Origin of the sequence: Streptomyces sp. Rer75 (genome assembly GCF_013414305.1) — a bacterium.
GTDB lineage: Bacteria > Actinomycetota > Actinomycetes > Streptomycetales > Streptomycetaceae > Streptomyces > Streptomyces himastatinicus.
Map to the genome: position 1 here is coordinate 2,853,532 of NZ_CP058693.1, position 56,313 is coordinate 2,909,844.

Sequence of the window (56,313 nt, forward strand, 5' to 3'; positions counted from 1 at the left end):
GTGGCCCAGCACGACGACCTCGCGGACATCATCCCGGGCCAGATCTCCAAGGTCCCCGGCGTGGCCTCCACCGAGACCCACATCGCGTTCCGCACCTACTCCCAGCACGACCTGGAAGCCGCCTTCGCCATCGGCCTCGACAGCTGACTAGCGGGCGGGGACGCAGCGGCCGTCCTCCGTGCGGTAGTCCCACTTCGCGCCGTCCCGGACCAGCTCCTTCACCGCCCGGACGAAGCGCTCCACGTGCTCGTCCGGAGTGCCCGCGCCGAAGCTGACGCGGATCGCGTTCAGGGAGCGCTCCCCCGGGGCGGCCTCGGGCGCGCCGCACTCCCCCGGGTCGCCGGGCTCGCTGCCCAGCAGGGTCCGCACCAGCGGATGCGCGCAGAACAGCCCGTCCCGTACGCCGATCCCGTACTCCGCGGACAGCGCCGCCGCGAAGTGCGAGCTGTTCCAGCCCTCCACCACGAACGACAGCACACCCACGCGCGGCGCGTCGTCGCCGAACAGCGACAGCAGCCGTACCTGGGGCACCTCCGCCAGCCCCTCCCGCACCTTCGCGATCAGCTGCCGCTCCCGCGCCACCAGGCCGTCGAACCCGGCCTCGGACAGCGCCTTGCACGCCGAGGCGATCGCGTACACCCCGATCACGTTCGGCGAACCGGCCTCGTGCCGCGCCGCGGTGGTGTGCCACTCGACCTCCACCCCGCCGTCGTCCCGCCGCGCGACCTTGCGGCTCGCGCCGCCGCCCGCCAGGTACGGCCGCGCCTCGCGCAGCCAGTCGGCCCGGCCCGCCAGGACGCCCGCCCCGAACGGCGCGTACAGCTTGTGCCCCGAGAACGCCACCCAGTCCACGTCCGCCTCCGCGATGTCCACCGGGTGGTGCGGGGCCAGCTGCGCGGCGTCCAGCACGATACGGGCGCCCCGCGCATGCGCCGCCGCGGCCAGCTCCCGCACCGGCCACAGCTCGCCCGTCACATTCGACGCACCCGTCACGCACACCAGCGCCGGGCCCCCGTCCCGCCCCGCCAGCGCCTTCTCCAGCGTCTCCACGGCCTCCCGCGGCGAGCGCGGCGCGCTCAGGCAGGTCACCCGGGTGTCCTCCCGCTGCTCCCACGGCAGCAGCGAGGCGTGGTGCTCGGTCTCGAACACGAACACCTCCGCGCCGGTGGGCAGCGCGGCGGCCAGCAGGTTGAGCGAGTCGGTGGTCGAGCGGGTGAAGACCACCTGGTCGTCCTCCCGGCACCCCAGAAACGCCGCGACGTCCCTGCGGCTCGTCTCGAACAGATCCGTCGACAACTGCGACAGATAACCCGCCCCGCGGTGGACGCTCCCGTAGTACGGGGCGTACGCGGCGACGTCGTCCCACACCCGCCGCAGGGCGGGCGCGCTGGCCGCGTAGTCGAGCGCGGCGTAGGTCACCTCACCGCCGGTGACCAGGGGCACGGTGACATCACTGCCGAGGACGGCGAGCGGGGCGGAGGTCTCGACAGCAGAAGGGCATGCGGACATGGCGAATTCTCCCGATGGGTTTGCGAGCATGCGGAAACTCGCTCAACGCACGGTGCACGGTGGGCTCCGCGCGGAGCTGGGGGAAAACGGGGCGCTACGGCCCTAGCGCATTCGCTGCGTCACGGAAGAACTCCCTCGACCACCAGGACCCCTAGTGCGAGGGGTCCGCGCTTGCCGCACGCCTCGCTGCGTGCGGCCTGGTCATCACCCGGGGCACCCCGCCACGGACGGAGGGTTGCCGGACAGCGGGCCGGGGCCGAAGTCGCTGTCGCTCGTGACCTGGGGGGATTATGCCATGCCGCTCCGCGGTGGCCACCGCGCGTCCGCATGCTGGACGATCCCCCACCCCGCCCCTTCCCGAAACCGGGGGATACCCCCGGCCCCCCGCCGGGGCTCCGCCCCTGGACCCCGCTGCGGGGGCTCCGCCCCCTGCACCCCCGCTCCTCAAACGCCGGAGGGGCTGGGTTGTACGCCCGGAAGGGCTGGTTTGTACGCCCGGAGGGACGGGGGTACGCCCAGAGGGTCGGGGGTGTAGCCCCAAGGGACGGGGGTGTACAGGGCCAGGGCGCCGGGGCGAGGGCTGGGCAGGTCTACCTGGTTGTGGGCAATCGTTCCGCAGGGCGGAACGGGTGGGCACAACCCGGCCACCGGGCCGCACCCGGCGACGAAACCCCGCGCGCCCGCTACGCGTTGCTCGCCCGCACCCACCGTTCCAGGGACTCCCTCGCCGCGCCCGAGTCGATCGACTCGGCGGCTCGGGTGACGCCCGCCGCGATGCGGGCCGTCAGCGGGGTGTCGGAGGGCTCGCGGTCCCAGTCCAGGGTCGCCAGAGCCGCGGCGGTGTTCAGCAGGACCGCGTCCCGGACCGGGCCCGTCTCGCCGGCCAGAAGGCGGCGGGCCACGTCCGCGTTGTGCGAGGCGTCGGCGCCGCGCAGCGCCTCCACCGGGGCCAGGTCGAAGCCGATGTCGCGCGGGTCGAAGGTCTCCCGGCGGACCGTGCCGTCCCGCACCACCCACACCTGGGAGGTCGCGGTGACGGTCAGCTCGTCCAGGCCGTCGTCGCCCCGGAAGACCAGCGCCGAGGAGCCGCGCTCGGCCAGCACCCCGGCCATGATCGGCGCCATCCGGGCGTCGGCGACGCCCGTGACCTGGCAGCGGACCCGGGCCGGGTTGGTGAGCGGGCCGAGGAAGTTGAACGGGGTGGCGATGCCCAGCTCGCGGCGGGCCGCCGCGACGTGTCGCAGCGACGGGTGGAACTTGACCGCGAAGCACATGGTGATGCCCGCTTCCTCGGCGATCTCGGCCACCCGCGCCGGGCTCAGGTCCAGGTTGACGCCGAGCTTCTCCAGGACGTCGGAGGCCCCGCTCGCGGAGGACGAGGCGCGGTTGCCGTGCTTGACCACGCGCGCGCCCGCACCGGCCGCCACCAGAGCGGACATGGTCGAGATGTTGACGGTCTTGGCGCGGTCGCCGCCCGTGCCAACGATGTCGACGGTCGGCCCGGGCACCTCGATCGTCTTGGCGTGCCCGTACATGGCACGGACGAGGCCGGACAGCTCGGCGACGGTCTCGCCCTTGGCCCGCAGCGCGACCGCGAACCCGGCGATCTGGGCGTCGGTGGCCTCGCCGCGCATGATGCGGTCCATGGCCCAGGCGGTGTCGTCGGCGCTGAGGTCCTGGCCACCGAGGAGGGAGCTGAGCACGTCCGGCCAGGTGCGGGCCGTCGCGGTGCTGTCGCCTCCGGCTGGGGTCACAACGTCCATGGTCCGCTCCTGAAATGTCTCATGGCTCGATCAGCGCTCGATCAGCCCAAGCCTATCGGCGCGGAGGACGTTCATAACCACGACCGGGGCCCCGGTCCGGACCGTGAGGTCCGGGCCGGGGCCCCGGTCGGTGGCGTCAGACGACGGAAGAGATCAGTGGTGGCCGTGGCCGCTGGTGATCTCCTTGTACTCCTCGGAAGTCGGCTTCGGGATGAAGGCGTCCTTGCCGTAGTACGTCTTGGACAGCCTGGCCCGCAGCTTCTGCGACGCCGTGACCTTGCGGCGGACGCCGTTCTCGTCGACCTCGGGGCCGATCTCGTACGCCTTCGGCTGCTCGTGCTGGGTGAGCACGTGCAGCTGCTCCTGCGTGAGCGGCTCGTGCACCTCGATGAACTCACCGTGCGGCAGGCGCTTGATGATGCCGGTCTCGCGACCGTGCAGCACCTTCTCCTTGTCGCGGCGCTGGAGGCCGAGGCAGATCCGCTTGGTGGCGATGAACGCGAGGACCGGGCCGACGAAGAAGCCGATCCGCACGAACCAGGTGATCGAGTTGATCGACAGCTGGAAGTGGGTGGCCCACAGGTCGTTGCCACCACCGACCAGCATCACGAAGTACGCGGTCAGCCAGGCGACACCGAAGGCCGTACGGGTCGGGGCGTTGCGCGGGCGGTCCAGGATGTGGTGCTCGCGCTTGTCGCCGGTGATCCAGCCCTCGATGAAGGGGTAGAGGCCGATCGCGAAGAGGACCAGCGGGAAGAGCACGATCGGGATGAACACGCCCAGGACGAGCGTGTGGCCCCAGGCGGTGATCTCCCAGCCGGGCATCACACGGACCAGACCCTCGGCGAAGCCCATGTACCAGTCGGGCTGGGCGCCGGTGGAGACCTGGTCGGGCCGGTAGGGGCCGATGGTCCAGATCGGGTTGATCGTGGCGATCGCGGAGATGACGGCGATGACGCCGAACACCAGGAAGAAGAAGCCGCCCGCCTTGGCCATGTAGACCGGCAGCAGGGGCATGCCGACGACGTTCTTGTTGGTCTTTCCGGCCCCGGGGTACTGCGTGTGCTTGTGGTAGAAGACCAGGATCAGGTGCGCCACCAGCAGGCCGAGCATGATGCCCGGCAGCAGCAGGACGTGGACCGGGTAGAGCCTCGGGATGAGATCCATGCCCGGGAACTCGCCGCCGAACACGAACATCGAGATATAGGTGCCGACGACCGGGATCGACAGGAACACGCCCTCGATGAACCGCAGACCGGTGCCGGAGAGCAGGTCGTCGGGGAGCGAGTAGCCGGTGAAGCCGGTCAGCATGCCGAGGAAGAACAGCAGGAAGCCGAACAGCCAGTTGATCTCACGCGGCTTGCGGAACGCGCCGGTGAAGAAGACGCGCATCATGTGCACGAACATCGCGCAGAGGAAGACCAGCGCGGCCCAGTGGTGGATCTGCCGGATCAGCAGACCGCCGCGCACCTCGAAGCTGATGTCGAGCGTCGAGGCGAACGCCTCGGACATCCGGACGCCCTGCATCGGGACGTACGGGCCGTGGTACACGACCTCTTCCATGCTGGGGTGGAAGAACAGCGTCAGGTACACACCCGTGAGGATGATGATGATGAAGCTGTAGAGCGCGACCTCGCCCAGCATGAAGGACCAGTGGTCCGGGAAGATCTTGCGCATGTTGGCCCGGGCCAGGCTGTAGATGCCCAGCCGGCCGTCGGCCCAGTCGGCGACGCGCTCGCCCGCGGGCGCTTTGCCGCGCCGCGGCGTGCCCGTGTCTGTTGCAGTACTCATCCGCGCTCCCAGTAAGCAGGACCGACGGGCTCCGAGAAGTCGCCCATGGCTTCGAGGTACCCCTGGTCATTGGCCCTGATCCGCAGCTGGGGCAGTGCGTGACCGGCCGGACCGAAGATCACTCGGCCACCGTCGGAGAGGTCGAACGTCGACTGGTGGCAGGGGCACAGGACGTGGTGGGTCTGCTGCTCGTACAGGTTGATCGGGCAGCCGACGTGGGTGCAGATCTTCGAGAAGGCGACGATGCCCTCGTGCGACCAGTCCAGCTCGCGCTTGTCCTTGATGTTCTCCGGCTGGAGCCGGACCAGCATCAGGGCGGCCTTGGCGATCTCGGTCTGGAAGTCGTGGTCCTCCTCGGTCATGCCCTCGGGCATGGCGAAGGTGAGGGAGCCCACGGAGATGTCCTCGGGCCGCAGCGGCTGCATGGTGTTGTAGTTCATGAGCCGCTTGCCCTTGCCCCAGCTGGTGTGCCGGAGCTTGGTGCCCGGCATCGGGCCGAGGTCGCGCAGCAGCACGACGCCGGAGAGCGGCACCAGGGCGAGCGCGCCGAAGAGGGTGTTGCGGGCGAGCTTGCGGCGGCCGAAGCCGGACTCCTTGGCACCCGCCCGGAAGTCGTCGAGGACCTTGGCCTTGACCTCGGGGCTGGCCTCGATGGCGTGGCGCTCGTCGGCGATCTCCACGTCGGACATCAGGGTGCGGGCCCAGTGGACCGCACCGGCGCCGATGCAGAACAGCGCGATGCCGAGGGTGACGCCCAGCGCGAAGTTCAGCGCGCTGATGTGGCCGATCGGGAAGACGTAGATGTACTTGTCGACCGGCAGCGCCACGTAGGAGGCGATGAAGGCGATCGTCGCCAGCATCGAGACCGTGAACATCAGGGCGACGGTGCGCTCGGACCGCTGGGCGGCCCGCTCGTCGATGTCCTGCTGACGGTGCTCGTGCGGGGGCAGCCCCGGGTCGGCGAACGGGTCTTCCGCGACTACGGTCGCGCCGCCCTCCGCCCGCTCCGCGGGCAGCTTCTCTTCTGCTTCTGAAATCTCGTGGCTACTCATGACTTCTTGGCCTTTGCGGTCCGGGCGGCGACCCAGATGGTGAGGACGATCAGCGCGCCCATGCCGAAGACCCAGGCGAAGAGGCCCTCACTGACCGGGCCCAGCCCGCCGAGCTCCAGGCCACCGGGGGTCTTGGACTTGTCGCTGTTGACCGTGTCGAGGTACGCGATGATGTCCTGCTTGTTCTTCTCCGGCATCACGGTGTCGGGGAAGGAGGGCATGTTCTGCGGGCCGGTCTGCATGGCCTCGTACAGATGCTTCTTGCTCACGCCCTCGAGGGACGGCGCGTACTTGCCGTTGGTGAGGGCACCACCCTTGCCGGCGAAGTTGTGGCACTGCGCGCAGTTCGTACGGAAGAGCTCTCCGCCCTTCGCGACATCCGCGCCGTCGGTGCTGTACTGGCTCTTGGTGGGCGTCACCGGCCCGGCGCCGAGCGAGGAGATGTACGCGGCCAGCTGCTCGGTCTCGGCGTCCGTGTAGACCTTCTTCTTCTTCGGCACCTGGGCGCCCGGCTGCTGGGCGGGCATCCGGCCGGTACCGACCTGGAAGTCGACGGCGGCCGAGCCGACGCCTACCAGACTCGGGCCGTCAGTGGTCCCCTGACCGCCCGTACCGTGGCAGCTGGCGCAGCCGACGGAATAGAGCTTCTTGCCCTCCTCGATGGCGAGGGACTGGGCGGAGCTGTCATCGGCCTTCGCCTCGCTCGGCGAGAACGCGGCGTACAGCCCCCCAGTGACCGCCAGCGCGAAGAGTAGGACGACGAGCGCAGCCAGCGGATGGCGCCGTCGTGCGGAGAGCTTTTTCACGGATTACCCCGGTGTCAGGATCTTCTGCGTCGATGCTTTAAGGACGTGCTTCCGGTCGCGGTGACCGGCTTACTTGATCATGTAGATCGTGGCGAAGAGGCCGATCCAGACGACATCGACGAAGTGCCAGTAGTAGGACACGACGATGGCCGCCGTCGCCTGCTGGTGGGTGAACCTCTTGGCCGCGTACGTCCTCCCCAGGACCAGCAGGAAGGCGATGAGTCCGCCCGTCACGTGCAGTCCGTGGAAACCGGTGGTCAGGTAGAACACCGAGCCGTACGGGTCGGAGGAGAGCGAAAGCCCGTCCTTCTTGACCAGCTCGGTGTACTCGAAGATCTGACCGCCGATGAAGATCGCGCCCATGATGAAGGTGATCACGAACCAGGAGCGCAGCTTCCTCACGTCGCCACGCTCGGCAGCGAAGACACCGAGCTGGCAGGTGAGGGAGGAGAGCACGAGGATCGTGGTGTTCGTCGCCGAGAACGGGAAGTTCAGCGCGGACGCCATTTCCTTCCAGTGCTCGGCTCCGGTCACCGATCGCAGGGTGAAGTACATCGCGAAGAGGGCCGCGAAGAACATCAGCTCGGAACTCAACCAGATGATGGTTCCGACGCTGGTGAGGTTCGGCCGGTTGACCGACGGGTGCGCGTGCCCGGTTTCTACTGTCGTTGCTGTCGCCACGACCGACATTATGTCGGTCGCTTATCCGGCCCTCACTCCCGGGGGTGCCGTTCGGAGTGTCCAGGACGGTGTCAAGGGCATCGATGCTGCTCGTCGCGGCTGTTCCGGGCGATCCCTCGAAGGAGGGAGAGATCGGTTCGCCCCCTCCTCCGGAAGGCTGTACGGGAGTAACATCCGCCGCAGGAGCCCGGTAGTCCCCTTGGCTGATGCGGAGGAAACGATGCGGCCGACCGCCACGGTGCTGGTCTACAGCGACGACGCGAACACCCGCGAACAGGTGCGGCTCGCGACCGGTCGCCGGCCCGCCGCCGATCTGCCTCCGGTGGAGTTCGTGGAGTGCGCGACGCTCCCGGCCGTCCTGGAGGCGCTGGAGGACGGCGGGATCGACGTCTGCGTGCTCGACGGCGAGACGGCGCCCGCGGGCGGAATGGGCGTCTGCCGGCAGATCAAGGACGAGATCTTCCAGTGCCCGCCGGTGGTGCTGCTCATCGGCCGCCCGCAGGACGCCTGGCTGGCCACCTGGAGCCGCGCGGAGGCCGCGGTGACGCATCCGGTGGACCCGGTGGCCCTGACGGACGCGCTGGCCGGGCTGCTCCGCAAGCGGCTCGCGGTGGGCGCCTGACCGCACTCGGTGCGGTGTCACGCGGTCATGCCATGGGGCGGAGCCGGGCCGAGTCGGCCGGGGTGCTGCCGTCCCGCTGACCGGCGGCGAGGGCGCTGCCCTGACGCCAGTCGGTCCAGGCCATGTTCCAGTCGCCGTAGCCGTTGCCGAACGCGGCCATGTCGTCCCCGTTGCTGTTGACGACCGTGACGAGGTCGCCGAGGTGCACGGTGTTGAAGAACCACCGGGCGTTCTCGGTGGACATGCCGGTGCAGCCGTGGCTGACGTTGGCGTACCCCTGCGAGCCCGTGGACCAGGGCGCGGCGTGGACGTATTCACCACTCTGGGTGACCCGGGCGGCCCAGTAGACCATCAGATCGTAGGAACCGGCGCCGAGGCCGATGCTGGCGCCCGTCATCCGCACCGCCGACTCCTTGGCGAGGATCACCTTGGTGCCGTTACGGGTGTCGAACCCGGGCATACCGGTCGTGATCGGGATGGTCCGGATCACCTGCCCGTTGCGCCGCACCGTCATCTGGTGGGTCCCGGAGTCGGTCAGGGCCTCGATCCGGTCGCCGGTGGTGATCCGCAGCGGCTTGGCGTCACCGCCGTAGAGCCCGCCGCCGACCCTGATGCCCTTGAGGTTGGAGCGGACCTTGACGGTGGCGTGCGCGGGCCAGTACTCGGCCGGGCGGTAGTGCAGCTCCTTGCTGTTCACCCAGTGCCAGACGCCGTCCACCGCGGGCTCCGAGTCGACCTTCAGGCCCCGCTCGACCACGGCCCGGGCCGAGGGGTCCTTCACCGGGCGGCTCAGCTTGGCGGTGACCGGCTGGCCCACCCCGTACTCGCCCGACTTCGGCCCGAAGGTGACCTTCAGCAGCTTGCGCTTGGAGCTGGTGGTGAAGTCGATCGTACGGCGGCCCGGCGCGCCGCCCGAGTCCTCCGTGGACACCCGCAGCGTGTAGTGGGCGCCCGCCGCCAGCGGCACGGTGGAGCGCCACCGGCTGCCGTCCGGCGTCAGTTCGCCCCGTACGTACCGGCCCGCCGCGTCGGTGGCGGTGACGTCCGTGATCCGGCCGTCGTCGCCCTTGGCGGTCACTTGGAGCGGCCGGTCCGGATCGGCGTCGCGCGCGCCGCTCTCACCGCTGAAGGAGATCTGGTCGGCGGCGTCGTACGGCTTGGCGGACAGCGGGTCCGAGGAGGGGCCCCCGCATCCGCTGAGACCCGCTATCAGCGACGCCACCAGCAGGGCACTGGAGAGCACCGCCCGGGTTCGAGGAGATCGAGGTGTGTGGTTCATGCGCTCACGCTATGGACGCCCGCGGCGGACGGCGCGCCGAGCGTGGCATCCGGGTACCGGCACACGAATGGGGCCCGGCACCTGAGTGGTGTCGGGCCCCGTTCGGGAACAGCTACTGGTTCTGGTTCTCGCCGCGGTAGTACTCGAAGACCCACCCGAAGAGGCCGACCATGATGATCGGGGCGGAGAAGAACAGCAGCCACCAGCCGAAGACGACACCCATGAAGGCCAGGGCGCCACCGACGGCCAGGGACAGCGGCTGCCAGCTGTGCGGGGAGAAGAAGCCCAGCTCACCGGCGTCGTCCGCGACGTCCGCGTCCTTGTTGTCCTGCGCTCCGACATCCACCCGGCGCGCGGTGAACGCCAGGTAGAAGCCGATCATGATGCTCAGCCCGAAGGCGAGGAACAGCGCCGTGGTACCGGCGGGCTCCTTCGACCACACGCCGTAGACGATCGCCATCACCAGGATGAAGACGGCGAGCCAGATGAACATCCGGCCTTGGACCTTCACTTGTCGGCCTCCTTACCACCCGCGAGGGCCTTGTCCTGGTCGGCCGCACCCTGGTGCTCGAGCTGGTCGAGCGCCGCGATCTCGGGGTGGTGCAGGTCGAATGCCGGGGATTCGGAACGGATCCGCGGCAGGGTGAGGAAGTTGTGCCGCGGCGGCGGGCAGGAGGTCGCCCACTCCAGCGAGCGGCCGTAGCCCCACGGGTCGTCGACCTCGATCTTCTTGCCGTACTTGGCCGTCTTCCAGACGTTGTAGAGGAACGGCAGTATCGACAGGCCGAGCAGGAACGAGCTGATCGTGGAGATCGTGTTCAGCGCGGTGAAGCCGTCGGCCGCCAGGTAGTCGGCGTACCGGCGCGGCATGCCCTCGGCACCCAGCCAGTGCTGCACCAGGAAGGTGCCGTGGAAGCCGATGAACAGCGTCCAGAAGGTGATCTTGCCGAGCTTCTCGTCCAGCATCTTGCCGGTCATCTTCGGCCACCAGAAGTGGAAGCCGGAGAACATCGCGAAGACCACGGTGCCGAAGACCACGTAGTGGAAGTGGGCCACCACGAAGTACGAGTCGGAGACGTGGAAGTCCATCGGCGGCGACGCCAGGATGACGCCGGTGAGACCACCGAAGGTGAAGGTGATGAGGAAGCCGATCGCCCAGAGCATCGGGGTCTCGAAGCTCAGCGAGCCCTTCCACATCGTGCCGATCCAGTTGAAGAACTTGATACCGGTCGGGACCGCGATCAGGAACGTCATGAAGGAGAAGAACGGCAGTAGCACCCCGCCGGTGACGTACATGTGGTGTGCCCACACGGTCACGGACAGACCCGCGATGGAGATCGTCGCGGCGACCAGGGTGAAGTAACCGAACATCGGCTTGCGCGAGAAGACCGGGATGACCTCGGAGATGATCCCGAAGAACGGCAGCGCGATGATGTACACCTCTGGGTGTCCGAAGAACCAGAAGAGGTGTTGCCACAACAACGCCCCGCCATTGGCCGCGTCGAAGACATGCGCCCCGAATTTACGGTCCGCCTCCAGGGCGAACAGCGCGGCGGCCAGCACCGGGAAGGCGAGCAGCACCAGGACGGCGGTCAGCAGCACGTTCCAGGTGAAGATCGGCATGCGGAACATCGTCATGCCGGGAGCGCGCATGCAGATGATCGTGGTGATGAAGTTGACCGCACCGAGGATCGTGCCGAAGCCGGAGAAGGCCAGACCCATGATCCACATGTCGGCGCCGACGCCCGGCGAGCGGACCGCGTCCGACAGCGGCGAGTACGCGAACCAGCCGAAGTCGGCCGCGCCCTGCGGGGTCAGGAAGCCGCCCACCGCGATGAGCGAGCCGAAGAGGTACAGCCAGTACGCGAACATGTTCAGCCGCGGGAACGCCACGTCGGGCGCGCCGATCTGGAGCGGCATGATCCAGTTCGTGAAGCCCGCGAACAGCGGGGTGGCGAACATCAGCAGCATGATCGTGCCATGCATGGTGAACGCCTGGTTGAACTGCTCGTTCGACATGATCTGCGTGCCCGGACGGGCCAGCTCGGCGCGCATGAAGAGCGCCATCAGTCCGCCGATGCAGAAGAACGCGAACGACGTGACCAGGTAGAGCGTGCCGATCGTCTTGTGGTCCGTGGTGGTCAGCCACTTGACGACGACATTGCCGGGCTGCTTGCGGCGCACCGGCAACTCATCCTCGTACGAGGCGGTTGCGTCGGCACCCTGGGGTTCGTTGAGGATGCTCACTGTGTCTTGGTCTCCGCGTTCTTGGCGGGGTCCGTCTGCGCAATGCCCGCCGGGATGTATCCCGTCTGGCCCTTCTTCGCCAGGTCCTTCAGGTGCTGCTGGTAGCGCTCCGGGGAAACGACCTTGACGTTGAAGAGCATGCGGGAGTGGTCGACACCGCACAGCTCGGCGCACTTGCCCTTGAAGGTGCCCTCGCGGTTCGGGGTGACCTCGAACCGGTTGGTGTGGCCCGGGATGACGTCCATCTTCATCAGGAAGGGGACCACCCAGAACGAGTGGATGACATCGCGGGAGGTCAGGATGAACTCGACGGACTCACCCTTGGGCAGCCACAGGGTCGGGCCCGGGTTGCCGTTCTGCGGATTCCGATCACCGGGGGTGCCGGCCTCGTAGACGCCCTCGGCGCCCTTGGGAGCGGTGTCGAGCATCTTGTCGGGGATGGACGACACCTCCTTCGGCGTCGCCTTGGGGCTGGCCGCGTTCCCGTCGACGTTCTCCATGTAGTTGAAGCCCCAGCTCCACTGGTAGCCAACGACGTTGACCACGTGATCGGGCTTCTTGGAGGTCTTGAGGAGGGCGTTCTCATCGCGCGCGGTGAAGTAGAACAGCACCGAGACGATGATGATCGGGACCACGGTGAACAGTGCCTCGAGGGGCATGTTGTACCGGACCTGTACCGGGACCTCGATCCTGGTCCTGGCCCTGCGGTGGAGGACGACCGACCACAGGATCAGGCCCCAGACCAGCACGCCCACGGCGAGCGCTGCTGCCCACGAGCCCTGCCACAGGGAGAGGATCCGCGGCGCCTCCTCTGTAGCCGGGGTGGGCAATCCGAGGCGGGGGAAGTCCTTGGATGTGCAACCGGTGGCGGTCGCCAGGACCAAGCCCGCGGACAGCGCCTGCAGCAGCTTCCGCCGCACCGGGCGCCGCGACGAGCGGTCGGAGCCGTTGGGACTCACGTAGCGCCTTCCCGAGAGTCTCGCCCGCGCGGTCGGCCGCGGCCGTCATCTGGTCGGTCGCCGGCCCGGTGCGGGCAGGGGTTTGGATGTTTATGCGGACCAAACCCTACTGGACGCCATTTGGCGCTGCGCGGGGAGGGTGCCCAACGCGCCGGACCCCTCCCCGAAGGGGTGGCGTCGCCGCCGGAACACCGGGGAATCCCAACGGAATGACCTGCTCCGCCAGCGTTTTCCGGGCCCGCGGGCGGTGCGGGGTGTGGCCGGGGAACAGCCGGGGTAAAGGTGGTGCGGGCACCGCCCCGTTCGTGTGATGCCGCGCGTCGGCACGCCGTACGCCCGTGCGTGGCACGTCCGCGTTTTTGTCATGAGCCGGGCGTCGGGTTCTTGCCATGAGCCGTGCGCCGGGCACAGCGGCTAGCGTTCCTTATGTGCCCTATTTCGACGCGGCCTCGTCCGCACCTCTGCACCCCGTGGCCCGGCAGGCGCTGCTCGCCGCCCTCGACGAGGGGTGGGCCGACCCGGCCCGGCTCTACCGCGAGGGGCGGCGCGCCCGGCTGCTGCTGGACGCCGCGCGGGAGACGGCCGCCGAGGCCGTGGGCTGCCGCCCGGACGAGCTGGCCTTCACCCCCTCGGGGACCCGCGCCCTGCACGACGGCATCGCCGGAGCGCTCGCCGGGCGCCGGCGGGCCGGGCGGCGGCTGATCGTCTCCGCCGTGGAGCACTCCGCGGTGTTCCAGGCCGCGGCGGCGCACGAGGCGTCCGGCGGCACGGTCGCCGAGGTCCCGGTGGACCGTACGGGACGGGTCGCGCCCGAGCGTTACGCGGCGGCCCTGCGCGAGGCGCCCGACGACATCGCGCTGGCCTGCCTCCAGTCCGCCAACCACGAGGTCGGCACCGTGCAGCCGGTGGCCGAGGCGGCGGAGGCCTGCGCGGCGGACGGCGTACCGCTGCTGGTGGACGCGGCCCAGTCGCTGGGCTGGGGCCCGGTGCAGGGCCGCTGGTCGCTGCTCACCGCGAGCGCCCACAAGTGGGGCGGCCCGTCGGGGGTCGGACTCCTCGCGGTGCGCAAGGGCACGCGGTTCCGTCCGGCCCCGGTGGACGAGCGGGAGGCGGGCCGCGCCCCGGGCTTCGAGAACCTCCCGGCCATCGTCGCGGCCGCCGCCTCGCTGCGCGCCGTACGGGCCGAGGCCGCCGAGGAGGCGGAGCGGCTGCGGGGGCTGGTGGACCGTATCCGGGCCCGGGTGCCGGAGCTGGTGCCGGACGTGGAGGTGGTCGGCGACCCGGAGCGGCGGCTGCCGCATCTGGTCACCTTCTCGTGTCTCTATGTCGACGGAGAGGCGCTGCTGCACGAGCTGGACCGGGCGGAGTTCTCGGTCTCGTCCGGGTCGTCGTGCACGTCGAGCACGCTGGTCCCCAGCCACGTACTGCGGGCCATGGGGGTGCTGTCCGAGGGCAACATCCGCGTCTCGCTCCCGCGCGGGACCGCGGGGACGGACGTGGAACGGTTCCTCGAGGTGCTGCCGGGCGTGGTGGCCGGGGTCCGCGAGCGGCTGGGCGCCCCGGAGGCGGCCGGTGCCGCTGCCGCGGAGGCTGCTTCCGAGACTCCTGGCCTGGTCGTCGATTCGCTGGGCAAGCGGTGCCCGATTCCGGTGATCGAACTGGCCAAGGTCATCGGCGACGTACCGGTGGGCGAGGTGGTGACCGTGCTGTCCGACGACGAGGCGGCACGGCTGGACATCCCGGCGTGGTGCGAGATGCGCGGGCAGACGTACGAGGGTGAGCGCCCCGCCGAGCGCGGCACGGCGTACCGGGTGCGCCGCCGGGCGTGAAGCGGATACGGCGGCGGGGCCGGAGGAACGTTCCCCCGGCCCCGCCGCCGCGTGCCGTGCCGTGCCGTCAGGCCAGGTGGTCGCCGATCTCGGCCGCCGCCTCGGGGCCGTAAGCCTTGGCGAAGCGCTCCATGAAGTGGCCGCGGCGCAGCTCGTACTCCTGCGTGCCGACCGTCTCGATGACGAGCGTCGCGAGCATGCAGCCCACTTGGGCGGCGCGCTCCAGCGAGAGGTTCCAGGACAGGCCCGAGAGGAAGCCCGCGCGGAAGGCGTCGCCGACGCCCGTCGGATCGGCCTTCTGCTCCTCCTCGGCGCAGCCGACGACGATCGGCTCCTCGCCCTCGCGCTCGATCCGGACGCCCTGGGCACCCAGCGTGGTGATGCGGGTGCCGACCTTGGAGAGGATCTGCTCCGAGGTCCAGCCGGTCTTGGTCTCGATCAGCGCGGCCTCGTACTCGTTGGTGAAGAGGTACTGCGCGCCGCCCACCAGCACCCGGATGTCCTCGCCGTCCATGCGGGCGAGCTGCTGCGAGGGGTCGGCGGCGAACGGGATGCCGCGCGAGCGGCACTCCTCGGTGTGGCGGACCATCGCCTCCGGGTCGTCCGCGCCGATGAGCACCAGGTCGAGACCGCCGGCCCGGTCGGCGATCGGCTGGAGCTCGATCTGGCGGGCCTCGCTCATCGCGCCGGTGTAGAAGGAGGCGATCTGGTTGTGGTCCTCGTCCGTGGTGCAGACGAAGCGGGCGGTGTGCCGCACCCCGGAGATCCGGACGGACTGGGTGTCCACACCGTGCCGGTCCAGCCAGGCACGGTATTCGGCGAAGTCCTCGCCGGCCGCGCCGACCAGGATCGGGCGCAGCCCGAGCATCCCCATGCCGAAGCAGATGTTCGGGGCGACCCCGCCCCGGCGGACTTCGAGGGTGTCGACCAGGAAGGAGAGGGAGACCGTGTGCAACTGGTCGGCGACCAGCTGATCGGCGAAGCGTCCGGGGAAGGTCATCAGATGGTCGGTGGCGATGGAGCCGGTGACGGCGATACGCACGAGAGCTGCTCCTGTTTCGGGGCGGCGGCGAAATCGGACGCTTCACGCTATCGGCTTCCCGGGCCGCTTACGAACGGGAGGAACTACCCGGTAGTAGGGCATACGGTGCAGAGATGGCGGGGCTCGTGCCCGTACGGGCCCCTCGGACCGGGAGGCCCCATGCCGCAGCACGTCACCCCCACCCAGGACGCCGCCGGGGCGATAGAGCCCGAGGCCCTGGCCGAACTGCGCGGCTACGGCGCGCGGATGGCGCCGCACTGGGCGGTCCCGGTGGTCACCGTAGCGCCTCCCGCCGCGCCCGTGTCCCCGTCGCGCATCCGCGGGATCACGGTTCCCGCCGCGTCCGCCGATCTGGTCGGCGGCATGTCCGACTACGGCGACTGACGGCGGCGGCTGAGCACGGCGGCCGAAAAGCTTCGGAACCAGGGGAAGGAACCAGCCGCCCCTTCACCCCGTCACACCGGCAACCCCCTCGCGAGGGCCAGGGACAACGTGAGCGGAGCCGAAGGAGTGAAACGGTGAGCACCGAGGAGACCGACACCCCGCAGCCCCCCGACGACGACCATCCGCAGCCGCGTCGGCGTTCCCGGCTGGCCGTCGTATCGGTGGCGGCAGCGGTGCTGGTCGCCGGTGGCGGCGGCGCCTACTGGGCCTCGACCGCGGCGGGCGGCGGCTCCCAGGGCGCGGGCTCGGCGGGCCGTGACGGATCCCCCCAGCCCCTCGCACTGGACGCGTACGCCGCCCCGGCGGGGCACGAGGGGATCGCGGTCGGCGAGCCCGATCCGAACGGCAGCGGCCGCTATGAGGTCGACGGAAAGCTGCCGGACGGGCCCGACGAGGCACCCGTCTACCGCACCGACGCCAAGGTCACCAAGGCCGACGTGGCGCGGCTGGCGAAGGCGCTGGACGTCTCCGGCAGCCCCCGCGCCGAACACGGCAACTGGAAGGTCGGGGGCACGAAGGACGGCCAGGGCCCGGTGCTGCGGGTGAGCCAGAAGGGCCCGGGCAGCTGGTCGTACTCCCGCTTCGGGACGCCGGGCGGCGGCACCTGTGTGCACCCGCCGGGCGCGGGGCCGAAGGCCGACAGCACGTCCTGCCCGACCTACCGCGACGGCGAGAAGAAGAGCGGCACCGACAAGAGCGGCGGTGACGACAAGGCCGTGTCCGAGGAGAAGGCCAAGCGCACGGCCGAGCCGGTGCTCAAGGCGCTCGGGCTGACGAACGCGAAGCTCGACGCGAGCGGCCGCTACGGCGCCGTGCGCATGGTGAACGCGGACCCGGTGCTGGACAAGCTGCCCACCCAGGGCTGGACGACCAGCCTCCAGGTGGGTGCGGACGGTCAGCTGACCGGCGGGAACGGCGCGCTGTCGACGCCCGAGGAGGACGACAGCTATCCGCTGATCAGCGCGGAGCAGGCGCTGAAGAAGCTCAACGCCACGGCCCCCAAGAGCGGCGGGACCGGGTCCGGGAAGGTGACCGTGAAGTCGGTGACCTTCGGGCTGGCCTCGCACTCCGTGGCCGGGCAGCGGGCCCTGGTGCCGTCGTGGATCTTCAAGACCGAGCCGACCGGGGCCAACGGCGTCTCGGCGACCCTCCCCTACCCGGCGGTGAAGCCGGAGTTCATCAAGAAGAAGGCGGACACCCGCGCCGACACCGGCGGCAAGACCCCGGGCCAGGGCAAGAAGCACAGTGAGCCGGGCACGCCGGGCCGCGGCTCCAAGGCCGACGACATCACCTCGTACAGCGCGGACGGGAAGACCCTGACGCTGCGCTTCTGGGGCGGCGTGTGCGACACCTACTCGGTCTCCGCCGACGAGACGTCGAAGAAGGTCACGGTCGAGGTCAAGAGCAAGCCGAAGCGTCCGGGCCAGGCGTGCATCCTCATGGCCAAGGAGATGACGAAGAAGATCACGCTCGACAAGCCGCTGGACGGCCGCGAGGTGGTCGACAAGGCCACGGGCGACAAGGTCCCGGCCCAGAAGAAGTAACCGGGGCGGCCCGGGGGCACAAAGCGCCGGAGGCGGCGGGTCCGGATGGACCCGCCGCCTCCGTGTGCCTGTCGCCGAGGGCTCAGCTGAAGGAGTCGCCGCAGGCGCAGGAGCCCGTGGCGTTCGGGTTGTCGATCGTGAAGCCCTGCTTCTCGATGGTGTCGACGAAGTCGATCGAGGCACCGCCCAGGTACGGGGCGCTCATCCGGTCGGTCACGACCTTGACGCCGTCGAAGTCCTTGACGACGTCGCCGTCGAGCGAGCGCTCGTCGAAGAAGAGCTGGTAGCGCAGGCCGGAGCAGCCACCGGGCTGGACGGCGACGCGCAGCGCGAGATCCTCGCGGCCCTCCTGCTCCAGCAGGCTCTTGACCTTCGACGCGGCGGCGTCGGACAGGATGATGCCCTCGCTCGCGGTGGTCTCGTCCTGAACGGTCATCTGCTTCTCTCCCGGGTCGTACGGACTGCTTGCCGTCGGAACCAACCAACGGCGCCCCGGATTCATTCCGGGCCCAGCGCATGTTCCTGGCCTTCATGCTCGCACACGGGGCCCGTGGACCGTAATGCGTCACATCGACGCGATGCCCATCGTCAACATGACGTGAAGCGGTTATGATAGATAGCGTCAAATTGACGATTAGGGTTCCGAGTGAAGAAAGAAGGGTGCGTGTTGTGACCACCGCCCAGCCCCTCGACGTCCAGCCGAGCCCGCTCGCGCTGCTCCTCCTCGGCCGTGACGCCGACCCGAGGAGCGAACGTGGTGTGGAGTGCCCCGGCGACCTCCCCGCGCCCTCCGATCCGGATCTGGTGGCCCGCGCCCGCGCGGCCAAGGAGAAGCTCGGCGACAAGGTCTTCGTGCTCGGCCACCACTACCAGCGCGACGAGGTCATCGAATTCGCCGATGTCACCGGTGACTCCTTCAAGCTCGCCCGTGACGCGGCCGCCCGGCCGGACGCCGAATACATCGTCTTCTGCGGTGTGCACTTCATGGCGGAATCCGCCGACATCCTGACCGGCGACAGCCAGCAGGTGGTCCTCCCCGACCTGGCGGCGGGCTGCTCGATGGCCGACATGGCCACCGCCGAGCAGGTCGCCGAGTGCTGGGACGTGCTGACCGAGGCGGGCGTCGCCGGGACGACGGTGCCGGTGTCGTACATGAACTCGTCCGCCGACATCAAGGCCTTCACCGGCCGCCACGGCGGCACGATCTGCACCTCCTCCAACGCCCGCCGCGCCCTGGACTGGGCCTTCCAGCAGGGCGACAAGGTGCTGTTCCTGCCGGACCAGCACCTGGGCCGCAACACCGCGGTGCGGGACATGGGCATGTCGCTGGAGGACTGCGTCGTCTACAACCCGCACAAGCCCGGCGGCGGGCTGACCGCCGAGCAGCTGCGCGCCGCCAAGATGATCCTGTGGCGCGGCCACTGCTCGGTGCACGGCCGCTTCTCGCTGGAGTCCGTGCGCGACGTCCGCGAGCGCATACCCGGCGTCAACGTGCTGGTGCACCCCGAGTGCAAGCACGAGGTGGTCGCGGCGGCCGACCTCGTCGGCTCGACCGAGTACATCATCAAGACCCTCGAAGCCGCCCCGGCGGGCAGCAAGTGGGCCATCGGCACCGAGCTGAACCTCGTCCGGCGGCTGGCGAACCGATTCGCCGGGGAGGGCAAGGAGATCGTCTTCCTCGACAAGACGGTGTGCTTCTGCTCGACCATGAACCGGATCGACCTGCCGCACCTGGTGTGGGCCCTGGAGTCGCTGGTCGCGGGCAAGGTCGTGAACCGCATCCAGGTGGACCCGGAGACCGAGGCCCACGCGAAGGCCGCCCTGGAACGGATGCTGGCGCTCCCGTAGCCCCTCGCCCGGCCCCGCCCGGGGGCCTCAAGCCCCCGGGCGGACCAGGCCCGTTTCGTACGCGATGACCACCAGCTGGGCCCGGTCCCGGGCGCCCAGCTTCGCCATCGCCCGGTTGACGTGCGTCTTCACGGTCAGCGGGCTGACCTCCAGACGGCCGGCGATCTCGTCGTTGGAGTGGCCGCCCGCGACCTGGACCAGCACCTCGCGCTCACGGCCCGTGAGGGCGTCCAGCCGGGAGGCGTCGTACGCGGCGTCGCCGGAGCCCGGGACGCCCTGGGCCAGGAAGCGGGCGATCAGGCCCTTGGTGGCGACCGGGGACAGCAGCGCCTCGCCCGCGGCCGCGATGCGGATGGCGGAGAGGAGCTCGCCGGGTTCGGCGCCCTTGCCGAGGAAGCCGCTCGCCCCCGCCCGCAGCGAGTCCACCACGTACTCGTCGACCTCGAACGTGGTCAGCATGACCACCCGGACGTCCGCGAGCCGCGGATCCTCGCTGATCATGCGGGTGGCGGCGAGTCCGTCCGTACCGGGCATGCGGATGTCCATCAGCACCACGTCGGCGCCCTTGGCCCGCACGATCTCGACCGCCTCCGCGCCGTCGGACGCCTCCCCCACCACCTCCATGTCGGGCTCCGAGTCGACCAGCACCCGGAACGCGCTGCGCAGCAGCGTCTGGTCATCGGCGAGCAGCACCTTGATCGTCATGACTCCCCTCCCCTGCGGGCCTGGAGCGGAAGTGTCGCCCGTACCCGGAAGCCGCCCTCGGGGCGGGGTCCCGCCTCGCAGGTGCCGCGCAGCGCGGAGACCCGTTCCCGCATCCCCAGCAGCCCGTGCCCGCCGCCGACGTCCTCGGACGGGGTGCCGACGCCGTCGTCCGACACCGTGATCTCCAGGGCGCTGTGCGTGCGGACGATACGGACCTCGGCCTTGACCTCGGGCCCGGCGTGCTTGTGCACATTGGTCAGCGCCTCCTGGACGACCCGGTACGCGGTGAGGTCCACCGAACCGGCGAGCGTCCCGAGGCCGCCCTGCGGCTGCTCCTCGACCTGGATCCGCATCCCGGCCCGTACGAAGCCGTCCACCAGCTGGTCCAGGACGCCGAGGCCCGGCGCGGGCTCGGTGGGCGCGGCCGGGTCGCCGTACTGCCGCAGCAGGCCGACGGTGGCGCGCAGCTCGTCCAGCGCCGAACGGCTGGCCTGCCGTACGTGCGCGAGCGCCTCCTTGGCCTGGTCCGGGCGGTTGTCCATGACGTGCGAGGCGACCCCGGCCTGCACGTTGACCAGCGCGATGTGGTGCGCGACGACGTCGTGCAGCTCGCGGGCGATCCGCAGCCGCTCCTCGGCGACCCGGCGCCGGGCCTCCTCCTCGCGGGTGCGCTCGGCGCGCTCGGCCCGCTCCTCGATCGCGGCGATGAAGGCGCGGCGGCTGCGGACGGCGTCGCCCACGGCGGCGGCGAGCCCGGTCCAGGCGAAGATGCCCCAGTTCTCCTGCGCGTACCAGGGGGTGAGCCCGAACAGCATCCCGGTGCCGGTGAGCAGCACGGCCGTGACGGCGCCGATCCGCCAGGTGGTGGAGCGGTCGGTGCGGGCGGCGACGGTGTACAGCGCGACCACGACCCCGAACACGATCGAGGTGCGCGGCGGCCCCTCGTCGTTGGTGACGATCTCGATGACGCTGATCGCGCAGGTGAACGCGAGCACCGCGCGCGGCAGCTCGCGGCGCAGCACGAGCGACGCCGAGGAGAGGGTGGCCAGCAGCCCGAAGAAGACACCGACGTGCTGGTGGTCGCGCAGATGCGGGTTGGACACCGCGCCGATGAGGATCAGGGCGAGGCAGCCGACGGCCACGAGGGTGTCCAGGGCTCGTGGATGGGCGGCCAGCCAGCGGTGCGGACGGGCCAGGCCCGGCCCGACGGCGAGGGGAGTCACGGGATCCAACGGTAAACGCCGCGCCGGACCGCTCCGGCGGCGTCCCGCCCCCGGCCCCTCAGCGGCATCGCCGGAATCCGCCGCGACCTGGGCTGTGACCTGGGACGACGCACGATCTGCGGGCACGGTGCTCAGCCCGGGATGAGGCCGTCGTCCTTGAGCATCGCCTTGACTTCCTCGAGCGTCGCCTCGGGGGCGGGCAGGATCAGCCCCGAGGGCTCCAGCGCGTCAGCGGGCAGCGGCTCGCCCGCCGAGCGCACCGCGTCGAGGAGCGCCCCGAGCGTGCGCCGGAAGCCGTCGTGGTCGCCGCTTTCGATTTCGGCGAGCAGATCGTCGTCCAGCTTGTTGAGTCCGGGCAGGTGGCTGTCGTCCACCCGCACCTGTCCCTCCCCCATGATCCGTACGATCATGACGACCTCCTTGGGACGTCGACAGACCTCGCCCGGTCAGGGGCGGCGGCTACTGCTTGTCGAACTTGTGCTGGTTCTGCGACTGCTGCGACTGGTCCTGGCTGCCGCCCTCGATCGCCTGCTGCGAGCCGCCACCGGCCAGCTCGGCCTTCATCTTCTGAAGCTCGAGCTCCACGTCCGTGCCGCCGGAGATCCGGTCCAGCTCGGCCGCGATGTCGTCCTTGGCCATCCCGGACTGGTCGTCGAGCGCGCCGGAGGCCAGCAGCTCGTCGATCGCGCCCGCGCGGGCCTGGAGCTGCGCGGTCTTGTCCTCGGCGCGCTGGATCGCCATGCCGACGTCGCCCATCTCCTCGGAGATGCCGGAGAACGCCTCGCCGATCCGGGTCTGCGCCTGGGCCGCGGTGTAGGTGGCCTTGATGGTCTCCTTGCGGGTGCGGAACGCGTCCACCTTGGCCTGGAGCCGCTGCGCGGCCAGGGTGAGCTTCTCCTCCTCGCCCTGGAGCGTCTGGTGCTGCGTCTCCAGGTCGGTGACCTGCTGCTGGAGCGCGGCACGACGGGACAGCGCCTCGCGCGCCAGGTCCTCCCGGCCGAGCGCGAGCGCCTTGCGGCCCTGGTCCTCCAGCTTGGCGGACTGGCCTTGCAGCTGGTTCAGCTGAAGCTCCAGGCGCTTACGGGAAGTGGCCACGTCGGCCACGCCGCGCCGGACCTTCTGGAGCAGCTCCAGCTGCTTCTGGTACGAGTAGTCAAGGGTCTCGCGCGGGTCCTCGGCCCGGTCCAGGGCCTTGTTGGCCTTCGCGCGGAAGAGCATCCCCATACGCTTCATGACACCGCTCATGGGCCTCGCGCGCCCCCTTCTGACGGACTTGTGACACCGGCACACCCAACAGACCCAGCCTACGGGCCCTGCTTCCATTACCGCACTGTTCCGCCCGTCCCGCGCTCCTCCCACAGGACGATCGCGGTCCGGGCGCCTCCGGCGCAGGGAGGAGCCCGGCCACTGCGGTTTCCGGTTCTTTGCCCCTGACGCTGGGGCCCACACCGGTGAACCCGTACTCTTGGGCTTTGTGTTCCGAAGCCGTTCCAAGGATGAGCAGGCCGCCACCGCCAAGGTGACCGCGGACCAGCCGCAGCAGCCCCGAGACCCGCAGGCGCCCAAGGGCCGCCCCACGCCCAAGCGCAGCGTGGCCCAGTCACAGCGCCGCAGCCTGGCGAATACGCCGACCACGCGCAAGGAAGCCGCCAAGCGGCAGAAGGAGGCCCGCCGCTCCGACCTGGCGCGCCAGCGCGAGGCGCTGGCCGGTGGCGACGAGCGCTACCTCCCGGCCCGCGACAAGGGCCCGGTGCGCCGGTTCGCCCGTGACTTCGTGGACTCGCGGTTCGTCATCGCCGAGTTCTTCCTGCCGCTCGCCGTGCTGATCATGGTGCTCAGCATGATCCAGGCGGGCGCCATGCAGAGCTATGTGCTGCTGCTGTGGATGGTCGTCATCGTGCTGATCGTCCTGAACTCGTTCGTGATCTCCTTCCAGCTCAAGCGTCAGCTGCGCCAGAAGTTCCCGGACGAGAACCTGCGGGGCGCCGTCGCGTACGCCCTCATGCGCACCCTCCAGATGCGCCGGCTGCGCCTGCCCAAGCCGCAGGTCAAGCGCGGAGAGCGGCCCTGAGCGGCAGAACGGGCTTCGCCGGAGGAGCGGCGGGCTGGCTCGGCGGCCTCGGAGGCTTACGGAACACGGTCCGGCAGGCCCTGGTCGCCCATCAGCTCGATGAGCAGATCACCTCGCGGTTCCGGTTCGACCAGCGGCTGAAGGTCCTCGACGTCGGCCTCGGCCAGGGCACCCAGGCACTGCGATTAGCCCGCGCGGGCCATAAGGTGACCGGCCTCGAATCCGATCCGGCGATGCTGGAGGCGGTCCGTACCGCGCTGGCCGACGAGCCCGAGGGCATCCGGCAGCGGGTGAAACTGCTGGAGGGCGACGGCCGGGAGACCGGCGCGACGTTCCTTCCCGGCGCCTTCGACGTGGTGCTCTGCCACGGCGTACTCATGTACACGGACGAGCCGGACCCGCTGCTCGCCGGTCTGGCCCGGGTCCTCGCCCCCGGCGGACTGCTCTCGCTCCTGGTGCGCAACGCCGACGCGCTCGCGATGCGGCCGGGGCTCGCCGGGGACTGGGATGCCGCGCTCGGCTCCTTCGACTCCCCCACGTACACCAACCGCCTCGGGCTCCAGGTCCGCGCCGACCGGCGCGAGGAGCTGACCACCACGCTCACCGCGATCGGGGCGCCCCTGCACGCCTGGTACGGGGTGCGGGTCTTCACCGACCAGGCCCCCGACACCGCCGAGCCCCCGCCGTCCCCCGAGTGGGACCGGCTGTTCGCCGCCGAGGAGCGGGCCGGACGCACCGACCCGTACCGCGCGGTGGCGGCGCTGCTGCACCTGTGCGGGGTGCGCGGCTGAAGGGCCGAAGAGAAGGGGGGCGGTGCCCCCGCCCCCCTGACTCGGCTCGGCTCCGGCTACTCCGGCTACTCCGCCCGCAGGCTCATCGGGCCGTAGATCTTCGACCCGTCCTCGAAGAGCGTGACCTGTTCCGCCCCGCCCTCCAGGAGCGCCCTCCACTCCTCACCGATCCACGACTCCGCGTCCCCCTGGGTCGGGAACTCCTCGGGCTGCACCGCGGGCGCCGTCTCCGTCCCGTCGGACTTCTCGAACCGCCACGTCCAGGCCATGTCCGCCTCCTCCATCCCACCGGTCGACACGTGATGTCTGCCCGCAGCCTAGGCGACTGATCACTCCGTACGGCTCCGAACGGATCCGTACGTCTCCGCGGAGGGTGACCCGGCGCGCCCGGCCCGCGGGGACGCGAGACGATCGTGGCGTGGAACTCACTCTTCTGGGCACCGGGGCCCCCGACGGACTGCCGCGCCACGGCTGTCCCTGCGCGGCCTGCGCGACCGCCGTCGGCGACGAGGCGCGGGCGGCGACGGCACTCCTGATCGACGGCGCACTGCTCCTCGACCTCACCCCGGGCGCCGCCTTCGCGGCGGCGCGGGCCGGTTACTCGCTGGTCGGGGTGCGGCAGGTGCTGCTGTCCCATCCGCACGCGGGCCCCGCCGTCGAGTTCCCGGCCGGGCTCCCGGCGCCGGGGCGGGTCCCGGACGGGCGCGAACTGTCCCTGATCAGCGGGCACCGGGTGCGGGCGGTGGCGCTGGACTCGCCCGGCACCGGGTACGAGGTGGCCGGGCCCGACGGCACCCGCCTGCTGTACCTGCCGCCGGGCGGTGCCCCCTCCGGGCTGTCCGGCCCCGTCGCCGAGCCGTACGACATGGTCGTGCTCGACGTACTCGGCCGCCCCGACGCGCTCGCCCGGCTCCGGGCGTCCGGCGGCGTGGGGCCCACCACCGACGTCGTGGCCGTCCACCTCGACCACACCGTGCCCCCCGGCGCCGAGTTGCACCGCCGACTCGCCACGGCGGGCGCGCGGACCGTACCGGACGGCAGCACGCTGATCGTCGGCGAATACCACGAGGTGCCGGACCTGCCGCGGCGCACCCTGGTGCTGGGCGGGGCGCGCTCCGGCAAGTCGCTCGAAGCGGAACGGCGGCTGGCCGCCTTCCCCGACGTGCTGTACGTGGCCACAGGCGGCACCCGGGACGGCGACCGGGAGTGGGCCGCCCGCATCGCCGCCCACCGCGACCGCCGTCCCGGCTCGTGGCGTACCGCCGAGACCTGCGACCTGGTGCCGCTGCTGGCGGACGACGGCGCCCCGCTGCTGATCGACTGTCTGGCGCTGTGGCTCACCGACGCGATGGACTCGGTCGGGGCCTGGGACGACGAGAAGTGGGCCCACGGCGGCGAACGCGCCCTCCACGAACGCGTCACCGCCCTCGTCGCGGCCGTGCGGGCGACGCAGCGGACGGTGGTGGCCGTCAGCAACGAGGTCGGCGCCGGGGTGGTGCCCGCGACGGCCGCGGGGCGTCGCTTCCGCGACGAACTGGGGCGGCTGAACGCGGGGTTCGCGGGCGAGTGCGAGCAGGTGCTGCTGGTGGTGGCGGGGCAGGCCCTGCCGCTGCGTGGCTGAGCCGGACTTTCCCCCACCCGCCCCTTCCCGAAACGGGGGACACCCCCGCCCCCGCCGGGGCTCCGCCCCTGGCCCCCGCTCCTCAATCGCCGGAGGGGCTGGAGTGTGCCCCCTTCCCAGGGGGCTGGGCGGGGCAACTCCGCCGCGGCCCCGGGCCTCGGGGCTGAGGTAGGCGTGCGGCGGGGCTGTTGGGGGCCGGGGTGTCCCCCGGTTTCGGAAGAGGCGGTGGAGAACGGCTGGGGCGGGGGATCGTTGGGGGGCGGGGTTTCAACTGTGGGGGGCCGGTAGGGTTCGGGCCGTGAGCAGCGGCCTGAATCTCGATGACTTCGTCGACCTGATCGAGCGCCCCGACGGGGGCATACGACGTGACGCCGAGGAGCGGCGGGAGCGGCTGGTGCCGCCGCCCGGCGCGCTCGGGCGGCTGGACGAGCTGGGTGAGTGGCTGGCCGCCGCCCAGCAGCAGGTGCCGGTGAAGCCCATCGAGCGGCCCCGGGTGGTGCTGTTCGCGGGCGACCACGGCATCGCGGAACTCGGCGTCTCCGCCCGCCCCGCAGGCAGCGCCCACCGGCTCGTCCGCGCCGTGATCGACGGCGAGAGCAGCGTCGCCGTGCTGGCCCGCCGCTTCGGGGTGCCCGTCCGCGTCGTCGACATGGCGCTGGACTGCGACCCCGACGCGTTGCCCGGCGAGGTCACCCGGCACCGGGTGCGCCGCGGTTCGGGGCGGCTCGACATCGAGGACGCGCTGACGGCCGAGGAGGCCGAGCAGGCGTTCCGTACCGGTATGGCCATCGCCGACGAGGAGGCCGACGCGGGTACGGACCTGGTGGTGCTCGGCGACCTCAGCGTGGGCGGCACCACGGCCGCGGCCACGCTGACCGCCGCGCTGTGCGGCACGGACGCGTCCGTGGTGACCGGGCGCGGCGGGGCCGGGATCGACGATCTGGCGTGGATGCGCAAGTGCGCGGCGATCCGCGACGGGCTGCGCCGGGCCCGCCCGGTCCTCGGGGACCAGCTCCAGCTGCTGGCCACGGTCGGCGGCGCGGACCTCACCGCGATCACCGGGTTTCTGCTCCAGAGCGCGGTGCGCCGCACCCCCGTGATCCTGGACGGCGTCGTCTCGGCGGCGTGTGCCCTGGTCGCGCAGCGGGTGGCGTTCCGGGCGCCGGACTGGTGGCTGGCGGGCCAGGCCAGCGGCGAACCGGCGCAGGAGAAGGCGCTCGACCGGATCGCGCTCACCCCGCTGCTCGACCAGGGCGTCACGGTGGGCGAGGGCGCGGGGGCGCTGCTGGCGCTGCCGCTGGTCCAGGCGGCCGCGGCGCTCGCGGGGGAACTCCCCGAGCGGGCACAGGCCGAGGAACCAGAGGACGCCTGACGAGTCCTCAGGTCGGTTCGGAGAAGCCGCCGATCCAGTCGGCGGTAGACGTGGCGGGCCCACGGCGATCCGGGGCGCGCCAGCCGTACGGCGCCGACGATCGCCACCAGCACCCCGATCACCGCGATCCGCAGCTTGCCCTTGACGTCATGGAAACGGGCCCTTGCCCGCCTTGATCAGCCGGGTGACGGTGCGCGTGATCACAGCGCGAGGAGCAGCGGCAGCTTGCCTGGCTCCACGATGTTGCGTTCCCACCAATGGCCCATGGCCCGTCAGGGTCGCGCGATACCCTGCGGCGCGATGGACACCACGCCGGAGCAGTCCCCCGACCGCCAGCCGGACCCGGACCCGGAGATGCCGCCGGACCCGGACCCGGTGATACCGCCGGACCCGGACCCGGAGATACCGCCGCGTCCGGCGCATCCCCCGCGCGCCTCCCTGGACGACGGCCTCCGCTTCGCCTTCGGCACGCTCACGGCGCTGCCCGTACGGGTGGCGCGCTGGGATCGTGAGGCGGCGCGCGTGGGCATGCTGTGCGCCCTGCCGGTCGGGCTGACGGTCGGGCTGTGCGCGGCCGCGGTGGGCGGTGTGCTGCTGTTCCTGGGCGCCGGTCCGCTGCTCGCGGCGGTCGCCACCGCCGCCGTACCCGCCGTACTGACCCGCGGCCTCCACCTCGACGGTCTCGCGGACACCGCGGACGGCCTCGGCAGCGGCAAGCCCGCGGACGAGGCGCTGCGGATCATGAAGCGGTCGGACATCGGCCCGTTCGGTGTCATCACCCTGCTGTTCGTGCTGCTCGCGCAGGTCGCGGCGCTGGCGGAGCTGTACGGGGAGAGCTGGACGCGCGGCGCGGTGGCCGCCGCCGCGGCGGGGCTCGTCGCCCGGTGCGCCCTCACGCTCGCGGCCCGCCAGGGGATGCCCGCGGCCCGGCCGGAGGGGCTGGGCGCCGCGGTCGCGGGGGTGGTGCCGCCGCGGGCGGCGGTCGGTGCGGCCGCGCTGGCCGTCGTGGCTTGCGCGGGCGCGGGCGCGCTGGTCGATGTGTACGCCATGCCGATGTACGGCCTGGCGGCGCTGGCCGGGCTCGCGGCCGCCGATCTGCTGTCGCGCCACTGTGTGCGCCGTTTCGACGGGGTGACGGGGGACGTCTTCGGCGCCCTCGCGGAAACCGCCGCCACGGCGACCCTGCTGGTGATCACCTTCGGCTGAGGTCATGGGGCACACATGGGCCCCGGGTCACGGATCATGGGCTCGGGAGGCGCACCGCGCCTCGGAATAAGCTGGGCCGCACGGCCGACCACCCAAGACGTCGGCCGGAACCACCGGAACCGGAAGAGGGACCCGACCACTGTGACTGCACTGACTCTCAGCACCTCCTCCGCCGCGTCGCTGCGCGCGGATGCCGTCGTCGTCGGCGTGGCGAAGGGGCCCAAGGGCCCGGTCGTCGCCCCGGGCGCCGAGGCCGTGGACAAGGCGTTCGGCGGGAAGCTCGCCACCGTTCTGGAGACGCTCGGCGCGACGGGCGCCGAGGGTGAGGTGACCAAGCTGCCCTCCGCGTCCGGGCTCAAGGCCCCGGTCGTGCTGGCGGTCGGCCTGGGCGAGGCCCCGGCGAAGGGCGACGGCTTCGACGCCGAGGCGCTGCGCCGCGCCGCGGGCGCGGCCGCCCGGGCGCTGGCGGGGTCGAAGAAGGGCGCGTTCGCGCTGCCGGTCGAGGACGCGGCGGACGCCGCCGCGGTCGCCGAGGGTGCGCTGCTCGGTGCGTACGCGTACGACAAGGGCAACAGCAACGGCGCGAAGAACGGCAAGGACGCCAAGGGCGACAAGGACAAGAAGAACAACGGTCCGCTCGCCGAGGTGGCCCTGCTCGGCGCCAAGCCGCGCGACAAGGCGCACAAGGCGGCGGCCGAGCGCGCCACGGCGCTGGTCGCCGAGGTCAACCGGGCCCGCGACCTGATCAACGCCCCGTCGAACGTGCTCGACCCGGCCTCGTTCGCGGCGGCCGTCGTGACCGCGGCCAAGGAGCACGGTCTGAAGACGGAGGTGCTGGACGAGAAGGCCCTCACCAAGGGCGGCTACGGCGGCATCCTGGGCGTGGGCCAGGGCTCGGACGCCCCGCCGCGGCTGGTGCGGATCGCGTACACCCACCCCAAGGCGGAGAAGACGCTCGCGCTGGTCGGCAAGGGCATCACCTACGACTCGGGCGGCATCTCGCTGAAGCCGGCCGGTCACAACGAGACCATGAAGTGCGACATGAGCGGCGCGGCCGCGGTGTTCGCCGCGGTGGTCGCGGCGGCCAAGCTGGGGCTGCGGGTCAACGTCACCGGCTGGCTGGCGCTGGCGGAGAACATGCCGTCGGGTTCGGCGACCCGCCCCGGCGATGTGCTGTCGATGTACAGCGGCAAGACCGTCGAGGTGCTGAACACGGACGCCGAGGGCCGGCTGGTGCTCGCCGACGCGCTCACCCGCGCGTGCGAGGAGAAGCCGGACGCGATCGTGGACGTGGCGACGCTGACCGGGGCGATGGTCGTGGCGCTGGGCAACCGCACGTTCGGGATCATGTCGAACGACGACGCGTTCCGCACCGCGCTGCACGAGATCGCGGACGAGGTGGGCGAGGCGTCCTGGCCGATGCCGCTGCCGGTCGCTCTTCGCAAGAGCATCGAGTCCCCGGTCGCCGATCTGGCGAACGTGGGCGAGCGCATGGGTGGCGGTCTGGTGGCCGGTATCTTCCTGAAGGAGTTCGTGGAGGACGGGATCGCCTGGGGTCACCTGGACATCGCGGGTCCGGCCTTCAACGAGTCCGGTCCGTTCGGCTACACCCCCAAGGGCGGCACGGGCTCCGCGGTCCGCACCCTGGTGCGGCTGGCGGAGCGCACCGCCGACGGGGATCTAGGCTGACGGGGAAACCCCTTACCGGGTACTGCCGAGTAACCCCTGGACCCGGGTCCAGAGATATCTCACACAGCGGCCCCGCGTCCCGCCTCCCGTCAACAAGTGCGAAGATGTTGCCCGGCAGGACAGGGCCCCCACACCAGGGCTGCGAGCAAGAAGCGGCCGAACAACCGCCGCCGCCCGGCCACCCACGGCCGGCCCGGCGCACCCATGCATGGAGGACGTGACGTGGCGAACGACGCCAGCACCGTTTTCGACCTAGTGATCCTCGGAGGCGGTAGCGGCGGTTACGCCGCTGCCCTGCGCGCGGCGCAGCTGGGTCTGGACGTCGCCCTGATCGAGAAGGACAAGCTGGGCGGCACCTGCCTGCACCGCGGCTGCATCCCCACGAAGGCCCTGCTGCACGCCGGTGAACTCGCCGACCAGGCTCGCGAGGGCTCGGAATTCGGCGTGAAGACCACCTTCGAGGGCATCGACATCGATGGTGTGCACAAGTACAAGGACGGCGTGATCACGGGCCTGTACAAGGGTCTCCAGGGTCTGATCGCGTCCCGCAAGGTCACCTATGTGACGGGCGAGGGCCGGCTGTCCTCGCCGACCTCCGTCGATGTGAACGGCGAGCGCTACACCGGCCGCCACATCCTGCTCGCCACCGGTTCGGTGCCGAAGTCCCTCCCCGGCCTGGAGATCGACGGCAACCGCGTCATCTCCTCGGACCACGCGCTGGTCCTGGACCGGGTTCCGAAGTCCGCGATCGTGCTGGGCGGCGGCGTCATCGGCGTCGAGTTCGCCTCCGCGTGGAAGTCCTTCGGGGCCGACGTCACCATCGTCGAGGCGCTTCCCCACCTCGTCCCGGTCGAGGACGAGAACAGCTCCAAGCTGCTGGAGCGCGCCTTCCGCAAGCGCGGCATCAACTTCTCCCTGGGCTCGCGCTTCTCGGGCGTCGAGTACACCGCCGACGGCGTCAAGGTCTCGCTGGAGAACGGCAAGACCTTCGAGGCCGAGGTGCTGCTGGTGGCCGTCGGCCGCGGCCCGGTCTCCCAGGGCCTGGGCTACGAGGAGGCCGGGGTCGCCATGGACCGCGGCTTCGTCCTCGTCGACGAGTACATGCAGACCAACGTGCCGACCGTCTCGGCCGTCGGTGACCTGGTCCCGACGCTCCAGCTCGCCCACGTCGGCTTCGCCGAGGGCATGCTGGTGGCCGAGCGGCTGGCCGGCCAGAACCCCGTTCCGATCGACTACGACGGCGTGCCCCGGGTGACGTACTGCCACCCCGAGGTCGCCTCCGTCGGCATCACCGAGGCCAAGGCCAAGGAGCTGTACGGTGCGGACAAGGTCGTCGCCCTGAAGTACAACCTCGCGGGCAACGGCAAGAGCAAGATCCTCAAGACCGCGGGCGAGATCAAGCTCGTCCAGGTCCGCGACGGTGCTGTCGTCGGCGTCCACATGGTCGGTGACCGCATGGGTGAGCAGGTCGGCGAAGCCCAGCTGATCTACAACTGGGAGGCGCTGCCGGCCGAGGTCGCGCAGCTCGTCCACGCCCACCCCACCCAGAACGAGGCGCTCGGCGAGGCCCACCTGGCGCTTGCCGGCAAGCCGCTGCACTCCCACGACTAGTAGTCCGAGCGCGCGACCCATTCCGCACAGATCGTTAAGGAGCAACCGAACACCATGGCGGTATCCGTAACCCTGCCGGCGCTCGGCGAGAGCGTGACCGAGGGCACCGTCACCCGCTGGCTCAAGGCCGAAGGTGAGCGCGTCGAGGCCGACGAGCCGCTGCTCGAGGTCTCGACCGACAAGGTCGACACCGAGATCCCGGCGCCCAGCGCCGGTGTGCTGACGTCCATCACGGTGGCCGAGGACGAGACGGTCGAGGTCGGCGCCGAGCTGGCCGTCATCGACGACGGCGAGGGCGCCCCGGCCGAGGCCCCCGCCCCGGCCGCCGAGCCCGCTCCGGCGGCCCAGCCCGAGCCCGCCCCGGCCCCCGCGGCCGAGGCCCCGGCCCCCGCCGCCGCCCCGTCGGGTGGCGCCGAGGGCACCGATGTGGTCCTCCCGGCGCTCGGCGAGAGCGTCACCGAGGGCACCGTCACGCGCTGGCTCAAGGAGGTCGGCGAGTCGGTCGAGGCCGACGAGCCGCTGCTCGAGGTCTCCACCGACAAGGTCGACACCGAGATCCCGGCCCCGACCGCGGGCACCCTGCTGGAGATCCTGGTCGGCGAGGACGAGACCGCCGAGGTCGGCGCCAAGCTCGCCGTGATCGGCGCCGCGGGTGCCGCTCCGGCCGCCGCGCCCGCCGAGGCCCCGGCCGCCCCCGCCCCGGCTCCCGAGCCGGTCAAGGAGGAGGCCCCGGCGCCCGCCCCCGCTCCGGAGCCCACCCCGGCCCCGGCTCCGGCTCCGGCTCCGGCGGCGCCCGCCCCGGCCCCGGCCGCCAAGGCACCGTCCATCCCGGCTCCGGCCTCCCCCGAGGCCGAGGGCGCGTACGTGACCCCGCTGGTGCGCAAGCTCGCCGCGGAGAACGGCGTGGACCTGGGCACCGTCAAGGGCACCGGCGTCGGCGGCCGCATCCGCAAGCAGGACGTCATCGCCGCCGCCGAGGCCGCCAAGGCCGCGGCCCAGACCCAGGCGCCGGTTCCGGCCGCCGCCGCGCCGAAGGCCAAGCAGGAGGTCTCCCCGCTGCGCGGCCAGACCATCAAGATGCCGCGGATGCGCAAGGTCATCGGCGACAACATGATGAAGGCGCTGCACGGCCAGGCCCAGCTGACCAGCGTGGTCGAGGTGGACGTCACCAAGGTCATGCGGCTGCGCGCCCAGGCCAAGGAGGGGTTCGCGCAGCGTGAGGGCGTCAAGCTCTCGCCGATGCCGTTCTTCGTGAAGGCCGCCGTCCAGGCGCTGAAGGGCCACCCGGCCGTCAACGCCCGGATCAACGACGACGACACCATCACGTACTTCGACGTCGAGAACGTCGGCATCGCGGTGGACGCCGAGAAGGGCCTGATGACCCCGGTCATCAAGGGCGCGGGCGACCTGAACATCGCGGGCATCGCCAAGAAGACGGCGGAGCTCGCGGGCAAGGTCCGCTCCAACAAGATCACCCCGGACGACATGTCCGGTGCCACCTTCACGATCAGCAACACCGGCTCGCGCGGTGCGCTGTTCGACACGATCATCGTGCCCCCGAACCAGGTCGCCATCCTGGGCATCGGCGCGACCGTCAAGCGCCCGGTGGTCATCGACCACCCGGAGCTGGGCGAGACCATCGCGGTGCGCGACATGACGTACGTGGCGCTCTCCTACGACCACCGCCTGGTGGACGGTGCCGACGCGGCCCGCTACCTGACCGCGGTCAAGGAGATCCTGGAGGCCGGCGAGTTCGAGGTCGAGCTCGGTCTCTGAGCCCCCTCCGGCAGACGGCCGCGCCCCGCACGGGCTTCCGTGCGGGGCGCGGCCCTTTTTCGAGTCTTTGCGGTTCGTGTCTTTCCGGCTGCGGACCGCGATGCTTCCGCTGCCTGGATAATGACTTCCGTTCACCGCTGGTTCCGAAGGAGCGCTCCCTATGATCCCGCCCGTCGTCCACTCGCTGCGCGAGCAGATCCGCGAGCACATCGTGGAGGGCATCGTCAGCGGGCGGTGGAAGCCGGGCGAGCGCATCGTGGAGCGGCGCATCGCGACGGAGCTGGAGGTGAGCCAGACGCCCGTACGGGAGGCGCTGCGCGAGCTGGAGACGCTGCGGCTGATCGAGTCGGCTCCGAACAAGGGCGTCCGGGTGCGGAATCTGACCGCGGCCGACCTGGAGGAGATCTATCCGGTGCGGGCCGGTCTGGAGCAGATCGCCGCCGAACTGGCGGCGCCCCGGCTGGCCGAGGACACCTCGGCGCTGGAGCCCGAGGTGCGGGCGCTGTACGAGGCGGACCGCAGGGCCGACGGCGAGGCCCAGGTGCGGCACACCGTGGCCTTCCACCGGGAGTTGGTGCGGGCATCGGGCAACAGCGTGCTGCTGCACACCTGGGAGTCGCTGGGCATCGAGATCTGGACGACGCTGTCGATCCGCTGGCTGGGCACCGTTCAGCAGTCGTACGCCGAGGAGCACCAGGCGGTGGTGGACGCGTTCCGGCGACGGGATCCGCGGGTGGGTGAATTGGTCAAGGCCCATGTGCTCGGCTGTGCACCGCGTGCCTGATTTCGAGGCACGGAATGCCAATTTCGGCGTACGGACAAGTTTTTCCCTTCACCTACTTTGATCGATCATCGATCAGAACTTACAGTCGACCGCATGACCGATCTCGCAAGCACGCAGCCGAGTGCGCTCGACCAGTTCCCCGACCGGGACCCCGAGGAGACCGCCGAGTGGGGCGCCTCGCTCGCTGCCGTCACCCAGGCCGCCGGACCGCACCGCGCCTCGTACCTGATGCGCCGCACCCTGGAGCGCGCCGAGGACACCGGGCTGTCGCTGCCGCCGCTGCTGGAGTCGGACTACGTCAACACCATCCCGACCGCCGCGGAGCCCGCGTTCCCCGGTGACGAGGCCATGGAGCGCCGGATCACCGCCTGGAACCGGTGGAACGCGGCGGCGATGGTCACCCGCGGCAGCACGGACGGCCTCGGCGGCCACATCGCCACCTTCGCCTCCGCCGCCTGGCTCTACGAGACCGGCTTCCAGCACTTCTTCCGCGGCAAGGAGGCCGACGGCAGCGGCGACCAGCTCTACATCCAGGGCCACGCCTCCCCCGGCATCTACGCCCGCGCCTTCCTCGACGGCCGGCTGACCGAGCAGCACCTCGACAACTTCCGCCGTGAGGCGGGCGGCGACGGCCTGCCCTCGTATCCGCACCCGCGCCGGATGCCGTGGCTGTGGGAGTTCCCCACCGTCTCGATGGGCATCGGCCCCATCTCCGCGATCTACCAGGCCCGCTTCAACCGCTACCTGGCCGCCCGCGGCATCAAGGACACCGCCGACTCCCACGTATGGGCCTTCCTCGGCGACGGCGAGATGGACGAGCCGGAGTCGACCGCCGCCCTCGCCCTCGCCGGGCGTGAGGGCCTGGACAACCTCACGTTCGTCATCAACTGCAACCTCCAGCGCCTCGACGGCCCGGTGCGCGCCAACTTCAAGATCGTGCAGGAGCTGGAGGCCCAGTTCCGCGCCGCCGGGTGGAACGTCGTCAAGTCGCTGTGGGGCTCCGCCTGGGACGAGCTGTTCGCCCGGGACGCCTCCGGTGCGCTGGCGCGCCGCCTGCGCGAGGTCCCCGACGGCCAGTTCCAGACGTACGCGACCCGCGACGCCGCCTACATCCGCGAGCACTTCTTCGGCTCCGACCCGGCCCTCGCGGAGCTGGCGAAGTCGCTGTCCGACGCCAAGCTGGCCGAGTGTTTCCACACCTCCCGCGCGGGCCACGAGCCGCGCAAGGTGTACGCGGCCTACCGCGCGGCCGTGGAGCACAAGGGCGCCCCGACGGTCGTCCTCGCCCAGACCGTCAAGGGGTACACGCTCGGCCCCACCTTCGAGTCGCGCAACGCGAACCACCAGATGAAGAAGCTGACCGGCAAGGAGTTCCGCGCCATGCGCGACCTCCTGGAGCTGCCCATCCCGGACAGCAAGCTGGACGACAGCCTCGTTCCGTACGCCCACCCCGGCCCGGACTCCCCCGAGGTCCGCTACCTCCAGGAGCGCCGTGCCGCGCTCGGCGGCCCCGCCCCGGCCCGCAAGGTCCACCCGGTGGCCCTGCCCGAGCCCGCGGCCAAGCCGTTCGAGACCCTGGCCAAGGGCTCCGGCAGCCAGGAGATCGCCACGACCATGGCCTTCGTGCGCCTGGTCAAGGACCTGATGCGGGACAAGGAGACCGGCCACCGCTGGGTGCCGATCGTGCCCGACGAGGCCCGTACCTTCGGCATGGAGTCGCTCTTCCCGACCGCCGGGATCTACTCCCCGCTCGGCCAGACCTACGACCCGGTCGACCGCGATCAGCTCCTGTACTACAAGGAAGCCGAGAACGGTCAGATCCTCAATGAGGGGATCACCGAGGCCGGTTCGATGGCCGACTTCACCGCCGCCGCCACGTCGTACGCGACGCACGGCGAGCCGATGATCCCCTTCTACATCTTCTACTCGATGTTCGGCTGGCAGCGCACCGCCGACCAGATGTGGGCGTTCGCCGACCAGCTCGGCCGCGGCTTCCTGATCGGCGCCACCGCGGGCCGGACCACCATGACCGGTGAGGGCCTCCAGCACGCCGACGGCCACTCGCACCTGATCGCCTCCACCAACCCGGCGGCGCTCGCCTACGACCCGGCGTTCGCGTACGAGGTCGGCGTCATCGTGCGGGACGGGCTGCGGCGGATGTACGGCCCGCAGGCCGAGGACGTCTTCTACTACCTCACGGTCTACAACGAGACCAAGGTGCAGCCCCCGATGCCGCAGCGCGACGGCGTCGAGGAAGGCATCGTCAAGGGGCTGTACCGCTTCCAGGAGGCCGAGGCGCCCGCCGCCGACGCCCCCCGTATCCAGCTCCTCGCCTCCGGCACCGCCATCCACTGGGTGCTGGAGGCCCAGAAACTGCTCGCCGACGACTGGGGCGTGGCCGCCGACGTGTGGTCCGCCACCTCCTGGAGCGAGCTGCGCCGCGATGCCCTGTCCTGTGACGCGGCGCAGCTCAACGGCGAAGACCGGGTCCCGTACGTCACCCGTGCCCTGGCAGGCGCACCGGGCCCGGTCCTCGCGGTCAGCGACTGGATGCGGGCGGTACCGGACCAGATCAGCCAGTGGGTCGAGCAGGACTGGTACTCGCTCGGCACCGACGGCTTCGGCCTCTCCGACACCCGCGAGGCGGCCCGCCGCCACTTCGGCGTGGACGTCCCGTCGATCGTGGTCACCGCGCTGGCCCGGCTCGCCAAGCAGGGCGTGGTCAAGAGCACGGCCCCCAAGGAGGCCGCCGAGCGCTACGGCATCTGACCCCGCGGCACCGCCCCGTCACGGCATGATGGGGCGGTGCGTGCCGCGCGGCTGATCAAGATGGTGCTCCTGCTCCAGGCTCGGCCCTCGATGACGGGGGCCGAGCTGGCGCGTGAGCTGGAGGTTTCGGAGCGCACGGTGACGCGGGACGCCGCCGCGCTCTCCGAGGCCGGGGTCCCGGTGTACGCGGACCGCGGCCGGGCCGGTGGCTACCGGCTCATCGGCGGCTACCGCACCCGGCTGACCGGCCTCGGCCGCACCGAGGCCGAGGCGCTGTTCCTGTCCGGCGTGCCGTCCGCGCTGCGCGAGATGGGGCTCGCCGACGCCGCCTCCGCCGCCCGGCTGAAGGTTTCCGCCGCGCTGCTCCCCGAGCTGCGCGACGCCTCCCACACGGTGGCCCAGCGCTTCCACCTCGACGCCCCGGGGTGGTGGCAGGAGCCGCAGACGCCCTCGCTGCTGCCGGACGTCGCCGACGCGGTGTGGGACGACCGGCGGCTCGCGGTCCGCTACCGCCGCCGGGACACGGAGGTGGAACGGGAGCTGGAGCCGTACGGGCTCGTCCTCAAGGCGGGCGTCTGGTATCTGGCGGCCCGCGCCGACGGCCCGCACGGCGACTTCCGGGTCTACCGGGTGGACCGTCTCGCCGCGGTCGGGCCCGCGCCCGGCGAGGACCGGTTCCGGCGCGACGAGACGTTCGACCTGCCCGCCTTCTGGGAGGAGCGGGCGGCGCAGTTCGCGCGCTCGATCCTCCGCGAGGAGGTCACCCTGCGCCTCACCCCGGAGGGCGCCCGCAGCCTGCCGTACGTCACGGACCGTACGGCGGCCGAGGAGGCTGTACGGTCCGCCGGGGAGCCGGACGAGCAGGGGCGGATCACCGTGACCCTGCCCGTGGAGTCCGCCGAGGTCGCGTACGCCCAGCTCCTCCCCCTGGGCCCGGAGGCGGAGGTGCTGGCGCCTCCGGAACTGCGGGAGCGGTTCGCGGCGGCGGCACGGCGGATGGGAGACCTCTACACGTAGCTACCGGTAGTCGGCGGCCGTGCCCTCCTTGCCGCCGAAGACGACGTCACGGAAGTACCCGAAGGCGTCCGGTCGGGAGCCGTCGAGGTCGGTGAAGCCGTAGACCTTGGCGAGGTCCCCGCTGAACACGGACTTCCCGTTCCAGCGCGCCCGGTCCGGGTCGGCGGCGAGCGCGGCGACCGCCCGCCCGACGAAGTGCGGCGTCTCGGCGATGGCGAAGTGCGGCTCCTTCTCCAGCGCGTCCCGCCAGTTCTCCTCGGTCACCCCGAAGTGGTCCAGCATCTGTTCGGAGCGCAGGAAGCCCGGGGAGACGCACACCGCCGTGCCGTCGAACTCCTTCAGCTCCTGGGCCAGCCCGAAGGCGGTGCGGATGGGGGCGTTCTTGGTGAGGTCGAAGAAGAGGTTCTCCCGGTAGGTCTTGTTGAACTCCTCGTTGCCGTCGGTGATCTCGACCACCAGGCCGCCCGGGTTCCGGATCAGCAGCGGCAGCGCGTAATAGCTGGTGATCAGGTGGGTCTCGACGCCGAGCCGGAGCATCCGCAGACCCCCGTCCAGGTCGTTCTCCCAGGTCTTCTTGCCGAACACGATCAGGTGCTCACCGCCCCATACGTCGTTGACCAGGACGTCCAGCCGCCCCTGCTCGCGGTCGATGCGCTCGATGAGCGCCTGTACCTGCTCCCGCTCCAGGTGGTCGGTCGGCACCGCGATGCCCGTGCCGCCCGCCGCCGTGATCAGTTCCGCGGTCTCCTCGATGGTCTCCGTCGGCCGCCCGACCTCGCTGACCCGGTCCCGGGTGGTGCGCCCCGTCGCGTAGACGGTGGCGCCCGCCGCGCCCAGCTCGACGGCCATGGCCCGGCCCGCGCCGCGCGTGGCGCCCGCGACGAGTGCGACCTTGCCCGCCAGTGGCCCCTGTGCGTCCCGCGTGCCCTGTGTGCTCACGTATGTGTGTCCTCTCCGTGGAGCCGTCCTCAGTGACGCGTTCGACGATCGCAAGGAAACCCGACACGTTATGTCGCATATAACAAGAGGGCCGCATCTGGGTCGCTCCGCGTGCGGGGGTGGGCGCGAGGGCCGATGCTGGTCCCGTGATGATGGACGAGACGGAGTTCTGGGGGCTGGTCGACAGCGCTCGGGAGGCTGCCGAGGGCGACCCCGAGGACCAGTCCGACCTGCTCGTCGAGCAGCTGTCACAGCTCGACCCGGACTCCGTGCTGGACTTCGCCCGGCACTTCGAGGCCCGCGCCAACCGGGCGTACCGCTGGGATCTGTGGGGCGCCGCCTGGGTGCTGCTGGGCGGCGTCAGCGAGGACGCCTTCGAGGCGTTCCGCTACTGGCTGATCGGCCAAGGCCGGGACGTCTTCGAGGGCGCGCTGCACGACCCGGACGCGCTGGCCGAGCTGCTGGAGGACTTCGACGAGCAGGTGGACGGCGACTGCGAGGACCTGGGGTTCGCGGCGGACGAGGCGTACGAGCAGCTCACCGGCGCGGTGCTGCCGGACCTGGGGATCCCCGAGCGGCCGGACGAGCCGGTCGGCGCAACGATCGACTTCGAGGACGACGAGGCGCTGGCGGCGCGGTACCCCCGGCTCTGGGAGCGCTTCCGCGACTGACGTCAGGCAGCGCCGTCGGTGAGGGGGCCGTCGGTGAGGGCGCCGTTGGTGAGGGGGCGCGCCATCAGCACATCGTCCACGTACGCGCCGTCCAGCAGGAACTCCCCCCGCAGGACGCCCTCCACCACGAACCCCTCCGACTCGTACAGCCGCCGCGCCGGGAGGTTGTGGCCGAGCACCCGCAGGGTGATCCGGCTCGCGCCCTGCCGCAGCGCCTCCTCGTACGCCGCGCGCAGCAGCGCCCGCGCCACGCCCCGGCCGCGCACCCGCGGGTCCACGGCGAGCCCCTGTATCTGGCGGACGTGCGCGTTGCTGGCCAGCTGCGTCGGCGGGACGAGCCGCACGAATCCGACGGGGCGCCCGTCCAGCTCGGCCACCATGTTGTGGACGGGGCGGTTGCGGTGGGTGAAGAAGGCGTCGTACGGCGGCTCCGGGGCCGGCAGCACGGAGTGCAGCGTCGACCAGGTGCGGCGCTCCAGAGCGACCAGCTCCTGTTCGTCGTCGAGCACGGCGCGGCGGATCAGCGGCGCGGGCACGGCGGACGGGTGAGTCGGGGCAGAGGGCTCGGACATGCTTGTCACTCTGCCACGCGCTCCTCGACGTCCGACATCCCCCGCAAGATCGGGGGCAGGATGGGGCCATGCGCATCGCGGTCACCGGTTCCACCGGGCTCATCGGGACGGCCCTCGTCCACTCCCTGCGCCGGGACGGCCACCAGGTCGTGCGGCTGGTGCGGCGAACTCCCCGCGAGGAGGCGGAAGTCGAGTGGGATCCGCACCGGCAGTGGGTCGACACCGCCGGGCTGACGGGGTGTGAGGCCGTCGTCCACCTCGCGGGCGCGGGCATCGGCGAGCACCGCTGGACCGATGCGTACAAGAAGGAGCTGCGGGACAGCCGGGTGCTGGGCACGGCCGCCATCGCCGAGGCCGTGGCCTCCCTGGACACCCCGCCGCGGGTGCTGGTCAGCGGAAGCGCGGTGGGGTTCTACGGGGACACGGGGGAGCGCGCGGTCGATGAGAGCGCGCCCCCCGGGCACGGTTTCCTCCCGGACCTCTGCCAGGACTGGGAGGAGGCGACCGCCGCGGCGCAGGAGGCGGAGGTGCGCACGGTGTTCATCCGCAGCGGTCTGGTGATCGCACCCGAGGGCGGCGCGTGGGGGCGGCTCTTCCCGCTGTTCAAGGCGGGCCTCGGGGGGCGGATGGGCAGCGGTCGGCAGTACTGGAGCTTCATCGCCCTGCACGACCACATCGCCGCGCTGCGCCACATCCTGGACACGGCGGACCTCAGCGGCCCCGTCAACCTCACCGCCCCCTCCCCCGTGACCAACCGTGAGATCACCGAGGCCATGGGCCGGGTGCTGCGCCGTCCGACGCTCCTCCACGTGCCCGCCCCGGCGCTGCGGATCGCCCTGGGCGAGATGTCCACCGACATCCTCGGCAGCGTCCGGGCCCTCCCCCGCAAGCTCCTGGACTCCGGCTTCTCCTTCACCTACCCGCATATCGAGGAGGCCCTGAAGGCGGCGGTGGGAGGGCGGCGCTGACGGGTCGCAGGGGAACGGGACGTGTCGTAGGGGAACGGGACGTCCCGAAACGGAACGGCCGAACCCGATCGGCGTGCGACCGTTGTGCGCCCGTGCTCGGTCGATGCGCGTCTGTCATCGACCGTTTTTGCCCTTACCGTCGTGACCGTTCCAATCCGCTCCATCCCGACCCCGGGGAGGGAACGTGCTCACCAGCGCGCACCGCACGGACGTCGTCATCGTGGGAGCCGGACTCGCGGGGCTGGCCGCCGCCCAGTTGCTGACCGGCGCGGGGATGGAGGTCACCGTCCTGGAGGCCGCGCCCCGGGTCGGCGGCCGCATGACCACCGATACCGTCGACGGCTTCCGGCTGGACCGCACCGGGCAGCTGGTGAACACCTCCTTCCCCGAGCTGCGGCACACCCCGGGACTCGACACCCTCGCCCTGCGCCCCTTCTCCCAGGGGGTGCTGGTGCACGGCGACGGCCGTACGCAGCGGATCGGCACCCCCCGCGGCTCCCGGAGCGGTTCCCGGAGCACAAGGGGCGCACTCACCACGGCGCGCGCTCTCGCGAGCGCTGCCCGCGCGCCCCTGGGCGGCGGACTCGATCAGGCCCGACTCGGTGCCGCGCTCGGCAGGCTCGCCGCCCTGCCCGCGGACCGCCTCCTCGCCCGCCCCGACCGGCCGGTCCACGAGACCCTGGCGGGGCGGGGCCTTCCCGCTCGCACCGTCGAGAGCGTGCTGCGCCCGCTCCTCGTCTCGCTGCTGAGCGACCCGGGCCTGAACACCTCCAGCCGCTGCGCCGACCTGGTGCTGCGCGGCTACGCCCGCGGCAGGCTGTGCCTTCCGGCGGGCGGCGCCGCCACCGTCCCCGAACTGCTGGCCGCCACGCTGCCGCCGGGGACCGTCCGCACCGGCGTACGGGCCACCTCGGCCGCCACCACCACCGTGACCACCGCCGGACACGGCGAGTTCCGCTGCCGGGCGGTGCTGGTGGCCACCGGGGCGCACGACGCCGCCGAACTCCTCCCCGGGCTGCGACTGCCCGCCTTCCACCCGGTCACCGTGCTGCACCACACCGCCGACCAGCCGCCGCTGCGCGAACCCGCGCTGATCCTCGCGGCAGGCGGCCAGGGCCCCGTCGCCCACACCACGGTCGCGAGCGAGGTCGACCCCTCGCGCGCGCCGGGCGGCCGGGTGCTGATCACCTCCACCGTGCTGGGCGCCGCCGCGGGCCTGCCGACCGCCGAACTCGACCGGCAGGCCAGGGCCCAGCTCGCCACCGTCTACGGCACCTCCACCACCGACTGGGAGCTGCTGGCCGCCCACCACGACCCGCACGCCGTACCCGCCATGCCCGCGCCCCACGACCTGCGGCGCCCGGTGCGGCTGCTGTCGGGGCTGTACGTATGCGGCGACCACCGCGACGCCAGCACCGTGCAGGGCGCCCTCGTCTCCGGCCGCCGCGCCGCCCGCGCGGTGCTCCAGGACTTCGGCGCCACCCCCGGCTCCGACACCCCGGCGGTCCCCGCGGCGGCGGCCTGATTCCGCCCGCATCGACGACGCGATCGGAGGCGTAGAGCAATTCCCGCGGGACAGGATTCCGATATGGCCACGGTGTGCTTGCGCATCACTTCTTGAGCGCCTTTATCCCCTGCGTCACACCGAGCAGACAGCCTGCCCCGGCCAGCAGTATTCCCAGCGCCGGCTGAAAATCCGCGGCCCACGCCAGGAAGACGTAATCCTTCCCCTTGGCGTTCATGACGACGGAGCCGATCCCCACCGAAATCATGCCGATTGCCAAGCCCATGCCCTCATCACCATTCCTCAGCTCTGCGGAGGGGGACACGGGAACCGTATATCCCCCAACCAAGGTCGCGGGAGCGGGATATGACAGGTGTACAGGTATTTCCTTCCCAGGTACCGGAACGACGTACATCCTTCGATGTAAGGCGCGCCCGAGCGGTCCACGCTCGATGAATAAACGACATTGACAGGGTGCCGCCGACCTCTGTTTTATACGCCCGTGAAAAGCCGTCACCTCATGACCGACGACACCTTCCTCGACCACGCCGCCGACCGGCTCGCCGCCCTGCCCGGCGTGCACGCCGTCACCCTTGGCGGCTCGCGCGCTCAAGCGACCCACGCCCCGGACAGCGACTGGGACCTGGCCCTCTACTACCGGGGCGACTTCGACCCGGCCGAACTGCGCGCGGTCGGCCGCGCGGCGGGCTGGGAGGGCGAGGTCTCCGAGGTCGGCGCCTGGGGCGGGGGCGTCTTCAACGGGGGCGCCTGGCTCACCATCGACGGCCGCCACGTCGATGTCCACTACCGCGACCTCGACGTCGTCGACCACGAACTCGCCGAGGCCCGGCGGGGCCGCTTCCACTGGGAACCGCTCATGTTCCACCTCGCGGGCATCCCCAGCTATCTGGTCGTCGCCGAACTCGCCGTCAACCAGGTGCTCCGCGGCACCCTGCCCCGCCCCGCGTACCCGGAGGCACTGCGCGCGGCTGCACCCCCGTTCTGGCGCGACCGGGCCGCCCTGACGCTCGCGTACGCCAAGGGCTCGTACGCCCGGCGCGGCCAGGCCACCGAGGTCGCTGGCGCGCTGGCCACCGCCGCCATGCAGACTGGCCACGCGGTGCTGGCGGCGCGCGGCGAGTGGGTCACCAACGAAAAGCGGCTCCTGCGGCGGGCGGGCCTGGGCCGCCTCGACACGATCACGGCCGGGCTGCGGCCCGAGCCGGAAGTCCTGGCGCGGGCGATCGCCGAGGCGGAGGAGGTGTTCGGGGCGGCGTCCTGAGCGGCCCCGGGCACCGCCATACGGCCCGGGGGCACGCCCACACTTCGCCCGGCACCGAAGCGACCGCGGCCTACGCTGAACCCATGGCCGCCTCCCCCGCCTCTCCCACCTCTCCCGCCCGTGACGCGGACATCGCCCGCGCCGCCACCGCCCTCGCGGACGCCTCCCGCGCCCGGATCCTGCTGGCGCTCGCGGAGGGGCGGGCGCTGCCCGCGAGCGTGCTGGCCACGGAGGCGGGGGTGAGCGCCTCCACGGTGAGCGGGCATCTGGCGAAGCTGCTGGAGGCCGGTGTCGTACGCGTCGAACGGCAGGGGCGGCACCGCTACTACCGGCTGACCGGCCCCGCCGTCGGCGAGGCCATCGAGGCGCTGGCCAGGATCGCGCCGCCGCTGCCGGTCACGTCGCTGCGGGCGTCCACCCACGCCAACGCCCTGCGCCGGGCCCGCACCTGCTACGACCACGTCGCGGGCGGCCTGGGCGTGGCGCTGATGGGCGCCCTGCTGGAACGCGGCGTGCTGACCGGCGGCGACGGACGACACCACCCGGAGACGGCCGCACGCGACCGGCTGTCCGCCCCCGGCAACGACACCCCGTACCGGCTGACCGACCGGGGGCGGGCCGAGCTGGCCGCGTTCGGCGTGGACGCGGACCAGCTCCACGGCCGCCGCCCCCTGATCCGCTACTGCGTGGACTGGACCGAACAGCGCCACCACCTGGCGGGCGCCCTGGGCGCCGCCCTCACCGACCGGCTCTTCGAGCTGGACTGGATCCGCCGGGGAACGCGGCGCCGGGTGGTCGATGTGACGGAGAAGGGCACGGCGGGCCTGGCCCACACGTTCGGGGTCGCCGCGGGCTAGGGGTGTCCGCAAGCCGCGTCGGACCCGCGACGCCTGGCACGCGCCCCCAGCCACCGCCGGGAGGTACCCCCTGACGCCGCGGGCCGACCCGACGCAACGGTGCGGGCTAGCCCAGTGCCGCGACCCGTTCGCGGTAGCCGCGGACCGGGGCCGCGTCCCGGTACGGCTCCAGGCGGCGTTCGAAGTCGCGTACGTAGTCCAGCGCCCGCGCCGACCGCATCTCGGACGCCTGCTGCGCCGCCTCCGCGCCCAGCGCGCACGCCTGCTCCAGCTCGCCGAGGCCCAGCCGGGCCGTGGCCAGCACCACCCGGCTGAAGAGGCGGCTGCGGGCGAACCCGGCGCCGCGCAGCCGCAGGGAGCGCTCCGCGTGCTGGGCGGCGGCCCGGTACTGCTGGAGGTCCCGGTGGCTGTGGCCGAACTCGTCGGCCAGCTGCGCCTCGTCGAAGGTCCGCGCCCAGTACGGCACGTCGTCGCCCGGCCGCGACGTCTCCAGCGCCCGTTCGGCGCGGGCGAGCGAGGCGGTGCAGGCCCGCACCTCGCCCAGCACCGCGTGCCCGCGCGCCTCGACCGCGTGCAGCAGGGACTGGAGCACCGGCGGGGCGCCGCCGCCCACGCCCTGCTGGGCCACCCTGGCGAGCTGGACGGCCTCCCGGCCGTGGCCCAGATAGACGGCCTGGCGGCTCATGGTCACCAGCACATAGCTGCCGTACGGCCGGTCCCCGGCGGCCTGGGCGAGCCGCAGCGCCTGGACGAAATACCGCTGGGCCAGGCCGTGCGCGGCGATGTCGTACGACGTCCACCCGGCCAGCCGGGTCAGGTCCGCGACGGCTCCGAACAGCCGCCGCCCCGTCGTCTCGCCGTACGTGCCGCGCAGCATCGGCTCGCCCTCGTGCTCCAGGTAGCGCACCAGGGCCTGCCGGGCGTGGCCGCCGCCGTACGTCTGGTCCAGCGTGCGGAACAGCTCGCTGACCGAGCGCAGCGCCGCGATGTCGCCCGGGGTCACCCGGTGGCCGGGCCCGCGCTGGACCCGGTCCGCCTGCCGCTGCCGGGGCACCGGTGCCCGTCCGGCGGGGGCCGCACGGTCGGGAGCGGGCCGGTCGACCGCGGCCGCCCGGCCCGCGGCGGCGCCCCGGCCGCCCTGGGCGGGGACGGTCGGGCCACCGGCGGCCGCGGGCTCACCGCGCGCCACCCGGTCGTCGGGCCGTCCGATCAGCCAGTCCCGGCTGGGGACGACGAGCCCGGCCGGGGTGAAGGCGATCTTCCGCAGCTCCGCATGGCTGCCGGAGTCCTTCCGCCACAGCCCGCTGACGATGTCCACCGCCTCCTGCGGGGTGGCGGCGAACTCCAGCCCCGCGTAGACCGGCGCACAGGCGTCAAGGCCCAGGTCCTGGGCGGTCAGCCGGCGGCCCAGCCGCCGGGTGAAGACCTCGGCGATCAGCGCGGGGGTGGTGCCGCGCGGCTGCTGGCCGCGCAGCCAGCGGGTCACCGACGTCTTGTCGTACCGCAGATCGAGGCCGTGTTCGATGCCGAGCTGGTCCACCCGCCGGGCCAGCCCGGCATTGGAGAAGCCTGCCTCGGAAATCAGCGCGGCGAGCTGACGATTGGGGATGCGCTGCGGGGGTCGTTCCGTCATCAGCCTGCCGGTCTCCCTGATTCGCTCTCTGGAACGGCGTGAATTTAACTGGCTGTAGCGGGCTGATCGCGCTCGTCGGACTCCTTTCATCCGATCGTGTGAGAACGAGCCGGATAGGGGTCCGAAAGCGCGCGGTCGTACAGTGGCGGAGGCACTGCCAACTGTTACGAGGTCCGAAGAGGAGCTTGCCGTGACCGCAACGTCCCCGGAGACGCCCCCTGCTTCGCAGACGCGACTGCGCTACGTCCATCTGGGGTTCGGGGCGGACGCCGTCGAATACCGGGAGGCGTGGCAGGAGCAGCGCCGGGTACACGCGGCCCGCTTCGCGGACGAGATCCCGGACACCTGTCTGCTGCTCGAGCACCAGGCCGTCTACACGGCGGGGCGGCGCACGGCCGACAACGAGCGCCCCCTCGACGGCACCCCGGTGGTGGACGTGGACCGCGGCGGCAAGATCACCTGGCATGGCCCCGGCCAGCTGGTGGGCTATCCGATCCTCAAGCTGCCGCGCCCGGTGGACGTCGTCGCGCACGTCCGGCGGCTGGAGGAGGCCATGCTGCTGACCTGCGCCGACTTCGGCGTGGCGGCCACCCGCGTGGAGGGCCGCAGCGGGGTGTGGGTGCTGGGCGACCCGGTGGACCGGCGCCCGGCGCTCGGCGGGCTGACGCTGGACTTCGACCCGCGGGTGGAGGACGAGGAGTTCGACCCGCGGCTGAACGGCCCGGAGTACGCCCCGTCCAACGCCGGGCAGCGCCGCGAGGACCGCAAGCTCGGCGCGATCGGTGTGCGGGTCGCCAAGGGCGTGACCATGCACGGCTTCTCGTTCAACTGCAATCCGGACAACACCTCGTACGACCGGATCGTGCCGTGCGGCATCCGGGACGCGGGCGTGACGTCGCTGTCGGCGGAGCTGGGCCGGGACGTGACGGTCGCCGAGGTGACCCCGGTGGTCGAGAAGCACCTGCGGGCGGTCGTGGAGTCCTCCGTCCCGCTGCCCCGCGCCGTGTAGGCAGGGCCCGGGGGAATGCGGCCCCCGACCTCACCGGTTGCCCTGGACGTAAATCCGTACGAATGACGGGCGTACCCTGGTGACCGCCGACGATTCGAAAGCCGCGCCACCCAGACTCGCCAAGCAAAGAGGAGTGCCGGACGTGTCCGCAGTCGCACCCGACGGACGCAAGATGCTGCGTCTGGAGGTCCGGAACAGCCAGACCCCCATCGAGCGCAAGCCCGAGTGGATCAAAACGCGGGCGAAGATGGGCCCCGAGTACACCGAGCTGCACGGCCTGGTGAAGCGGGAGGGCCTGCACACGGTGTGCCAGGAGGCGGGCTGTCCCAACATCTTCGAATGCTGGGAGGACCGCGAGGCCACGTTCCTCATCGGCGGCGACCAGTGCACCCGGCGCTGTGACTTCTGCCAGATCGACACCGGCAAGCCGCAGCCGCTGGACCGCGACGAGCCGCGCCGGGTGGCCGAATCCGTACAGACGATGGAGCTGCGGTACGCGACGATCACCGGCGTCGCCCGCGACGACCTGGAGGACGGCGGGGCCTGGCTGTACGCGGAGACCGTGCGGCAGATCCACTCCCTCATGCCGGACACCGGCGTCGAGCTGCTGATCCCGGACTTCAACGCGGACCCCGACCAGCTCGCCGAGGTCTTCTCGTCCCGCCCCGAGGTGCTCGCGCACAACGTCGAGACCGTCCCGCGGATCTTCAAGCGCATCCGCCCCGGCTTCCGCTACGAGCGGTCGCTGGAGGTCATCACCAAGGCCCGCGAGGCGGGGCTCGTCACCAAGTCCAACCTGATCCTGGGCATGGGCGAGGAGCGCGAGGAGATCAGCCAGGCGCTCCAGGACCTGTACGACGCGGGCTGCGAGCTGATCACCATCACCCAGTACCTGCGCCCCTCCGCGCGGCACCACCCGGTGGAGCGCTGGGTGAAGCCGCAGGAGTTCGTGGAGCTGAAGGAGGAGGCGGACGAGATCGGCTACGCCGGTGTCATGTCCGGCCCCCTCGTCCGCTCGTCGTACCGCGCGGGGCGCCTGTACCAGCAGGCCATCGACCAGCGGGCGAACACGGCGCAGGCGGTGTGACACCGATACGACACCGATACGGCAAAGGGCGGCGTGAACCAGCTGGTTCACGCCGCCCTTTGCCGTTCGCACCCGTCGCCGCAACCGTCGGGACGAGCGTCGGTGTGAGCAACACGCTGTGTGAGGACGGGCACACCGGCCACTCGGCGCTTTTGCAAAACCGCAGTTCACAGCCGTAGTAGCAGCCCGATCCAAGGCTTCACCGGTGTTTGACCGACCGGTCACACACTGGTAACACCATTGGGTAACGATAAAACCACGCACCGCTCATAGCTGCGTGCGTTCGTGATAATCCGCCGCTCCCGAGGGGTACCCATGCCGGCTGCGCCCGTACGCCCGTCCGTGACCGACGCGCTGCTCGCCCTGGAGGGACTGCTGCTGCGCGGTGGCCAGCGCACAGCCCGGCGCAACGCCTGGACCGCTGTCCTTGAGGACCGTCGCCGCGCCAAGGACCGGACCGAGGCCCAGCACGTACTGGAGGCCGTGTCCACCGGGGCTTCCCAGGCCACGTAAACTTCGCCTTATGGCGAGGAAGGAAACATCCGAGAACCCCGGGCGACTGAAGCAGATCGCCCTGACCTACAAGATGACCAAACGGGTCGACTCCAAGGTCGGCCTTGTCGTCGCCGGCGTGGGGATCATCACCTTCGGTGTCCTCCTCGGCATCGGCTTCCTGATCGGTCACCCCGTCTTCCTGGGCATCCTGGGCTTCGTCCTGGCCTTCCTCGCGATGGCGATCATTTTCGGCCGCCGCGCCGAGCGGGCGGCGTTCGGACAGATGGAGGGCCAGCCGGGCGCGGCGGCCGCCGTTCTGGAGAACGTGGGCCGCGGCTGGTCGGTGACCCCGGCGGTGGCGATGAACCGCAACCAGGACGTCATCCACCGGGCCGTCGGCAAGGCGGGCATCGTGCTCGTCGGCGAGGGCAACCCGAACCGGCTCAAGGGCATGCTGGCCGCCGAGAAGAAGCGCATGGCCCGCATCGTGTCGGACGTCCCGGTGCACGATGTGATCGTCGGCACCGACGAGGGCCAGGTGCCGATCAAGAAGCTCCGCACCACGCTGCTGAAGCTGCCGCGGGTGCTGCCGGGCGCGCAGGTGACGGTCGTGAACGAGCGGCTGCGGGCGCTGGGTGACCTCATGAGCAACATGCCGATCCCGAAGGGCCCGATGCCCAAGGGCATGCGCATGCCGAAGGGCCGCTGAGCGGCCGTACGCCGAGACTCCACGTAACGAAGGCGGCCCGGGACAGGAAGTCCCGGGCCGCCTTTCGTATGCAATCCGTGTGCAATCCGTGCTCTAGACGCGGATCTGCACGGCCCGGGAGAGCCGGTCGTGCAGTCCGCGGGTGTCGCGGTCGAAGACGACCGCGGGGATGACGAGCACGAGCAGCACGCTGCGCAGCACCGCCCGCGGCAGGCTGAGCCGCGCCCCGCCCTCGCCGATCACCCGCAGCTTGAGCAGCAGCTTGCCGGGGGTCGCGCCGACGGTGCCCACGGTCAGCAGGCTGAGTACGAGGAAGACGAGCAGCGCCCAGTTCCCGGCGGCCTGCGGATTGCGGCCCGCCAGCAGCGCGTACGAGACGAGCACGCACAGGCCCCAGTCGATGAAGAGCGCCCCGAGGCGGCGCCCGAGCGGTGCGATCGCGCCCGGTCCGCTCTCGGGCAGCCCCAGCCCCTGGCCGCGGTAGCCCAGGTCGACGCCCATCTCCTCGGCGGCCGCGCGGGGGCCGGAAAGCCAGGATCCGATTGCTTGCCTCTTGTCCACGCTCCATACGGTACTGCGACGGCCCGCATACGCCCGTAACGGCCCCTGACCCGGTTAACCTGGGTGAAACAAACGGGTCATGCCCGGGAAATCCCGTCTGCTTATCGTCGGCGGCAGCGCGCCATGCACACGGACCGCGCGACCGAACAAATCCCCGTCCCCCCGCGGCCGGGCTAGGAGGAGTTGGATGTTCCAGAACGCCGACGACGCTCGGAAGTTCATCTCGGACGAGGACGTCAAGTTCGTCGACGTCCGGTTCTGTGACCTTCCCGGCGTCATGCAGCACTTCACCGTACCGGCGGAGGCGTTCGACCCGCACGAGGAGCTGGCCTTCGACGGCTCGTCGATCCGCGGTTTCCAGGCGATCCACGAGTCGGACATGGCGCTGCGTGCCGACCTGTCGACGGCCCGTGTCGACCCGTTCCGCCGCGACAAGACGCTCAACATCAACTTCTTTATCCACGACCCGATCACGGGCGAGCAGTACAGCCGCGACCCGCGCAACATCGCCAAGAAGGCCGAGGCCTACCTCGCCTCCACCGGCATCGCGGACACCGCGTACTTCGGCCCCGAGGCCGAGTTCTACGTCTTCGACAGCGTGCGCTTCGAGACCAAGGCGAACGAGGCCTTCTACCACATCGACTCCGAGGCGGGCGCCTGGAACACCGGTGCGCTGGAGGACAACCGCGGCTACAAGGTCCGGTACAAGGGCGGCTACTTCCCGACCCCGCCGGTCGACCACTTCGCCGACCTGCGCGCCGAGATCAGCCTCGAGCTGGACCGCGCCGGCCTCCAGGTCGAGCGCCAGCACCACGAGGTGGGCACCGCCGGCCAGGCCGAGATCAACTACAAGTTCAACACGCTGCTGGCCGCGGCCGACGACCTGATGCTGTTCAAGTACATCGTCAAGAACGTGGCGTGGAAGAACGGCAAGACCGCGACCTTCATGCCGAAGCCGATCTTCGGCGACAACGGCTCGGGCATGCACGTCCACCAGTCGCTGTGGCAGGGCGGCTCCCCGCTGTTCTACGACGAGCAGGGCTACGCGGGCCTCTCGGACACCGCCCGCTACTACATCGGCGGCATCCTCAAGCACGCCCCGTCGCTGCTGGCCTTCACCAACCCGACGGTGAACTCCTACCACCGCTTGGTCCCGGGCTTCGAGGCGCCGGTCAACCTGGTGTACTCGCAGCGTAACCGCTCGGCCGCGATGCGCATCCCGATCACGGGCTCCAACCCGAAGGCCAAGCGCGTCGAGTTCCGCGCCCCGGACTCCTCCGGCAACCCGTACCTGGCCTTCTCCGCGCTCCTGCTCGCGGGCCTGGACGGCGTCAAGAACAAGATCGAGCCGGCCGAGCCGATCGACAAGGACCTCTACGAGCTGGCCCCCGAGGAGCACGCGGGCGTCCCCCAGGTCCCGACCTCCCTCCCGGCCGTCCTCGACGCGCTCGAGTCCGACCACGAGTTCCTCCTCCAGGGCGGTGTCTTCACCTCCGACCTGATCGAGACGTGGATCGACTACAAGCGCACCAACGAGATCGCGCCGCTCCAGCTGCGTCCGCACCCGCACGAGTTCGAGCTGTACTTCGACGTCTAAAGAACTGGGCGTGCCAGCGCACCGGGCCACGGAAAGATCGGCCCGCCCTTAGAGCGGCAGCGAGGGTCGCCATCCCTGATACGGGTGGCGGCCCTCGTCGGCTGTTCGGTCGTTCTCGGACGGCCTCACGACTCGGGGAACTTCCCTCGCTGGGTGATCACCCACATCCACGCCTCCAGGGTGGCGACGAACTCGTCGAGGTCGGGAGTGGTGCAGGAGGCCCGCTCATGGTCCCAGTCGGGGTCGAGGACGACGACGCGGAAGCCGCAGCCGTCGTACCAGCCGGCGTCTATGTTGATCTCCCGAGCCCGCAGGCCGCCAACCTCCGCCACCTCCTCCGCGGTCAGCCACGGCGGTGGTGCCGTACGCGCCCAGTACAGGTCCTCGGAGTCGTTGGCCTCGACCCTTCCATCCGGCAGGCGTCGGGCCGACAGTTGGTTGTAGATGACGTTCCAACCGGCCGGGACGCGCAAAGGGATCAGGCCCCAGTCGTCGGAAACGGTCACGGCCAGCGGGGAATTGGGCGGGAGCCGGAAGATCGGGTCCATGCGCCGACAGCCTAGTCGGGGTGCGTTTCGAGGCGTCTGCGGAGGCCCCGCCGGACCCCCGCCCGCGCCGATGTCCGCGTCAGTCACGAGTGCATCTGTTGTGCCCCGCTCGGGCCGCGTGGCGAGATACCGGTCACTCCGCCCGCGGCTCCGGCACGCGCCAGGTGATCCGGAACCGCTCGGCCGGGGGCAGGTCGGCACGGCCAACAGTTCTGATGTTCTGGATGAGGTACCCGAACACCATGTGGTGTGCCTCCTCGGAGACGTCGTTCCAGGTGTCCGGCGTCACCGTCATGACCTCCCGCATGAGGCCCATGTCCGACTCGGCTCGTAGCATCTCCGCACGTTCGTCGCGGCTCATCGTCACGTCGGCGCGCATCGCGCGGATCGAGTCTTGGAGGAGGTTGGGTTCGGACCGCAGCCGCCGCAGGATCTCCTGGCAGCCGTACCGGAACACCTCGAAGGCCTCGGTGGTCTCGAAGCCCGGGTTCTCGTAGCCGAAGGGCGCACCGCTCTCGGCACCCACATAGTCGCCCTTCAGGACGCGCAGCAGTGCGCGCAGGGCGAACTCGGCGCCGGACTCCTCGATGAGTCGCACGCCCACACGCACCCAGTCGTCCTCCGACATCAGGGGCTCGTGCGGAGTCGCGAGCGAGGGATGGATCTGGATGGCGTTGTACGGATTGAGCAGCGTGCCGGCGACCAGTTCGGCCGTCCACTGACCGTCCTCGCCTCCCCATCCGCCGAGGTCGAGTTCCCGCGCCGACTTCATTGCGCCGGACTCGCCCTCGCCGATGGCACGCCACAGCGGCAGAAACCTGGCCACCTCCGCCACGGGATCCCGGGGCGGGCTGCATCGCTCGGCCAGTACCGCGACGATGGTGTGCACGTTCTCCCAACGCGGCACGCGCAGCCCTTGGAGGGCGGTCCGGACGCCCTCGTGGCTGATCTTTCCCGGGAGATCATCCCGGTCCTTGATGAGTGCGCTCACCTTCCGCGGGCTCAGCCTGCCCGCCGCCCGGTGCAGTTCCTGGAAGGCGTCGACCAACTCGCCGTGCGCGCTACTCGGTTGAGGGGATGACGAAGCGATCACTGTGTGGCAACCCGCCTTCCGGAACCCGGTGTCAAGTTTTGCCAACATCATAGGAATCGCAGGCCAGCGGCGTGTCAGCTTTCGCCAAGTTCCCGGGCCTTCCCGTCAGACAGTGACTCGCCCTCGCTGACGGCGAGGAGCATGGAACTCGGCGCCGATGGGGGTCGGCGCCTTCTTCCGAGGAGTTGCCCACGCATGCACATCCCTGCTTACGCCTATGCCACGATCCGCGCCGCATTGCCAACCGTCCCCACGTCGCGTCACACGGACGGCCTGGACTGCTGCCTCTGCGACGAGCCCTTCGCCGATCGCTTGCCCGTACCGCTCGGCCCGACCGAGACGTCCGGTCTGTTCGGGTGCCGCCCCTGCCTCAAGCGTCTGGTGGCGCGGGCACGCCGGTCGCGTGACGCCGCGCTCGCCCAGGACGCCGAGCGCGCCCAGGCGGAATCGGCCGCGTGGGCGCGGACACTGGAACGGCATCTGGCCGGTCTCGGGAGTGTGCGCCAGGCCGCCGAAGCCGTCACCCGTCTCGCCGAGGACGGGGCCCTCGAACCCCTGCGGATCGCCTGGCTCCTCGTCTCACTGGAGTCGGCACACGCCTGGGTCACGGAGGACGCCCCCGAGCCGCCCGCCTCCGCGGACCCCGATGACACGTCGCTCAGGGACGACGAATTCCGGCTCACCTTGGAGATGATCTCGGCGAGAGCAGCGGTGGCGAACAGGCTCGCCTATCACTTGATCAACGAGTCCATGCCCGCGGAGCCGGAGTTGTGCGAGGAGTTCGAGTGTCCGGAGGGCTGCTCCGGTCGGCACGACAGCTCCCACATCGACTGCGGGCCGGACACCATCTTCGAGGACCTGGCTCAGCACGGCATCGTCATCGAGCACGAGGACCCCGTCCCGTCGTACGGGCAGAAGAGCATGACGCACGGTGCTGCACAGGAGACGACTGTGCCCGACATGGCCGAGCAACTCGTGACCGTCCTGGAGTACTTCGGCATCGATGCGGACGACCCGGAGCTTCTCGTCAGCGCGGCAGCGGTCGGCCTGGTCGCCGACGCTTGGCGCGACGGCCCGCTCGAAGAGATTCACGCGGCCGACGGAGGGCCGAGCGACGGGGAGATGTTCGCGCAGAGTGTCGATCTGTATCGCAGGGCCCGCGCGGCGTTCATCGCCTCCAGGGAGGACGGCTCCGAGGCGCTGCTCGCCTTTCAGACCGTCGCGTCGGACGTGGACCTTCCGTGGGCCGGTGGCTCGCGCTTCACGCTGAGTACCAGCGGCGAGCCCACGGACGAGTTCGTTCAGCACCTCGACGACCGGGTCTGGTACACCTCGAAGGTCATGCGGGAACAGGGCTGGCGGGCCGGTGTGCTGCACAGAGCCGCTTCGGCCGCGGCCAAGGCCTCTGCCCACTTCGGCATGCCAGGCTGGCCCGCCGCCGTCGCCTCGGCCATGGAACGTCTCGCCGCGCTGGACCGCTCCGACGCGCCGGAAGCCCTGGCCGACCTCACGGCGGTGGAGGCCGCGCTGCACGAAGCACCCGACCAGCTGGGCGCGGACGCCCTGGACTGGCTCTGCGCCCGGGGCGCCCTCGGATGCTCATGAACTGGGACGACGTGACGCTGATCGTCCTCGCCTCCTGCGGGCTCGTCACCCTTCTCCTCACCCAGATCAACGACGTGCTGGACAAGGTCCCGCAGACCATACGGGCTTTGCGGCGGATCCGACGCGCGTTGCGCGACGGAACGGAATCTGAGGGCCACGAGGCCTCGCCGGAGGCCGGGGACCGGTAGACGAGTGACTGAGCCCCGCCACTGCCCCTCGGGTGGTGGCGGGGCTCAGTGCTGGTCGGGCCGGGCGGGGTGAGCGGCTAGGCGGCGGGGTCCACCGTGTGGGTGTCGACGCCGGAGGACGGCAGGAAGCTGGTGTCGCCGCCGTAGATGGCGACCACGGGGTGGGTGCCGACGCCCAGGGTGGTGAGCGTCAGTGTCGCCACGCCGGCCGTCACGGGCTGGATGAACGTGCCGCCGCCCGAGCCGCCGATGACGAAGGTCATCGTCCCGGTCGGGGAGCCTCCGCCGCCCCCGACCGGCGTGACCGTGGCCGTGAACGTCACCGACTCACCGAGCGTCGACGGGTCCGGGCTGGACACCACCGAGGTCGTCGTCGCGGCCTGGACGACCGCGATGAGGTTGGCGCTGGTGGAGGAGAGGAAGTTGGTGTCGCCGCTGTAGACGGCGACGACGGGGTGGATGCCGACGCTGAGCCCGGTGGCGGTGACCGAGGTCGTGCCGCCCGACAGGGTTCCCGTCAGGGTGGGGCCGCCGGTGATGGTGAAGGTGACGGTGCCGGTGGGGGTTCCGACGCCGAGCGGGATCACGGTGGCGGTGAGCGTGACCGACTGCCCGAACGTCGACGGGTTCGGCGTGACCGTCACCAGGGTGATGGTGGGGGTAGCCATGATGGGCCCTCCAAGTGAGGTGAGGTGGTGGGCCGTTGGTCGCCAGGCCGGCGCCTGGTCGGGGCGCGGCGGCGCATCGGAGGCCAGGGGGTGCACACTTACGGCGATCGACGCCGGGCCCTGCCCGCGTCACCGTCCCCCGGCAGATGTGGAACCCACCGGTCTGTAGCACCAGTAGGCGCGCGGGTGGTGGCACAACGCCAGGTACGTGGGGGTGAATTGCCCTGAACGGCGCAGCGCTCAGCGGCTCGCGCCGTGTGCGCCGCGCGTACCGTC

54 protein-coding genes and 1 riboswitch (1 of these 55 only partly in view) are annotated in these 56,313 nt (G+C 71.3%); of the genes, 29 read left to right on the plus strand and 25 right to left on the minus strand.

Annotated elements, in window-relative coordinates:
• A protein-coding gene (locus HYQ63_RS11940; RefSeq protein WP_123100692.1) for an Lrp/AsnC family transcriptional regulator crosses the window boundary here: on the plus strand, positions 1-147 show its 3' portion. The gene continues 135 nt to the left of window position 1, outside the view; the window shows 147 of its 282 coding nt (coding positions 136-282); its start codon lies beyond the left edge, outside the window; the stop codon is at positions 145-147.
• Here the strand turns inward: HYQ63_RS11940 and HYQ63_RS11945 are convergent, their stop codons facing one another.
• From HYQ63_RS11945 to HYQ63_RS11970, 6 genes are all read right to left on the minus strand, one after another.
• Positions 148-1,509: an aminotransferase class V-fold PLP-dependent enzyme gene (locus HYQ63_RS11945; RefSeq protein ID WP_179933797.1), complete on the minus strand. Its 1,362-nt coding sequence runs from the start codon at positions 1,507-1,509 to the stop codon at positions 148-150.
• A 162-nt stretch (positions 1,510-1,671) separates the two neighbouring features.
• Positions 1,672-1,789: riboswitch (SAM riboswitch) on the minus strand.
• 403 nt (positions 1,790-2,192) lie between these two features.
• Positions 2,193-3,272, minus strand: a complete 1,080-nt coding sequence (gene trpD / locus HYQ63_RS11950) for an anthranilate phosphoribosyltransferase (protein WP_179933798.1) — start codon at positions 3,270-3,272, stop codon at positions 2,193-2,195.
• A gap of 153 nt (positions 3,273-3,425) precedes the next feature.
• Positions 3,426-5,063 (minus strand): cytochrome bc complex cytochrome b subunit, encoded by a 1,638-nt coding sequence (locus tag HYQ63_RS11955; RefSeq protein WP_179933799.1) that lies wholly within the window; start codon positions 5,061-5,063, stop codon positions 3,426-3,428.
• Positions 5,060-6,115, minus strand: a complete 1,056-nt coding sequence (locus HYQ63_RS11960) for a ubiquinol-cytochrome c reductase iron-sulfur subunit (RefSeq protein ID WP_179933800.1) — start codon at positions 6,113-6,115, stop codon at positions 5,060-5,062. Before HYQ63_RS11960 ends, HYQ63_RS11955 begins: the two co-directional genes overlap by 4 nt.
• Entirely contained in the window at positions 6,112-6,921 is an 810-nt protein-coding gene (locus HYQ63_RS11965) for a cytochrome c (RefSeq protein WP_179933801.1), read from the minus strand. Before HYQ63_RS11965 ends, HYQ63_RS11960 begins: the two co-directional genes overlap by 4 nt.
• 69 nt (positions 6,922-6,990) lie before the next feature.
• Positions 6,991-7,611, minus strand: a complete 621-nt coding sequence (locus HYQ63_RS11970) for a heme-copper oxidase subunit III (RefSeq protein WP_179933802.1) — start codon at positions 7,609-7,611, stop codon at positions 6,991-6,993.
• Positions 7,612-7,822: 211 nt separating this feature from the next.
• Here HYQ63_RS11970 and HYQ63_RS11975 point away from each other — a divergent pair, with 211 nt between their 5' ends.
• Positions 7,823-8,224, plus strand: coding sequence for a hypothetical protein (locus HYQ63_RS11975; protein ID WP_009718589.1), 402 nt, complete (start codon positions 7,823-7,825; stop codon positions 8,222-8,224).
• A 25-nt stretch (positions 8,225-8,249) separates the two neighbouring features.
• Here HYQ63_RS11975 and HYQ63_RS11980 read toward each other — a convergent pair whose 3' ends face one another.
• From HYQ63_RS11980 to coxB, 4 genes are all read right to left on the minus strand, one after another.
• Positions 8,250-9,503, minus strand: a complete 1,254-nt coding sequence (locus tag HYQ63_RS11980) for an Ig-like domain-containing protein (protein WP_179933803.1) — start codon at positions 9,501-9,503, stop codon at positions 8,250-8,252.
• Positions 9,504-9,615: 112 nt separating this feature from the next.
• Positions 9,616-10,014 carry a cytochrome c oxidase subunit 4 gene (locus tag HYQ63_RS11985; protein WP_123101577.1) on the minus strand — a complete coding sequence of 133 codons (399 nt, stop codon included), beginning with the start codon at positions 10,012-10,014 and terminating at the stop codon, positions 9,616-9,618.
• Positions 10,011-11,750: a cytochrome c oxidase subunit I gene (gene ctaD / locus HYQ63_RS11990; RefSeq protein ID WP_123101579.1), complete on the minus strand. Its 1,740-nt coding sequence runs from the start codon at positions 11,748-11,750 to the stop codon at positions 10,011-10,013. Before ctaD ends, HYQ63_RS11985 begins: the two co-directional genes overlap by 4 nt.
• Entirely contained in the window at positions 11,747-12,709 is a 963-nt protein-coding gene (gene coxB / locus HYQ63_RS11995) for a cytochrome c oxidase subunit II (protein WP_179933804.1), read from the minus strand. The genes ctaD and coxB overlap by 4 nt, the downstream gene beginning before the upstream one ends.
• Before the next feature lie 428 nt (positions 12,710-13,137).
• Here coxB and HYQ63_RS12000 point away from each other — a divergent pair, with 428 nt between their 5' ends.
• Complete coding sequence (locus HYQ63_RS12000; RefSeq protein WP_179933805.1) at positions 13,138-14,538, plus strand: cysteine desulfurase/sulfurtransferase TusA family protein; 1,401 nt, start codon at positions 13,138-13,140, stop codon at positions 14,536-14,538.
• Positions 14,539-14,605: 67 nt separating this feature from the next.
• On the opposite strand, the gene HYQ63_RS12005 is transcribed toward HYQ63_RS12000, so the two are convergent.
• Positions 14,606-15,580: a carbohydrate kinase family protein gene (locus HYQ63_RS12005; protein WP_179933806.1), complete on the minus strand. Its 975-nt coding sequence runs from the start codon at positions 15,578-15,580 to the stop codon at positions 14,606-14,608.
• 159 nt (positions 15,581-15,739) lie between these two features.
• Between HYQ63_RS12005 and HYQ63_RS12010 the strand changes: the two genes are divergently transcribed.
• Positions 15,740-15,964: a hypothetical protein gene (locus HYQ63_RS12010; protein WP_179933807.1), complete on the plus strand. Its 225-nt coding sequence runs from the start codon at positions 15,740-15,742 to the stop codon at positions 15,962-15,964.
• 134 nt (positions 15,965-16,098) lie between these two features.
• Positions 16,099-17,568, plus strand: coding sequence for a hypothetical protein (locus tag HYQ63_RS12015; protein WP_179933808.1), 1,470 nt, complete (start codon positions 16,099-16,101; stop codon positions 17,566-17,568).
• A gap of 82 nt (positions 17,569-17,650) precedes the next feature.
• Here HYQ63_RS12015 and erpA read toward each other — a convergent pair whose 3' ends face one another.
• Positions 17,651-18,004 (minus strand): iron-sulfur cluster insertion protein ErpA, encoded by a 354-nt coding sequence (gene erpA, locus HYQ63_RS12020; protein ID WP_179933809.1) that lies wholly within the window; start codon positions 18,002-18,004, stop codon positions 17,651-17,653.
• Positions 18,005-18,228: 224 nt separating this feature from the next.
• Between erpA and nadA the strand changes: the two genes are divergently transcribed.
• Entirely contained in the window at positions 18,229-19,416 is a 1,188-nt protein-coding gene (gene nadA, locus HYQ63_RS12025) for a quinolinate synthase NadA (RefSeq protein ID WP_179933810.1), read from the plus strand.
• A gap of 27 nt (positions 19,417-19,443) precedes the next feature.
• Here the strand turns inward: nadA and HYQ63_RS12030 are convergent, their stop codons facing one another.
• The 4 genes from HYQ63_RS12030 to HYQ63_RS12045 all read right to left on the minus strand — a co-directional run bounded on the left by HYQ63_RS12030 (position 19,444) and on the right by HYQ63_RS12045 (position 22,577).
• Positions 19,444-20,121: a response regulator transcription factor gene (locus HYQ63_RS12030; RefSeq protein ID WP_179933811.1), complete on the minus strand. Its 678-nt coding sequence runs from the start codon at positions 20,119-20,121 to the stop codon at positions 19,444-19,446.
• Positions 20,118-21,353, minus strand: a complete 1,236-nt coding sequence (locus HYQ63_RS12035) for a sensor histidine kinase (RefSeq protein ID WP_179933812.1) — start codon at positions 21,351-21,353, stop codon at positions 20,118-20,120. The genes HYQ63_RS12030 and HYQ63_RS12035 overlap by 4 nt, the downstream gene beginning before the upstream one ends.
• Positions 21,354-21,475: 122 nt before the next feature.
• Positions 21,476-21,754: a hypothetical protein gene (locus HYQ63_RS12040; protein ID WP_123101597.1), complete on the minus strand. Its 279-nt coding sequence runs from the start codon at positions 21,752-21,754 to the stop codon at positions 21,476-21,478.
• A 49-nt stretch (positions 21,755-21,803) separates the two neighbouring features.
• Positions 21,804-22,577, minus strand: a complete 774-nt coding sequence (locus HYQ63_RS12045) for a PspA/IM30 family protein (RefSeq protein WP_179933813.1) — start codon at positions 22,575-22,577, stop codon at positions 21,804-21,806.
• A gap of 241 nt (positions 22,578-22,818) precedes the next feature.
• Between HYQ63_RS12045 and HYQ63_RS12050 the strand changes: the two genes are divergently transcribed.
• Together HYQ63_RS12050 and HYQ63_RS12055 are read left to right on the plus strand one after the other, a co-directional pair.
• Positions 22,819-23,415 carry a DUF3043 domain-containing protein gene (locus HYQ63_RS12050; RefSeq protein WP_179933814.1) on the plus strand — a complete coding sequence of 199 codons (597 nt, stop codon included), beginning with the start codon at positions 22,819-22,821 and terminating at the stop codon, positions 23,413-23,415.
• Between the two features lie 80 nt (positions 23,416-23,495).
• On the plus strand, positions 23,496-24,206 hold the full coding sequence (locus HYQ63_RS12055; protein WP_179939993.1) for a bifunctional 2-polyprenyl-6-hydroxyphenol methylase/3-demethylubiquinol 3-O-methyltransferase UbiG: 711 nt from the start codon (positions 23,496-23,498) through the stop codon (positions 24,204-24,206).
• A gap of 65 nt (positions 24,207-24,271) precedes the next feature.
• Here the strand turns inward: HYQ63_RS12055 and HYQ63_RS12060 are convergent, their stop codons facing one another.
• Complete coding sequence (locus HYQ63_RS12060; protein WP_179933815.1) at positions 24,272-24,475, minus strand: hypothetical protein; 204 nt, start codon at positions 24,473-24,475, stop codon at positions 24,272-24,274.
• Positions 24,476-24,624: 149 nt separating this feature from the next.
• Between HYQ63_RS12060 and HYQ63_RS12065 the strand changes: the two genes are divergently transcribed.
• The 9 genes from HYQ63_RS12065 to HYQ63_RS12105 all read left to right on the plus strand — a co-directional run bounded on the left by HYQ63_RS12065 (position 24,625) and on the right by HYQ63_RS12105 (position 38,051).
• On the plus strand, positions 24,625-25,827 hold the full coding sequence (locus HYQ63_RS12065) for a bifunctional adenosylcobinamide kinase/adenosylcobinamide-phosphate guanylyltransferase (protein ID WP_179933816.1): 1,203 nt from the start codon (positions 24,625-24,627) through the stop codon (positions 25,825-25,827).
• A gap of 310 nt (positions 25,828-26,137) precedes the next feature.
• Positions 26,138-27,199, plus strand: a complete 1,062-nt coding sequence (gene cobT / locus HYQ63_RS12070; protein WP_179939995.1) for a nicotinate-nucleotide--dimethylbenzimidazole phosphoribosyltransferase — start codon at positions 26,138-26,140, stop codon at positions 27,197-27,199.
• A 354-nt stretch (positions 27,200-27,553) separates the two neighbouring features.
• On the plus strand, positions 27,554-28,405 hold the full coding sequence (locus HYQ63_RS12075; RefSeq protein WP_179939997.1) for an adenosylcobinamide-GDP ribazoletransferase: 852 nt from the start codon (positions 27,554-27,556) through the stop codon (positions 28,403-28,405).
• Positions 28,406-28,546: 141 nt separating this feature from the next.
• Entirely contained in the window at positions 28,547-30,094 is a 1,548-nt protein-coding gene (locus HYQ63_RS12080; protein WP_179933817.1) for a leucyl aminopeptidase, read from the plus strand.
• A gap of 222 nt (positions 30,095-30,316) precedes the next feature.
• Entirely contained in the window at positions 30,317-31,705 is a 1,389-nt protein-coding gene (gene lpdA / locus HYQ63_RS12085; RefSeq protein WP_179933818.1) for a dihydrolipoyl dehydrogenase, read from the plus strand.
• 54 nt (positions 31,706-31,759) lie between these two features.
• Positions 31,760-33,481 (plus strand): 2-oxoglutarate dehydrogenase, E2 component, dihydrolipoamide succinyltransferase, encoded by a 1,722-nt coding sequence (gene sucB / locus HYQ63_RS12090; RefSeq protein ID WP_179933819.1) that lies wholly within the window; start codon positions 31,760-31,762, stop codon positions 33,479-33,481.
• A 160-nt stretch (positions 33,482-33,641) separates the two neighbouring features.
• Positions 33,642-34,265, plus strand: coding sequence for a GntR family transcriptional regulator (locus HYQ63_RS12095; RefSeq protein WP_055551003.1), 624 nt, complete (start codon positions 33,642-33,644; stop codon positions 34,263-34,265).
• A gap of 93 nt (positions 34,266-34,358) precedes the next feature.
• The gene (gene aceE / locus HYQ63_RS12100) at positions 34,359-37,034 is read left to right on the plus strand and encodes a pyruvate dehydrogenase (acetyl-transferring), homodimeric type (RefSeq protein ID WP_179933820.1); all 2,676 of its coding nucleotides are present in this window, start codon (positions 34,359-34,361) and stop codon (positions 37,032-37,034) included.
• Positions 37,035-37,070: 36 nt separating this feature from the next.
• Complete coding sequence (locus HYQ63_RS12105; protein ID WP_179933821.1) at positions 37,071-38,051, plus strand: YafY family protein; 981 nt, start codon at positions 37,071-37,073, stop codon at positions 38,049-38,051.
• Here HYQ63_RS12105 and HYQ63_RS12110 read toward each other — a convergent pair whose 3' ends face one another.
• Positions 38,052-38,990 carry an SDR family oxidoreductase gene (locus HYQ63_RS12110; RefSeq protein WP_179933822.1) on the minus strand — a complete coding sequence of 313 codons (939 nt, stop codon included), beginning with the start codon at positions 38,988-38,990 and terminating at the stop codon, positions 38,052-38,054.
• A gap of 152 nt (positions 38,991-39,142) precedes the next feature.
• On the opposite strand from HYQ63_RS12110, the gene HYQ63_RS12115 reads away from it, so the two are divergent.
• A complete protein-coding gene (locus tag HYQ63_RS12115) occupies positions 39,143-39,661 on the plus strand; it encodes a DUF4240 domain-containing protein (RefSeq protein WP_179939999.1) in 519 nt (172 codons plus the stop codon).
• Positions 39,662-39,663: 2 nt separating this feature from the next.
• Here the strand turns inward: HYQ63_RS12115 and HYQ63_RS12120 are convergent, their stop codons facing one another.
• Positions 39,664-40,233 (minus strand): GNAT family N-acetyltransferase, encoded by a 570-nt coding sequence (locus tag HYQ63_RS12120; RefSeq protein ID WP_179933823.1) that lies wholly within the window; start codon positions 40,231-40,233, stop codon positions 39,664-39,666.
• Between the two features lie 68 nt (positions 40,234-40,301).
• On the opposite strand from HYQ63_RS12120, the gene HYQ63_RS12125 reads away from it, so the two are divergent.
• The gene (locus HYQ63_RS12125) at positions 40,302-41,201 is read left to right on the plus strand and encodes a TIGR01777 family oxidoreductase (RefSeq protein WP_179933824.1); all 900 of its coding nucleotides are present in this window, start codon (positions 40,302-40,304) and stop codon (positions 41,199-41,201) included.
• A gap of 184 nt (positions 41,202-41,385) precedes the next feature.
• Complete coding sequence (locus HYQ63_RS12130) at positions 41,386-42,726, plus strand: NAD(P)/FAD-dependent oxidoreductase (RefSeq protein WP_179933825.1); 1,341 nt, start codon at positions 41,386-41,388, stop codon at positions 42,724-42,726.
• A gap of 85 nt (positions 42,727-42,811) precedes the next feature.
• On the opposite strand, the gene HYQ63_RS12135 is transcribed toward HYQ63_RS12130, so the two are convergent.
• Positions 42,812-42,991, minus strand: coding sequence for a hypothetical protein (locus HYQ63_RS12135; RefSeq protein ID WP_179933826.1), 180 nt, complete (start codon positions 42,989-42,991; stop codon positions 42,812-42,814).
• A 234-nt stretch (positions 42,992-43,225) separates the two neighbouring features.
• On the opposite strand from HYQ63_RS12135, the gene HYQ63_RS12140 reads away from it, so the two are divergent.
• Positions 43,226-43,987: a nucleotidyltransferase domain-containing protein gene (locus HYQ63_RS12140; protein ID WP_179933827.1), complete on the plus strand. Its 762-nt coding sequence runs from the start codon at positions 43,226-43,228 to the stop codon at positions 43,985-43,987.
• 83 nt (positions 43,988-44,070) lie between these two features.
• On the plus strand, positions 44,071-44,844 hold the full coding sequence (locus HYQ63_RS12145) for a helix-turn-helix transcriptional regulator (RefSeq protein ID WP_179933828.1): 774 nt from the start codon (positions 44,071-44,073) through the stop codon (positions 44,842-44,844).
• A 106-nt stretch (positions 44,845-44,950) separates the two neighbouring features.
• Here HYQ63_RS12145 and HYQ63_RS12150 read toward each other — a convergent pair whose 3' ends face one another.
• Entirely contained in the window at positions 44,951-46,477 is a 1,527-nt protein-coding gene (locus HYQ63_RS12150; protein WP_179933829.1) for a regulator, read from the minus strand.
• A gap of 190 nt (positions 46,478-46,667) precedes the next feature.
• Between HYQ63_RS12150 and lipB the strand changes: the two genes are divergently transcribed.
• The 4 genes from lipB to HYQ63_RS12170 all read left to right on the plus strand — a co-directional run bounded on the left by lipB (position 46,668) and on the right by HYQ63_RS12170 (position 49,777).
• Complete coding sequence (gene lipB, locus HYQ63_RS12155; protein WP_179933830.1) at positions 46,668-47,486, plus strand: lipoyl(octanoyl) transferase LipB; 819 nt, start codon at positions 46,668-46,670, stop codon at positions 47,484-47,486.
• A 142-nt stretch (positions 47,487-47,628) separates the two neighbouring features.
• Positions 47,629-48,573 carry a lipoyl synthase gene (lipA, locus tag HYQ63_RS12160; protein ID WP_039939242.1) on the plus strand — a complete coding sequence of 315 codons (945 nt, stop codon included), beginning with the start codon at positions 47,629-47,631 and terminating at the stop codon, positions 48,571-48,573.
• Positions 48,574-48,888: 315 nt separating this feature from the next.
• Complete coding sequence (locus HYQ63_RS12165; RefSeq protein WP_179933831.1) at positions 48,889-49,086, plus strand: hypothetical protein; 198 nt, start codon at positions 48,889-48,891, stop codon at positions 49,084-49,086.
• Positions 49,087-49,096: 10 nt separating this feature from the next.
• On the plus strand, positions 49,097-49,777 hold the full coding sequence (locus HYQ63_RS12170) for a DUF4191 domain-containing protein (RefSeq protein WP_123105633.1): 681 nt from the start codon (positions 49,097-49,099) through the stop codon (positions 49,775-49,777).
• A 93-nt stretch (positions 49,778-49,870) separates the two neighbouring features.
• Here HYQ63_RS12170 and HYQ63_RS12175 read toward each other — a convergent pair whose 3' ends face one another.
• Complete coding sequence (locus tag HYQ63_RS12175) at positions 49,871-50,338, minus strand: RDD family protein (RefSeq protein ID WP_179933832.1); 468 nt, start codon at positions 50,336-50,338, stop codon at positions 49,871-49,873.
• A gap of 187 nt (positions 50,339-50,525) precedes the next feature.
• On the opposite strand from HYQ63_RS12175, the gene glnA reads away from it, so the two are divergent.
• Positions 50,526-51,935, plus strand: a complete 1,410-nt coding sequence (glnA, locus tag HYQ63_RS12180) for a type I glutamate--ammonia ligase (protein ID WP_123105629.1) — start codon at positions 50,526-50,528, stop codon at positions 51,933-51,935.
• Between the two features lie 125 nt (positions 51,936-52,060).
• On the opposite strand, the gene HYQ63_RS12185 is transcribed toward glnA, so the two are convergent.
• On the minus strand, positions 52,061-52,483 hold the full coding sequence (locus tag HYQ63_RS12185) for a hypothetical protein (protein ID WP_179933833.1): 423 nt from the start codon (positions 52,481-52,483) through the stop codon (positions 52,061-52,063).
• A gap of 133 nt (positions 52,484-52,616) precedes the next feature.
• Positions 52,617-53,474 carry a hypothetical protein gene (locus HYQ63_RS12190; RefSeq protein ID WP_257231807.1) on the minus strand — a complete coding sequence of 286 codons (858 nt, stop codon included), beginning with the start codon at positions 53,472-53,474 and terminating at the stop codon, positions 52,617-52,619.
• Between the two features lie 297 nt (positions 53,475-53,771).
• Between HYQ63_RS12190 and HYQ63_RS12195 the strand changes: the two genes are divergently transcribed.
• Together HYQ63_RS12195 and HYQ63_RS12200 are read left to right on the plus strand one after the other, a co-directional pair.
• On the plus strand, positions 53,772-55,181 hold the full coding sequence (locus HYQ63_RS12195) for a hypothetical protein (protein WP_179933835.1): 1,410 nt from the start codon (positions 53,772-53,774) through the stop codon (positions 55,179-55,181).
• Entirely contained in the window at positions 55,178-55,369 is a 192-nt protein-coding gene (locus HYQ63_RS12200) for a hypothetical protein (RefSeq protein ID WP_179933836.1), read from the plus strand. The genes HYQ63_RS12195 and HYQ63_RS12200 overlap by 4 nt, the downstream gene beginning before the upstream one ends.
• A 77-nt stretch (positions 55,370-55,446) precedes the next feature.
• Here HYQ63_RS12200 and HYQ63_RS12205 read toward each other — a convergent pair whose 3' ends face one another.
• Positions 55,447-56,037 carry an Ig-like domain-containing protein gene (locus HYQ63_RS12205; RefSeq protein WP_179933837.1) on the minus strand — a complete coding sequence of 197 codons (591 nt, stop codon included), beginning with the start codon at positions 56,035-56,037 and terminating at the stop codon, positions 55,447-55,449.
• Positions 56,038-56,313 lie beyond the last annotated feature (276 nt).

What these genes read in the sequence shown, in the direction of transcription:
- HYQ63_RS11945 (WP_179933797.1), bottom strand. Translation starts at nt 1,509, where the DNA reads ATGTCCGCATGCCCTTCTGCTGTCGAGACCTCCGCCCCGCTCGCCGTC.
- trpD (WP_179933798.1), bottom strand. Translation starts at nt 3,272, where the DNA reads ATGGACGTTGTGACCCCAGCCGGAGGCGACAGCACCGCGACGGCCCGC.
- HYQ63_RS11955 (WP_179933799.1), bottom strand. Translation starts at nt 5,063, where the DNA reads ATGAGTACTGCAACAGACACGGGCACGCCGCGGCGCGGCAAAGCGCCC.
- HYQ63_RS11960 (WP_179933800.1), bottom strand. Translation starts at nt 6,115, where the DNA reads ATGAGTAGCCACGAGATTTCAGAAGCAGAAGAGAAGCTGCCCGCGGAG.
- HYQ63_RS11970 (WP_179933802.1), bottom strand. Translation starts at nt 7,611, where the DNA reads ATGTCGGTCGTGGCGACAGCAACGACAGTAGAAACCGGGCACGCGCAC.
- HYQ63_RS11975 (WP_009718589.1), top strand. Translation starts at nt 7,823, where the DNA reads ATGCGGCCGACCGCCACGGTGCTGGTCTACAGCGACGACGCGAACACC.
- HYQ63_RS11980 (WP_179933803.1), bottom strand. Translation starts at nt 9,503, where the DNA reads ATGAACCACACACCTCGATCTCCTCGAACCCGGGCGGTGCTCTCCAGT.
- HYQ63_RS12010 (WP_179933807.1), top strand. Translation starts at nt 15,740, where the DNA reads ATGCCGCAGCACGTCACCCCCACCCAGGACGCCGCCGGGGCGATAGAG.
- erpA (WP_179933809.1), bottom strand. Translation starts at nt 18,004, where the DNA reads ATGACCGTTCAGGACGAGACCACCGCGAGCGAGGGCATCATCCTGTCC.
- HYQ63_RS12030 (WP_179933811.1), bottom strand. Translation starts at nt 20,121, where the DNA reads ATGACGATCAAGGTGCTGCTCGCCGATGACCAGACGCTGCTGCGCAGC.
- HYQ63_RS12040 (WP_123101597.1), bottom strand. Translation starts at nt 21,754, where the DNA reads ATGATCGTACGGATCATGGGGGAGGGACAGGTGCGGGTGGACGACAGC.
- HYQ63_RS12045 (WP_179933813.1), bottom strand. Translation starts at nt 22,577, where the DNA reads ATGAAGCGTATGGGGATGCTCTTCCGCGCGAAGGCCAACAAGGCCCTG.
- HYQ63_RS12060 (WP_179933815.1), bottom strand. Translation starts at nt 24,475, where the DNA reads ATGGCCTGGACGTGGCGGTTCGAGAAGTCCGACGGGACGGAGACGGCG.
- HYQ63_RS12075 (WP_179939997.1), top strand. Translation starts at nt 27,554, where the DNA reads ATGCCGCCGGACCCGGACCCGGTGATACCGCCGGACCCGGACCCGGAG.
- sucB (WP_179933819.1), top strand. Translation starts at nt 31,760, where the DNA reads ATGGCGGTATCCGTAACCCTGCCGGCGCTCGGCGAGAGCGTGACCGAG.
- HYQ63_RS12095 (WP_055551003.1), top strand. Translation starts at nt 33,642, where the DNA reads ATGATCCCGCCCGTCGTCCACTCGCTGCGCGAGCAGATCCGCGAGCAC.
- aceE (WP_179933820.1), top strand. Translation starts at nt 34,359, where the DNA reads ATGACCGATCTCGCAAGCACGCAGCCGAGTGCGCTCGACCAGTTCCCC.
- HYQ63_RS12115 (WP_179939999.1), top strand. Translation starts at nt 39,143, where the DNA reads ATGGACGAGACGGAGTTCTGGGGGCTGGTCGACAGCGCTCGGGAGGCT.
- HYQ63_RS12120 (WP_179933823.1), bottom strand. Translation starts at nt 40,233, where the DNA reads ATGTCCGAGCCCTCTGCCCCGACTCACCCGTCCGCCGTGCCCGCGCCG.
- HYQ63_RS12125 (WP_179933824.1), top strand. Translation starts at nt 40,302, where the DNA reads ATGCGCATCGCGGTCACCGGTTCCACCGGGCTCATCGGGACGGCCCTC.
- HYQ63_RS12135 (WP_179933826.1), bottom strand. Translation starts at nt 42,991, where the DNA reads ATGGGCTTGGCAATCGGCATGATTTCGGTGGGGATCGGCTCCGTCGTC.
- HYQ63_RS12140 (WP_179933827.1), top strand. Translation starts at nt 43,226, where the DNA reads ATGACCGACGACACCTTCCTCGACCACGCCGCCGACCGGCTCGCCGCC.
- HYQ63_RS12145 (WP_179933828.1), top strand. Translation starts at nt 44,071, where the DNA reads ATGGCCGCCTCCCCCGCCTCTCCCACCTCTCCCGCCCGTGACGCGGAC.
- HYQ63_RS12150 (WP_179933829.1), bottom strand. Translation starts at nt 46,477, where the DNA reads ATGACGGAACGACCCCCGCAGCGCATCCCCAATCGTCAGCTCGCCGCG.
- HYQ63_RS12165 (WP_179933831.1), top strand. Translation starts at nt 48,889, where the DNA reads ATGCCGGCTGCGCCCGTACGCCCGTCCGTGACCGACGCGCTGCTCGCC.
- HYQ63_RS12170 (WP_123105633.1), top strand. Translation starts at nt 49,097, where the DNA reads ATGGCGAGGAAGGAAACATCCGAGAACCCCGGGCGACTGAAGCAGATC.
- glnA (WP_123105629.1), top strand. Translation starts at nt 50,526, where the DNA reads ATGTTCCAGAACGCCGACGACGCTCGGAAGTTCATCTCGGACGAGGAC.
- HYQ63_RS12185 (WP_179933833.1), bottom strand. Translation starts at nt 52,483, where the DNA reads ATGGACCCGATCTTCCGGCTCCCGCCCAATTCCCCGCTGGCCGTGACC.
- HYQ63_RS12195 (WP_179933835.1), top strand. Translation starts at nt 53,772, where the DNA reads ATGCACATCCCTGCTTACGCCTATGCCACGATCCGCGCCGCATTGCCA.
- HYQ63_RS12200 (WP_179933836.1), top strand. Translation starts at nt 55,178, where the DNA reads ATGAACTGGGACGACGTGACGCTGATCGTCCTCGCCTCCTGCGGGCTC.
- HYQ63_RS12205 (WP_179933837.1), bottom strand. Translation starts at nt 56,037, where the DNA reads ATGGCTACCCCCACCATCACCCTGGTGACGGTCACGCCGAACCCGTCG.